The following is a 57,671-nucleotide window of genomic DNA, read 5'->3' on the forward strand; positions in this document are numbered from 1 at the left end:
AACTGACTGACGGGAGATGGAAAACCAGAACACTCCGAAGAAGTACGGAGGGGGGTGTTGCCGGATGGCGGCTGCGCCTTATCCGGCCTACAGGTGGAAAATGTGATTTTTGTAGGGCGGGTAAGCGAAGCGCCACCCGCCGGATACAAGCGGTGCGGCTTACTTCTTAATCTGCGCGTGCATTTCCTGTACCGACGTCACTTTGTCAGTAGCATCGGCATTCAGCGCCATGGTGGTTGCGAAACCGCCGTTCAGCGTGGTGTCGTAATGCACTTTGTATTGCAGTGCGCTGCGGCGAATCAGCTTGGAGTCTTCAATCGCCTGGCGGCCTGCGGTGGTGTTGATGATGTAAGTGTATTCGCCATTCTTGATACGGTCTTGAATGTGCGGACGACCTTCATGCACCTTATTCACCAGACGCGGGTTAATGCCCGCTTCGCCCAGCACAATCGCCGTGCCGTGGGTCGCGTCCAGCTCAAAGCCCTGTTTCAGCAGTTTTGCCGCCAGGTCTACGACGCGCTCTTTATCGCCTTCGCGAACGGAGAGCAGCGCGCGGCCCTGTTTTTTCATGGTGGAGCTGCTGCCCAGCTGCGCTTTCGCAAAGGCTTCCGCGAAGGTGCGGCCTACGCCCATCACTTCCCCGGTAGAGCGCATTTCTGGCCCTAACAGCGGGTCAACGCCCGGGAATTTGTTGAACGGCAGGACCACTTCTTTCACCGAGTAATACGGTGGAATAACTTCTTTGGTCACGCCCTGCTGTGCCAGCGTTTTGCCAGCCATCACACGCGCCGCCACTTTCGCCAGCGGTACGCCGGTCGCTTTGGAGACGAACGGTACGGTACGCGCCGCACGTGGGTTGACTTCAATCAGGTAGACTTCGTTGTTTTTCACCGCAAACTGCACGTTCATCAGGCCGCGCACTTGCAGTTCGAAGGCCAGTTTCTGCACCTGCTGGCGCATCACATCCTGAATTTCCTGGCTCAGCGTGTAAGCGGGCAGTGAACAGGCGGAGTCACCGGAGTGTACGCCAGCCTGTTCGATATGTTCCATGATGCCACCAATCAGCACCATTTCGCCGTCGCAGATGGCGTCCACGTCCACTTCAATCGCATCGTCGAGGAAGCGGTCGAGCAGCACTGGCGCATCGTTAGAAACGCTTACCGCAGTCTGGAAGTAACGTTTAAGGTCAACTTCGTCGTAGACGATTTCCATCGCCCGGCCACCCAGCACGTAGGACGGGCGCACCACCAGCGGATAACCAATCTCTTTCGCCTTCTCAACCGCCATTTCAATCGCCGTTACAGTGGCATTCGCCGGTTGTTTCAGCTTCAGGCGGTCAACCGCATGTTGGAAGCGCTCGCGGTCTTCTGCACGGTCGATAGCGTCCGGGCTAGTGCCGATAACCGGTACACCAGCCGCTTCCAGCGCGCGCGCCAGTTTCAGCGGGGTTTGACCGCCGTACTGAACGATAACGCCTTTCGGTTTTTCGATACGGACGATTTCCAGCACGTCTTCCAGCGTGACCGGCTCGAAGTACAAGCGGTCGGAAGTGTCGTAGTCGGTGGAGACGGTTTCCGGGTTGCAGTTGACCATGATGGTTTCATAACCATCTTCGCGCAGCGCCAGCGAGGCGTGTACGCAGCAGTAGTCAAACTCGATACCCTGGCCGATACGGTTCGGGCCGCCGCCGAGCACCATGATTTTGTCGCGGTCAACGGACGGGTTGGCTTCGCACTCATCTTCATAAGTGGAGTACATGTAAGCGGTATCGGTGGCGAACTCTGCAGCGCAGGTATCCACGCGTTTGTAGACCGGGTGCAGGTTGTACTGGTCGCGCAGCTTGCGGATTTCCGCTTCACGAACGCCCGCCAGTTTAGCCAGACGCGCATCGGCAAAGCCTTTGCGTTTCAGCATCCGCAGGAAGTCAGCGTCGAGGCCATTAATGCCCACTTCCGCCACTTTCTCTTCCAGGCGTACCAGCTCTTCAATTTGTACCAGGAACCAGCGGTCGATGTTGGTCAGGTTGAACACACCGTCAACCGACAGGCCAGCACGGAAGGCATCCGCGATGTACCAGATTCGCTCTGCGCCTGCGTCTTTCAGCTCGCGGCGGATTTTGGTCAGCGCTTCCGGGTCATCGAGGCTCACTTTCGGGTCGAAGCCCATCGCGCCGACTTCGAGGCCGCGCAACGCTTTCTGCAATGATTCCTGCTGAGTGCGGCCAATCGCCATCACTTCGCCGACCGATTTCATCTGAGTGGTCAGACGGTCGTTCGCGCCCGCGAATTTCTCGAAGTTGAATCGTGGAATTTTGGTGACAACGTAGTCGATGGACGGCTCGAAGGAGGCCGGAGTACGACCACCGGTGATATCGTTCATCAGTTCGTCGAGGGTGTAACCCACCGCCAGTTTTGCCGCCACTTTAGCAATCGGGAAGCCGGTGGCTTTCGATGCCAGCGCCGAGGAGCGGGAAACGCGCGGGTTCATTTCGATAACAATCAGGCGACCATTTTTCGGGTTCACCGCGAACTGAACGTTAGAACCGCCGGTTTCAACGCCGATTTCACGCAGTACCGCCATCGAGGCGTTACGCATGATTTGGTACTCTTTGTCGGTCAGCGTCTGCGCTGGCGCCACGGTGATGGAGTCACCGGTATGAATGCCCATCGCATCGAAGTTTTCGATAGAGCAGACGATGATGCAGTTGTCGTTGCGGTCACGCACCACTTCCATCTCGTACTCTTTCCAGCCGATCAGTGATTCATCAATCAGCAGTTCGTTGGTTGGAGAGAGATCCAGACCGCGTTCGCAGATTTCTTCGAACTCTTCGCGGTTATAAGCGATACCGCCGCCAGTGCCACCCATCGTGAAAGATGGACGGATGATGCACGGGAAGCCGACGTCAGCGGCAACCGCCAGCGCTTCTTCCATATTGTGCGCGATACCGGAACGCGCGGTGTCGAGGCCGATTTTCTTCATCGCCACGTCGAAACGGCGGCGGTCTTCGGCTTTATCAATCGCGTCGGCGGTCGCACCAATCATGGTGACGCCAAATTCGGCCAGTACGCCCTGACGTTCCAGCTCCAGCGCGCAGTTCAGCGCCGTCTGGCCGCCCATCGTCGGCAGCACTGCATCCGGGCGCTCTTTTTCAATAATCTTGCGTACCACTTCCCAGTGAATCGGCTCGATGTAGGTGGCATCGGCCATTTCTGGGTCAGTCATGATGGTGGCTGGGTTGGAGTTCACCAGAATGACGCGGTAACCCTCTTCGCGCAGCGCTTTACACGCCTGCGCACCAGAGTAGTCAAACTCACACGCCTGACCGATAACAATCGGGCCCGCACCCAGAATCAGGATACTTTTTATGTCTGTACGTTTTGGCATGGCTCTTTTAACTCCTGATTATTTCGCGGACTGACGGTATTGCTCAATTAACTCGATAAAGTGGTCGAACAGCGGTGCGGCATCGTGCGGGCCTGGGCTGGCTTCCGGATGGCCCTGGAAGCTGAACGCAGGCTTATCGGTACGATGGATGCCTTGCAGCGTGCCGTCGAACAGCGATTTGTGCGTTACACGCAGGTTAGCTGGCAGCGTGGCTTCATCTACCGCAAAACCGTGGTTCTGCGCGGTAATCATCACCACGTTTTTGTCCAGGTCTTTTACCGGATGGTTGCCGCCGTGGTGGCCGAACTTCATCTTGATGGTTTTCGCACCGCTCGCCAACGCCAGTAGCTGATGGCCGAGGCAGATGCCAAATACCGGAATCTCGGTCTGGAGGAATTTTTCAATCGCGTCGATAGCGTAGTCACACGGCGCTGGGTCGCCAGGGCCGTTGGAGAGGAAGATACCGTCTGGATTCATCTTCAGGACCTCTTCCGCAGAGGTTTTCGCCGGAACCACCGTCAGGCGGCAGCCACGGTCAACCAGCATCCGCAGAATGTTGCGTTTCGCGCCAAAATCGTAGGCAACGACGTGGAACGGCAGCTCTTCTTCGGACTTCGCTTCTGGCAATTCACCCGCCAGTGTCCAGCTCCCTTGTGTCCAGCTATAGCTTTCAGCCGTGGTCACTTCTTTCGCCAGATCCATCCCGTTCAGGCCAGGGAACGCTTTGGCTTTTTCCAGCGCCAGTGCGGCATCCAGATTATCGCCTGCGATGATGCAGCCGTTCTGCGCCCCTTTCTCACGCAGCAGGCGCGTCAGCTTACGAGTATCGATATCGGCAATCGCCACGATGTTATGGCGTTTCAGGTAAGAAGAGAGGTCTTCAGTGTTGCGGTAGTTGCTGGCAATCAGCGGCAGGTCACGAATTACCAGACCTTGTGCGTGAACCTGGGAAGACTCTTCATCAGCGGCGTTAGTGCCGACATTACCAATATGGGGATAAGTAAGAGTGACGATTTGGCGAGAATAAGAAGGATCAGTGAGGATTTCTTGATAACCGGTCATTGAAGTATTGAAAACGACTTCCCCAACCGCCGAACCTGTTGCCCCTATGGCCCGACCGTGAAACTGGGTTCCGTCTTCCAGAACCAATAGCGCTGACTTAATCAAAACACCCTCCAGAGAATATTTACTCGATTTATTTGCATATTAATTCATTTCAATGCGATAAATCAATGCAAATCTGCTTACCGATGAATTTCTGGCAAACGGCGGCATTCTAGAGACAGCCTCGGCAAAAGTCTACCTTAAAGGGCATTTTTTATTATTATTTTATGGCACTGGTGAAACCACCAGCCAAAAACCGCCAAAAAGATCAACTAACTCATTGTGGAAAACGCTTGCGGAGCAGGAAGAGTGTTAAATCGTGGGGAAGATCGCGAAAAAGTAGACCAGATGGTCAAAATTTACATTTAACCAACACATTTTTGCCACTAAACATATAAAAATGAGAGCTTCAAAATCAAATTGATAAAAAGAACTTAAAATAAAGGGCAATAAATTATTGCCCTTTGTAATCAACGAACTACGACTACAACAACCACATCACTACGGGTAATAAATCGTTATAATTCATTCAAATTCAGCACATCACGCATATCAAAAAGACCATTACGCTTTGATTTTATCCACAAAGCCGATCTCACTGCGCCGTTGGCAAACGTCATGCGGCTGGAGGCCTTATGCGTTATCTCTACACGCTCACCGATATCGGCAAACATCGCCGTATGTTCACCGACAATATCGCCCGCGCGCACGGTGGCAAAGCCGATAGTGCCCGGCACACGCTCGCCGGTGTAGCCTTCACGGCTATAGACCGCGCAATCTTTCAGATCTTTATCCAGCGCCGAGGCAATCGCCTCGCCCATTGCCAGCGCAGTGCCTGACGGTGCATCCACTTTATGGCGATGGTGCGCTTCAATAATTTCGATGTCGGTATAGTCGCCCATCACTTTTGCCGCTTTCTCCAGCAGCTTCAGCATGACGTTTACGCCGACGCTAAAGTTGGCAGCAAACACAATGGCAATCTCTTGCGAGGCATCGCGAATCGCCTGTTTGCCAGCATCGTCGAAACCGGTCGTACCAATGACCATGCCTTTACCGTGCTCGCGGCAAAATGCCAGATGCGTTAACGTCCCTTCCGGGCGAGTAAAATCGATGAAAACGTCGAAATCATCTTTTACGGCTTCGAGGCTGCTGTGAACGGTAACGCCCGACTTCCCCGCGCCCGCCAGTTCACCGGCATCGCTGCCCAGTAAAGAAGAGCCTTCACGCTCCAGCGCTGCGCCCAGTTGAACGCCTTCCATCGCCAATGTTGCCTGGATTAACTGGCGTCCCATGCGGCCGCCAGCGCCTGCAATGGCGACGCGGATTTGTGCATCATGCATAGCTATTCTCTTATGTTAATTTTGCGTAAACCGTTCTCAGAGTAACCAGCCCACTTCAGAGCCGCCAGCCGAAAACGACAATAATTAGAATAAAATGATAAACAGAGAGGCGTATCAGTAAAAGGCATGATTCATCCCGCAGGATGAATCATTATCACGGGAGAGAAATGAAGTGAAACTTACTCAGAATAGAGTGCCCCACTGGGGAAATGACTCAAAAACCAGGTTACCGCCAGTAAATCTGCGCTGCCGCCGGGGCTAAGATGACGCGAGATAAGTTCATCATCCAGCGCCTGCATTGCTTCAATGCCACCATTAACCAGCACACCGCCCTGCCATAATATTTTTTGCGCCTGCTGCTGTACGTAATAAAGGCCCTCTAACCCGCCGCGAGAGACTAAGTTGGTGTCATCATTCCAGGCCATCAAATGCAGAAGCGTTTGCATTAAGGACAGGTTGGTGTCGCAGTGCTCTTGTAACACTCTATTGTAAACGGGCAGCGCCTGGGTTCTGACAGTGCGAAACCCGCTTTCCGCTTCGCCGCGCGCGCCCGATAACCCAAAGCGTAGAAAATGCGCCTCTCCTGTCGTCGGCTTCCTGCCTTTACCAGAGGAAAGCTCACGGGCGACAATATTTCGGCACAAACGCGCGACCTGATCGCAAATACGGTTTTGCTCCAGCGCTTCTTGCCTTGCCACAATACGCCCAATCGCCGCACTGAGCAGGCTAAAGGCAAAGATTGCGCCACGATGGGTATTCACCCCGCCCGTCGCCTGTAGCATGTCGTTTTCACAGGCCATCCCCAGCGGTCGCAACATCACCAGCACGTTTTCCGCCTCCAGTTGTGCCGTGCTGTTGCCCATAATGAAAAACTTTTCCATCCAGGGCGCAATGGCTGCGGTACTGCGCTCGAACGCCGCCAAATCCATATCTTGATGCGCGCCTGAATTACGAATATCCACCAGCCCCGGTTTCGGCGTTAAACGGACTTCAGTTAACAACGCCCGTTCCACCAGCCTGATGATGTCCCCACCCTGCGGCGACAGGTTGTCTACCCGATGCCGTTCAGTCACAGTGCTCACGCTCATAGCTTTCAATCCTTCGTGCAATTTCATCCAGCAGGAGGTCGAGCGTATGCTGTCGCCCCCGAGCGCAGACATGGGCTTCCTGCTGGCAAACCAGACAACATCGGGCAGGAAACCCCAGTTCACGGCGAGAGAGCGACTGTCCATCGCTCTGCACAATATCAATATCCCAGAGCCGCCCCAGCGCGTGGTGCGTCTCCAGCATCAACATCTGCCGTTTCAGTTCCTTCGCAGGAGCGCAGACGGCTGCCATCCATTCCGGGCCACTACGTTCATCAACGCGTTTTTCCCAGACAATCACCCATTCCCTCTGCTGGCAAAGCGCCGTGATTTCGCCCACTGCGTAGTCCACAACCCGCCGCCATACTGGCGAATTCTTTACCGCGCCAGGGGCAACCAGTGAGAAAGAGATAAGCGGTAGCCGATAGCAATCGATCGCCTGACGCTGCCTGCTCGCGCGTTTTTCACGCGCAAGCAGTACCTCTTCAAGCGTCGCTGGCTGGCCGCCGGATAGCAGCGCTGCGCCGTCCATCAACGTTTAACCTGACGAATAACATCAATCACGGAACCATCGCGGTAGCGAACGACGGCAACCACGCGGTCAGTGAAAGCGATCGGTTCAGGCTTGCCGGTGAGCAGTTCAGCCCGCTGCTGGAGCTGCTCGATAGTCATCAATGGCACACCGGCGGCGCGCAGGTTATCAATCAAGTCCTGGCGAGCCGGATTGACGGCAATACCGTGGTCGGTCACTAACACATCGACGCTCGCGCCGGGCGTTACGGTGGTCAGCACCTTTTCCACCACACAGGGAATACGCCCACGAACTAATGGCACGGTAATAATGGTGAGGTCCGCGCCCGCCGCCGTATCGCTGTGGCCGCCGGATGCGCCGCGCAACACGCCATTTGAACCGGTCATGACATTGACGTTGAAATTAACGTCAATCTCCAGCGCACTCAGCATCACCACGTTCAGACGCTCGCAGGCCGCGCCTTTAGAAGCGGGGTTAGCATATTGGTTCGTTGAAATTTCAATATGATGCGGGTTTTGCGCCAAAGAACGGGTCGCATCGCCATCAAAGGATTGAGTGTCCAGCAGTGCCTTGATCAACCCTTTTTCATGCAGATCCACCATCGTTCCGGTGATCCCCCCCAGGCCAAAGCTGGCGGTGATGTGATGGCGACGCATTTTATCTTCCAGGAAGCGCGTCACCGCCAGTGAAGCGCCGCCGGTTCCGGTTTGCAATGAAAAACCGTCGTTAAAATAACCGGAATGTTCAATCACATTGGCCGCCTGACGAGCAATCAGCAGTTCGCGTGGGTTACTGGATAAACGGATCGCCCCGGCGGTTATCTTCGCCGGATCGCCCACCTCATCCACCTGGACAATCAAATCCACGCGATCCTGCGCGATGCTCGCCGGATAGTTCGGGTAGCCCACCCACTCTTCCGTTAGCAGCACCACGCAACGGGCATGTTCGGCATCCACCTGCGCGTAACCCAGCGATCCGCAGCGCGATTTGCCGCTAAAACCGTTGGCATTGCCAAACTCATCACAACACGGAACCCCCAGAAAGGCGACATCAATCTTCAGTTCACCGCTCTGGATAAGCTTCACGCGCCCGCCGTGAGAGTGGATCTGCACTGGGTTTTCCATCAGCCCCGCAGAGATCTCCTCCCCCAGTTTGCCACGCAGGCCGGAGGTGTAAATCTGGCGAATAACGCCGTTTTTAATATGTTCAATCAGCGGCCAGTGGGCATCAATCAATGAGCTGGAGGCCAGTGTCAGTGAGTGAAAACCCATTTCTGCAATCTTCGCCATCACCATGTTGACCACCTTGTCGCCACCCCGAAACGCGTGATGGAAGGAGACGGTCATCCCGCTTTGCAGGCCAGAGCGGCGGATGGCATCTTCCAGAGAGTCACACACTTTGCGCTGGCGTTTCTCTGTCTCGCTGGCAAGCCACGGGCTGTTTGCCGTCACCCCTTCGTAAGGCTGTAACCCTTCCGGCACTACGTATTGCTGATTCAGCATTGTCACTGTCTCTTTCATGGTTCCTTCCTTAATCACGAATACCGGATGCCGATAACGCCACCACTTTGCGCGCGTGGTCGATAATTGGGCCATCAATCATTTTGCCGTTGAGCGATACCACGCCCAGCCCGCGAGACTCGGCTTCTTCAGCCGCTGCGATAACCTCCAGCGCGTGATCAACCTCTTTGTGCGTCGGTGAATAGGCCTGATGCAGTAGCTCAATCTGGCGAGGGTTAACCAACGATTTGCCATTAAATCCAAGCCCTTTCGCTAGCTGCACTTCTTTAAGAAAGCCTTCTTCGTTATCAATTTCCGACCACACCACGTCATAGGCGGCAATTTTCCCTACACGCGCCGCATGTAGCACAGCGCAGCGCGCGTAAAACAGCTCGCTGCCATCGCCACGACACGTCCCCATGTCCATCACGTAATCGAAAGCGGCTAACGCAATAGCCACCATTCGCGGGCTGGACGTGGCAATGTCAACGGCGTTGACCACGCCCATTGCAGATTCAATCGCCGCCATCAGTTTGGTGCTGCCCACTTCGCGCCCGCACTCGCGTTCGATGCGTTCAACCTGCGCTTCCAGCTCCAGCACATCGTTTTTGCTGTCGGTTTTGGGCAGGCGAACAATATCAACGCCCGCGCGAACAACGGCTTCAAGGTCAGCCAGCCCGAACGGCGTATTCAGCGGGTTAATCCGCACCACTTTTTCTACATCCCGATAGAAAGGATGCTGTAACGCGTGATGCACCAACAGACGCGCGGTATCTTTTTCGCGAAGGGAAACGGCATCTTCAAGATCAAACATCACCGCATCAGCGCCATACACAAAGGAGGTGCTTAACATCGCCGCGTTAGCACCGGGGATAAACAGCATACTGCGACGAGGTTTCATAACGCGCTCCATTGAATATCCGTTTGTTCTGCTGCACGCAGCGCTGCCGCCTGAACTCTTGCACGCAAAATGCATTCCAGCGCCCCTTTGTCATCCACGCTGACCTGCGCGTTTTCAACGCCCAGCTTCGCCAACGTTTCTCGCACCACTCGCTCAATCGCAGCGCCAAACTGCTGCTTCACCAGGCTTTCCAGCTCCAGTTGGATCCCAGGCTCAGTCGATGGTCCAATCCTGACCATCGCATCGCTGGATTCCAGCGTGCCTGCCAGGGCATTTTTAATGATTTCCATAGCTTGTATTCCTTGTTAACGGTATTACGTCATGCGGTTTCAGTACGTACAGCCGCCAAACGCTGCAAAAAAGCCAGCGTTCCAGCAGGAACCAGCGCGCTCACGCCCTGCCAGTTGTGCTCGGCGTACAGTTTTCTGACGCGAGAAGCGGAAACCGGCGCGCCGTTTTTCTCCATGCGCGCCAGTTCCACCACTTCAATTGCGGGGCCACTGCCGTTCGGGTCACTCAGAATGTCGTGCATTCGTTGGTTATAAGCGCGGGTCAGCGGGCAGAAAGGTTCGTCGCCGACAAAGCGGTGGGTGATTCCCAGCGCCGGAGCCAGATGCTGGCGGAATAATTGCAGATCGATTTGGCTGTGACAGTCGTCAACGACGCCCTGCTCTTTGAGGAAATAACCCGGGAAAGTGGCGCGAGAAATCAGGTATGAGGAACCAGGATGCAGCGTGATATTGCCGATGCCGCGAATGCCTTGTTCAACCAGCGCCCATCGGTCTACATAACGGAAAAATGAAGCATCTTCTTTCACCACAAACAGATGCAGCCAGTCGCACTGCGCCGCCGCCTGCTCTAATAAATAGCGATGGCCCAGCGTGAAAGGGTTGGCATTCATCACAATCGCGCCGATGTTCTTTCCCGGCTGGCGATACAGCGCCAATTGGCGGCAATAACGCGCCAACCGTTCACTGCTGTTTTCCATCAGCACTGCCAGGCCATCCGCCTGCGCAATGGGCCAAAAACCAGCGCCGGAGAACAGCGCGCTGTTTTCCGGTTTGGTGAATAAAAACAGCTCACTGCGATTGAGTTCATAAGCCAGCGTTAACAGCTCGGTCAAGAGCTTCAGGCTCAGCCCTTCGCCTTGTAACGCTGGCGACACGGCGATGCACTTCAGCACATTCCCGGCGATCGCCCCGCAGCCCACCAGCTCGCCCTGCCATTCAGCACATACAATGACGTCGCAATCCGCTTCAAGAGCAAGCCCCGCCTTTTGCAGGAAAGCCTCCACCGTCTTGCGAGGTAGCGCATCCTGCTGCGGATAAATACGCTTAAATTTCAGATTCATTATTCTGCGTCCATTAGCAAATAACGCCGCATATTTCGCCAGTGTTTATATTGTGGGTCTGATAGAGCAATCACATTTCTCCACCGACTTTTATTTTCTTTATAATTTTTATGTTGTTAATTAACTAGCAAAATAAAAACAATTAAATTAATTAAAAACACGGTAATTCGGTGAAGATAATCACATCTCCGTTTAATGCGAATTTATTAATATGCGTCGGTCTTACCACCCATCGATAGTCAAAATAATTCGAGTTGCTTATAGCCAACATCTGGCAATGCGAAGTATCACGGATATATACACAGGATGATGTTTATGACTAACATAAGCCAGGCTCCGGCAACGGAGAAAAAAGGCGCAAGTAGTCTGCTGGGGTTTAAAATCTTCGGCATGTCGCTACCGCTTTACGCATTCGCGTTAATAACAGTATTACTTTCTCATTTTTATAATGCATTGCCCGATGATTTAGTCGGCGGCCTTGCTATCATGTTCACTATCGGCGCTATTTTCGGTGAAATAGGAAAACGCCTGCCGCTCTTTAATAAATATATTGGCGGTGCGCCGGTAATGATTTTTCTGGTTGCCGCCTATTTTGTTTATGCAGGCATTTTCACGCAGAAAGAGATCGATGCCATCAGCAACGTGATGGATAAAAGCAACTTTCTGAATCTGTTTATTGCGGTGCTGATTACCGGGGCGATCCTTTCGGTAAACCGTAAACTGCTGCTGAAATCATTGCTCGGTTATATTCCAACGATTCTGACAGGGATCGCGGGCGCGGCGATTTTCGGTATTGCGATTGGGCTGTGCTTCGGTATTCCGGTAGACCGCATCATGATGCTTTATGTACTGCCTATCATGGGTGGTGGTAATGGCGCGGGCGCAGTACCGCTGTCTGAAATCTACCATTCCGTTACCGGACGCTCTCGCGAGGAATACTATTCAACGGCTATCGCCATTCTGACTATCGCCAATATCTTCGCCATTATCTTCGCCGCCGTTCTCGATATCATCGGCAAAAAATATACCTGGCTCAGTGGTGAAGGTGAACTGGTACGTAAAGCCTCCTTCAAAACGGAAGATGATGAAAAAGCCGGTCAAATTACCCACCGTGAAACGGCGATTGGCCTAGTGTTATCGACCACCTGTTTCCTTCTGGCTTACGTTATTGCGAAAAAGATCCTGCCAAGCATTGGCGGTGTGTCGATTCACTATTTCGCATGGATGGTACTGATTGTTGCCGCTCTTAACGCCTCCGGCATCTGCTCACCTGAAATCAAAGCAGGCGCAAAACGGTTGTCCGACTTCTTCTCTAAACAACTGCTGTGGGTACTGATGGTTGGCGTTGGCGTGTGCTACACCGACCTGCAAGAAATTATCGACGCCCTGACCTTCGCTAACGTGATTATCTCCGCAGTGATTGTTGTCGGCGCGGTGGTCGGCGCAGCCATCGGCGGCTGGCTGATTGGCTTCTTCCCTATTGAATCCGCCATTACCGCAGGTCTGTGTATGGCAAACCGTGGCGGTTCCGGCGACCTGGAAGTGCTTTCCGCCTGTAACCGCATGAACCTTATCTCCTATGCACAAATCTCCTCCCGTCTGGGCGGCGGTATTGTGCTGGTTATCGCCAGCATCGTGTTCAGCATGATGGTGTAACGCCTTGCACGGCGGTGTTATTGGCAGCAAATGCCAGCGTTAAACGTAGAGGCCCAGGCCGGGGGCAGCTGAAGGGAAATCCACTCTACCTCCTTAGCCGGAAACGCGATGACATTTGCGACCCTTGACACCGCCGTGCCCCAATTATGGATATTGATTGATGACTGATGCCGTACTTCTGCGGGAAGGGCTAACACTGATGTTTCTCGGTATGGGATTCGTGCTGGTGTTCCTGTTCCTGTTAATCCTCGCTATTCGCGGTATGTCTGCCGCCATTGCCCGTTTTTTTCCTGAGCCGCCAGCGGTGCCAGTGCTTCGTTCTCTCCCGCCGGAGGACGATTTCACCCGCTTAAAACCGGTGATTGCCGCCGCCATTCACCATCACCGTCTTACTGCTTAATTCACGGAGGAATCTATGACCGTTGCCATTACCGATGTCGTTTTACGCGACGCCCACCAGTCCCTGTTCGCCACGCGTCTGCGTCTCGACGATATGCTCCCCATTGCTTCTGCGTTAGATGACGTGGGCTATTGGTCCCTTGAATGCTGGGGCGGCGCAACCTTTGATGCCTGTATCCGGTTTCTGGGTGAAGATCCGTGGTTGCGTTTGCGGGAGCTGAAAAAAGCGCTGCCGAAAACCCCGCTGCAAATGCTCTTGCGCGGTCAGAACCTGCTTGGCTATCGCCACTACGCTGATGACGTGGTCGAGCGCTTTGTTGAACGCGCGGTGAAAAATGGCATGGATGTGTTCCGCGTTTTCGATGCCATGAACGACCCGCGCAATATGAAAGCGGCGCTACAGGCGGTGCGTAGCCACGGCGCTCACGCCCAGGGAACGCTCTCCTATACCACCAGCCCGGTGCATACCTTGCAGACCTGGCTGGACTTAACCGAACAACTGCTGGAAACCGGCGTCGACTCTATCGCCATTAAAGATATGTCCGGCATCCTGACCCCGATGGCGGCGTATGAACTGGTCAGCGAAATCAAAAAACGCTACGACGTGCGCCTGCATCTGCACTGCCACGCCACCACTGGGATGGCGGAAATGGCGCTGCTGAAAGCGATTGAAGCAGGGATTGATGGCATCGATACCGCCATCTCGTCGATGAGCGCCACTTATGGACATCCCGCCACCGAAGCGCTGGTGGCTACTCTTGCCGGAACACCGCACGACACAGGCCTGGATATCGGCAAACTGGAAAATATTGCCGCTTACTTCCGCGACGTGCGCAAGAAATACCATGCGTTCGAAGGGCAACTGAAAGGCTATGACAGCCGGATCCTGGTGGCGCAAGTGCCAGGCGGGATGCTGACCAACCTTGAAAGCCAACTGAAACAGCAGCAGGCCGCTCATCGGCTGGATGAGGTGTTGGCCGAAATCCCCCGTGTGCGCGAAGACCTCGGTTTTATTCCGCTGGTGACGCCAACCTCGCAGATTGTTGGCACTCAGGCGGTGCTAAACGTGCTGACCGGCGAGCGCTACAAAACCATCGCCAAAGAGACGGCGGGCATTCTGAAAGGGGAATATGGCCACACGCCCGCTCCGGTCAACAGCGCGCTACAGGCTCGCGTACTGGAAGGCGCACAGCCCGTCACCTGCCGCCCGGCGGATTTACTCAAACCCGAGTTGATGGCGCTGGAAGCCGACATTAAACGCCAGGCGCAAGAGAAAGGCATCACGCTTGCAGACAATGCCATTGACGATGTGCTGACCGTTGCGCTGTTCCCACAGCCAGGGATGAAGTTCCTCGAAAATCGCGGTAACGCTAGCGCTTTCGAACCCGTACCGCAGGTGGCAGTAGCGAAAGCGGAAACAGCGGCCTCCTCCGGCATCTACACCGTGGAAGTCGAAGGCAAAGCCTTTGTGGTGAAAGTCAGCGATGGTGGCGATATCAGCCAGTTAAGCGCCACGACACCGGCAAGCGCACCTGTTCCAGCACCAGCGGGCAACGGTACTCCAGTAACCGCGCCACTGGCGGGCAATATCTGGAAAGTGATTGCCAGCGAAGGCCAAACCGTTGCCGAAGGCGATGTGCTGCTGATTCTGGAAGCCATGAAGATGGAAACCGAAATTCGCGCCGCTCAGGCTGGCACTGTGCGGGGTATCGCGGTGAAAGCCGGTGATGCCGTGACAGTGGGCGACACCCTGATGCAGTTGGCATAACGGAGAGGATCAATGGAAAGTCTGAACGCCCTGATTCAGGGCATGGGGCTGATGCACCTCGGCGCAGGCCAGGCACTGATGTTGTTGGTCAGCCTGCTGCTGCTGTGGCTGGCGATTGCCAAAAAGTTCGAGCCGCTCTTGCTGCTGCCGATTGGTTTTGGCGGCCTGTTGTCAAACATCCCCGAAGCGGGTATGGCGCTGACCGCACTGGAAAGCCTACTGGCGCAGCATGACGCCGGGCAGTTAGCCATCATCGCAGCCAAACTGAACTGCACACCGGACGTTCATGCCATTAAAGAGGCGCTGGCGCTGGCGTTACCGTCAATCCAGAATCAGATGGAAAATCTGGCGGTGGACATGGGCTACACGCCGGGTGTGCTAGCTCTGTTTTATAAAGTGGCCATTGGCTCTGGCGTAGCACCGCTGGTCATCTTTATGGGCGTTGGGGCGATGACCGATTTCGGCCCATTGCTGGCAAACCCGCGAACCCTGCTGCTGGGCGCGGCGGCGCAATTCGGCATTTTCGCCACCGTGTTGGGGGCGTTAACGCTGAACTACTTCGGCTTTATCCACTTCACCCTGCCGCAAGCTGCGGCGATTGGCATTATTGGTGGTGCGGATGGCCCAACGGCGATTTATCTCTCCAGCAAACTGGCTCCAGAACTGTTGGGTGCGATTGCCGTCGCGGCCTATTCCTATATGGCGCTAGTGCCGCTGATTCAGCCGCCGATTATGAGAGCGCTGACCACGGAAAAAGAGCGGAAGATCCGCATGGTACAGTTACGAACCATCAGCAAGCGGGAAAAAATCCTCTTTCCAGTGGTGCTTTTGTTGCTGGTCGCCCTGCTGCTGCCGGATGCCGCGCCGCTGCTGGGGATGTTCTGCTTTGGCAACCTGATGCGCGAAAGTGGCGTCGTCGAACGGCTGAGCGACACGGTGCAGAACGGCTTGATCAATATCGTGACCATCTTTCTTGGGTTGTCTGTCGGCGCGAAACTGGTGGCAGATAAGTTCTTGCAACCGCAGACGCTCGGCATTCTGCTGCTGGGGGTGATTGCATTTGGTATCGGTACGGCGGCAGGCGTGCTGATGGCGAAGCTGATGAACCTGTGCAGTAAAAACAAAATCAACCCACTGATAGGCTCAGCCGGGGTGTCTGCAGTGCCAATGGCTGCGCGTGTATCGAATAAGGTTGGCCTGGAATCGGATGCTCAGAACTTCTTGCTGATGCACGCTATGGGGCCGAACGTCGCGGGTGTCATTGGCTCGGCGATTGCCGCAGGTGTGATGCTCAAATACGTACTGGCGATGTAATTTCCAGCGGGAGAGCGGTACATAATCCTTTAATCAGCATCGGGGTAACAGCCAGGCTGATTAAAGGATGCCGGATATCGCGAGCGACCTCCCGTTTCTTACCCAATTTATTCTGAAAAAAAAGTAAGTATGAACTGGCTCAGAGACTCATCCCGTCGAATACAGGAACATGCCTTATTTAAATTTCTATATTGCATTATGTTTATTCGAAAAATAACACTTTGGTTTTCCAGGCGTTCGTTTCAGAACCGAATTTTTCTGCTGATTTTATTTACTTCAGCGATCGTGATGTTGGCGATGTCGTGGTATATCACCGGCATCACTAAAGAACGCCTGCATTATCAAGTAGGACAACGCGCCCTTATTCAGGCAATGCAAATTTCTGCGATGCCTGAGCTGGTGGAAGCCGTGCAGAACCACTCTTTGCCAAGAGTGAAGGCGCTTATCGACCCTATGCGCTCATTTTCCGACGCCACTTATATCACCGTGGGTGACGCAAAAGGCCAGCGTTTGTATCACGTGAATCCCGACGAGATAGGAAAATATATGGAGGGCGGCGATAGCGATGAGGCACTTTATAACGCGAGAAGCTATGTCTCCGTGCGCAAAGGCTCGCTGGGTTCCTCTCTGCGCGGTAAATCACCGATTCAGGATAGTTCAGGAAAAGTGATTGGTATTGTTTCCGTGGGCTACACCATTGAGCAACTTGAAAACTGGCTCAGTTTGCAAATTGGCTCGTTACTGTTTCCGATGGCAATATTACTCTTACTCCTCTTGTACTGCGCACGACGTTTTTCCCTGCATATTAAAAAACAGATGCTGAATATGGAACCGCAGCAGCTTTCGCAACTGCTTATTCAACAAAGCGTGCTGTTTGAATCCGTCTTTGAAGGGCTAATTGCGATTGATTCTTCCCGCAGGATCACCGCGATTAATCAGACCGCCCGCCGCTGGCTTAACCTGATGCAGCCGGAAAATAGCTTAATCGGCAAGCCCATTACCGATGTGGTATCAACCGGTACGTTTTTTCACGATCACCCTGAAGAGAATAAAAAAGATGAGATTGTCATTTTCAATCAAATAAAAGTGATCGCCAGCCGAATGGCGTTGATCCTGAATAATATTCCGCAAGGCTGGGTGATAAGCTTTCGCAAAAAAGATGATATTAATACTCTCAGCCTTCAGTTAAGCCAAATTCAACAGTATGCCGATAACCTGCGCGCCGTGCAGCACGAGCACCGCAATTTGATCTCCACCATTGCCGGTTTGTTATTTCTAAAACGCTACGATAATGCCCTGGCGCTTATTCAGCAGCAATCGGAAAGCCATCAGAAAGTCCTCGACTTTATTGCCCATAATTTCAACGATAACCATCTTGCCGGGCTACTGATAGGCAAATACTATCGGGCCAAAGAGCTGGGGCTGGAGCTGGAGCTGGTATTCGATCCGGGCTGTTATGTCGATGCGCTACCAGAAACGCTCACGCCGAATGAATGGATCTCTATCGTCGGGAATTTATTAGATAACGCTTATAACGCCACGCTACTCCACCCGCTGGGTTCAGGCCAGATCGAGTGTTTGATCAACAGCGAAGGCGCTGATTTTCTGATTGAAATAGCCGACCAGGGCTGTGGGATCGACCGCGCCATTCGCGATCAAATATTTGAACGTGGCGTGACCAGCAGCAATAACCGTGACCACGGCATCGGTCTGTGGCTGGTGAGAAGCTATATCGAGCACGCTGGCGGAACCATAATTGTCGACGACAACATTCCCTTTGGCACGATTTTTACCCTCTATATTCCCCTGACCAGAGAAGATAATCATGGATAGCATAACGACCCTCATTGTTGAAGACGAGCCGATGCTGGCGGAAATATTGGTCGATACCCTAAAACCGTTTCCCAATTTTAACGTCGTTGGCGTAGCGGATAAACTCGAGAGCGCCAAAAAGATGCTCCGCCTCTATCAGCCACAGTTGATCCTACTCGATAACTTTTTACCTGATGGCAAAGGCATGGATCTGATTCGCCATACCGTGAGTATGAACTATACCGGACGGATCATTTTTATTACCGCTGATAACCATATGGATACCATCAGCGAAGCGTTACGTCTTGGCGTCTTTGATTATCTCATCAAGCCAGTCCACTACCAGCGGCTACAGCACACGCTGGAGCGGTTTGTGCGTTACCGCAATTCTCTGCGATCCAACGAACAAGCCAGCCAAAATCACGTCGATGCCCTTTTCAATATGCAAGCCAAAGAGGACATTTCCCCTCCCGCTTCCTCGATGCGCGGGATCGATGAAAATACCCTCAGCCGCGTACGCCAGATTTTTGACGATCCCACGATTGTACATACTGCCGATAGCCTTGCTCGCCTGCTGGGCAGCAGCAAAACCACCGCCAGACGGTATCTTGAACAAGGGGTTAAAGAGGATTTTCTGGAGGCTGAAATTCACTACGGGAAGGTGGGCCGACCAGAGCGAATCTATCGCGGGACAAGCTAATCCAGATACCGCCCCCGTAAAAGACATGATTCATCCCGCAGGATGAATCATGGGCGAGAGCGCGATATAAATTATGTCGTGGGCGCAAATCCGCAGGATTGGCGGATAACCAGCGCCGGAGGCAGGATGATTCGCTTGGGCGGTTCATCATTTCCCTGAATGCGGCTATAAAGCAGCTCTCCCGCCTTGCGCCCGATCTCTTTTGCCGCCACGGAGACGGTGGTTAATGCTGGCTGCACCAATGCGGCTTCAGAAATATCATCAAACCCCACCAGCGCGAAATCGCGGCCCGGTTCACGCCCCATTTTGCGCAGCGCCTGCATGACGCCTAATGCCACGATATCCTGATAGCAAACGGCGGCTGTAATTTGCGGATAACGGTGTAGCAACTCTTCCGCTACGCGCGCGCCATCGCTTTGGCTGGCCTGAGAGGCGACGATCCACTCTGCGTTGGGCGCAATACCGTTTTCCAGCAGCTTACTGGTAAACCCGCCAATACGCTGAGCGCGAGTCCCGGAACGATCGCTCCCGCCGATAAAAGCAATATGCCGATGCCCCTGCTTTAACAGGTGCGCCGTCGCCATCTGCGTGCCTAAAAAGTTATCAGTGCCAACGAAATCAAAATCCGGATCGCTCATCGGCCTGACCACCATAATCGCCGGAATGTTGCGCCGTTTAAGCCCATCAAAAAAGGACTGCGGGGTTTCTCGCGCCGCGCATAAAACCATGCCGCAGGCGTTATTGCGCATCAGTGAATCGACAAATTTTTGCTGGCGCTCGCCGGATTCCTCGCTGTTCGCTAAAAAGAGCAACAGGTCGTGGCGTTCCATTTCATGGCTCATACCGGCGGTCATTTCGCCATAGAACGGGTTAGTGATGTCGTGTAGCAATAGGCCAACCTGATTGCTGCTGCGATTACGAAGATTAGCCGCAGTCTGGTTATAAACGTAGCCTGTTTCGTCCAACGCTTTTAATACCCGCTCACGGGTCGCCTGCGATATTCGCCCCCGATTGCGCAGTACCATAGATACCGTCGCAGTTGATACGCCCGCGCGTTCTGCAACCTGTGCCAGGGTTATCGTGGTCATCGTCTTCTCCCGTTTTTCTTTAGATTAATCGAATAACCTATTTTTTGCATTAACCCCTGTGAGTCTCTTCACACTCTGCTGCGTGATCGTCGGCATATTGCGAGAAATGGCAGGTTAATCGCGTTAATCACTCTTTCATTAAAAGGTTAATCGATTAATCTTTGTTCAAAGATGAAAGAGGTTTACGATGAACCACACCGTTTACGATAAATACCCTGAAGTGATCATCAGTGGGTTCGATAACGATGCCTGGCAAGGCTGGAAGCCCATTATTGCGGCTGTGCGCCAGCGTTTGTCGCAGCAAAAGAATGCCACATTAACGATCGATTGCGACCCCGGAGTCTGGGGTGGGCAATGGATGAAAAACACATTCGATCTCGATCCCACTGCGCCAAACTACGCATGGTGTTTTGATTGCGTGCCCGAGGAAAACAGCCTATTGCTGCGTTTCGGTCATGTGCGGATCGAGATCCCCTTACAAGATCTGTTCTTACTTCAACCACGAGCCTTGCCTGGCGATCTTCGTGCCGCCGCCAACGATGACGCGCGCTTCGTCAACCCGATCCCGGCGATAAAACATGACCATTTCCTGATCCACGCCGGAATAGCCGTCACGGACAGCAATTCGCCACCATTAAAGACTGGGTAAGAGGATAACCATGATCCATTTTATCGTTGCCACACATGGGCCACTGGCGGGCGCGCTGCTCGAAAGCGGTCGGATGGTGTATGGCGAACTCCCTCATGTGGAAGCCGTGATGCTCACTGAACAAGCGGGTATTGAAGGCTTTAAACAGGGTTTTGCCAACGTACTGAAATCGGCAAGCGAGGGGGCAAGCGGTGTGGTTGTCTTGTGCGATATGCAAAGCGGTACACCGTGGAACGTGGCCTGCCAGCATAGTTTTTCCCCCCTAACGCAACCGCCCGTCGCGGTGCTAGCGGGAGTCAATTTACCCATGCTGCTACAGACCGACGAGGTGTGCCACCTGAAGGACCCTCATGTCGCCGCTCAGCAACTGGCAGCATTAACCCAACCCACGATTACCCAAGCTGTTCTGACGATCGCAGCCCAATCGGACGATTTTTAAGGAGTCAGTTATGAGTATTTCATTTGTTCGCATTGACGATCGTGTCATCCACGGACAGCTCATCACACGTTGGGCCAAAGAGTTGCCCTGTGACGGTATTGTCGCCATTGATGATGCGGTGGCCGCTGATCCACTGCTCTCTTCCGTCATGAAAGGGGCGGTGCAGGATACGAAAGTCTGGCTTTTCGATACGGCCACGGCTATCGAAAAACTGCCGAAGGTGATTGCCAGCGATAAACGCTATTTCATCATTGGCAAATCGCCGTTAACGCTGCAATACATTGAGCAAGCAGGAATTAGCCTGAAGAATGCCAACGGGAAAATTAACGTCGGGCCAATGAGCGCCCGCGCCAACACCACCACGATCGGCCCGAATCAGTCAGTCAATAGCGATGAAGTCGCGGCCTTCAACTGGCTGGCAGAACAGGGCCACCACATCGAATTTCGTCTGGTTCCCGATGCGAGTTTTTATAGCTGGCAGGATGCCCTGAAGAAACTGAAATAAGGAGCGCATGATGATTTTCGAAGCCTCATTCATTGGCATACTCTGTTATCTGGGGGCACTAAGCAGCCCGTGGTTACTTGGCCTGACTGGCGGTTGGTATTTAATTACGCGACCGTTGGTATCGGGTTTATTAGTCGGCCTGATCCTCGGCGATGTGAAAACGGGCATTATCATCGGCGTCGCCGTACAGGCGGTCTATATTGCGATGGTCACGCCCGGCGGCTCGATGCCCGCTGATTTAAACTTTGTGGCTTATCCCGCCATTGCGCTAGGCATTTTGTCTGGTCAAGGGCCGGAGGTTGCTGTTGCGCTGGCAGCCACTATCGGTATCGCAGGGACGATTCTGTTTAATATGATGATGGTGGTGAACTCCTTCTGGAATCACCGGGCAGATACCGCCATCGACAACGATGATGCGCGCGGTATCTATCTCAATAGCGTTATCTTCCCGCAGGCCACCAACTTCGTGTTGCGCTTTGTCCCTACCTTTATCGCCGTTTACTTTGGTTCGCAATACATCAGCGGCTTTATGGAAAGCCTACCGAAAATCATACTCTCAACAATGAATGTGCTGGGGGGGATCCTCCCGGCGGTAGGGATAGCCATTCTGCTGAAACAAATCATCAAAAATTACACCATGTTGATCTACTTCCTGGTGGGCTTTATAGGCATTGTTTTCCTGAAGCTGAACATGGTGGCATTGGTCATTGTCGGCGCACTTCTGGCGCTCATTCATTACAACTACAAACCGGAGACGCCGATTGCATCAGCATCAGCGGCAAAGGTCGATGATGACGAGGATGAATTCTGATGGATGAACGTAAACTCACAAGGGCAGATCTTCGCCGTTGCTGGCGAGCATGGATGATGCACAACCTCTCATCGATGAGCTTTGAACGCCTGGAATCATTTGGTTTTTGCCTGAGTATGCTACCGGTGGCGAAAAAGCTGTATCCAAATACAGCCGACCGTACCGAGATGCTGCGTCGTCATGCTTCTTTTTACAACACAGAGCCTCAGATAGGCGCAATCGTCAACGGCATGGCGTTGGGTCTTGAAGAGAAGAAAGCCAACGGTGAGCCTATTGATGGTGAAACCATTAACACCCTTAAAGTTGGGTTAATGGGGCCGATTGCGGGGATTGGCGATTCCATGATCCCCGGTATGTTGATCCCCATTCTACTCAGTATTGGGATGGCATTAGCAGCTGGCGGCAACATACTCGGGCCACTGTTCTATATCGTCGCCTGGCTGGCGATCATTATTCCTGGCTCTTGGTTCCTGTTTTTAAAAGGCTACCAGATGGGTTCCGGCTCGGTAGAAATGCTGGTCAGCAGTCAATCCACCCGTCTACGGGAAGCGCTCTCTTTACTCGGTGTATTTGTGATGGGCGGCGTCGCAGCCAGTTACGTGAAGCTGGGGTCTGGGTTGGAGTTTGTCACCGCAGATGGGGTGAATATTCATCTTCAACAAATGCTGGATGGGATCTTCCCGCAATTATTGCCACTCATCGTTGTACTGGGTACCTGGTATTTAATGGCAAAACGCAGCGTGTCGCCAGTTAAAGCCATGCTATTACTACTGGCGTTAGCGACCGCAGGCGTTGCAAGTGGTTTTTTCACAGGGTGAAAGCGGTATTTTTATTCTCAAGGGTATTTAAGGATCTCATAGGATAGGCACTTAATGTACTGATGATGCCATCAGTACACACACCAATGGAAATTCAAAACCTGAGGATTTGAGCGTCGCTATTAACAGGGCGCTCTGGGGTAATTTATTTCCTGAATATGGAGATAATTATGAATAATGTTGAGGTTTTTTTAGAAAAGTGGCTTATACCAGCCGGAAATTGGGTTGCCAATAACAGTACGTTAACGATTTTAAAAAATTCAATGATATCATTAATCCCCATTACTATTGGAGGTTCTTGTGCATTAATCATTATGTATTTCCCATTTATCGAAACCGTCGTCCCTATACATGCGCTCACGCTAATAAGACAAGTATTATCACCTATCGTTGACATTAGCCTCGGACTAATATCCGTATATCTAATTATATATATTGCCTATTTTTACGCGATCCAAAACAACACGCCAATACTTTTTACGATTATTATCACCGTAGGTTCATTTTTTATATTAATTCCTTTTCCAATGACTACCAGCACAAACGGCGTTACCGGCATTTCAATCCCAACGCAGTATTTGGGGTCATCAGGGATGTTTGTTGGGATTATATCATCATTTGCATCCTGCAAATTATATCACTGGCTCACAGCAAAGAAATTGGCGATAAGACTCCCCGAAATGGTTCCGCCTAATGTCGCCAACTCATTTATTACATTAATTCCATTGATTCTCACTTTTTTTGCTATGGCCGTTGTTCGTTTTGGTTTTTCATTAACGCCATACGGGAACATGAATGCATTTATTTATGAAGTTCTGCAACTACCGTTGGTAAACATCGGGACGGGCCTCATTCCTACCGCCATCGCCGCTATATTTATTCAGTTATTTTGGTTTATGGGGTTACACGGGCAAAGCCTGGTCAGTGCCATTATGTCCCCGCTATGGCAGGTTGCTTCCACGGCAAACGCTCAGGCCTTTGCGATAGGCGATCCCCTGCCCTATATCGTGACCCAGCAGTTTATGGATGTCTTTATCGCTCCCCAATTCTTTTCTCTGGTTATGGCACTGATCCTGTTTGCCAAAAAAGGCACATCGGGCGCGGAGATCGGCAAAATCGCCGTACCGGCTGGGGTATTTAATATCTCGGAGCCGGTTGCATTTGGTCTGCCCATCGTACTCAACGTATTGACGCTGATCCCCTGGGTTTTAGTGATGGTGGTATTTGTTGTCAGCACTTATACCTTTATGAGCCTGGGCATTGTGCCAAAACCCACAGGCGTACAAATCCCCTGGACTACCCCACCGCTGATATCGGGTTTCCTCGCCACTAACTCCATTATGGGAGCGTTGTTGCAGGCCTTTAATCTGTTTATTGGCGTGTTGATATGGTTACCCTTTATCCGAATTATTAATAAACAAAATATGCAGAAACTCTAATGCGAGATTTCTACCATTAAACAAGGAGTCGATATGTTCTATCAGTTTCCTGACAATTTTTCCTGGGGGAGCGCAATCTGGGCTCAAGGTACTGAAGGTGCCTGGGCGCATGAAGATAAAGCGCTGACCGTCTATGAAAAATATTATCAGCAGCACCCAGAGCGCTTTTATCAGCAGCAAGGCCCCAATGAAACACTAGACTGGTATCACCGCTACCCGATGTACCATGATTATATTTCACAATTAAAGCACGACAGTTTTCGCACATCTATTCTGTGGGCAAGACTGATGCCTGATGGCAAGAATATTAACCCGCAGGCTGCTGACTATTATAAATCCCTGTTTCAGGATTTGAAAAATCGCGGAATTAAGGTTTATGTGGTTCTTTACTGGTTCGACATGCCGGTGCTTTTTGAGGATCGTGGTGGTTTCGGAAATAAAGAGATCATCGATGACTTTGTTACCTATTGCCATACCTGCTTTGCGCTTTTTGACGATCTGGTCGATATCTGGCATATCTATAACGAACCACGCGTCGATGCTGATTTAAAATATTTAGATAACCGCTGCTATCCTAATACTGTCGATTTCCGCTATCACAGCCAGGTTATTTTCAATATGGTATTAGCACATGCCAAAGTCGTTGAATGCTACAGACAAAATCATTTCAGTAAGAAAATCGGTTCAGTTATTGATGTTAGCTATGCCTATCCACGAAGCCAGCAAAGCGAGGATGTCCAGGCCGCGCAGACCTACAGCTTATTGAACTATGAATGTTTTCTTTCCCCGCTCATTCATGGGCATTTCCCGGAAAACTATTTTTCAACGTTAGCGCAGGCCAGCGCAGTACCGGTGATGACTGATGATGATCTGGCGACTATCGCCAATAACACCATTGATGTATTGGGAATAAATTACTACTTCCCAGCCCGCATCAAAGCAAAAGAGGCCGATACCGCCGTAAAAACCAGCCGTTATGATTTTTATGATTTCTACGATATGCCAGGTCGGGTCATGAACACTTCGCGCGGATGGGAAATATTCCCACAGGCGTTGTATGACACGCTCACGATGATTAAAAGCCAGTATCTTAATATCGAATGCTATATCAGTGAAAATGGGATGGGCGTTGAACAAGAGCAGCAATATCGCGGCGACAATGGCGAAATCCAGGATGATTATCGAATTGATTTTCTTACACAACATTTAACATGGGTTCACAAAGCTATCAGTGAAGACGTTAATCTCTGTGGCTATCATTTATGGTCATTTATTGACCTATGGTCACCTAGCAACCAGTTCAAAAATATGTACGGCTTAGTGGAGTTCAACCCTGAAACAAAAGAGACGCGCCTGAAGAAAAGCGCTTATTGGTATCGACAGGTTATTCAGGATAATGGTTTCTCTGCCGATTGATCGACTCAGGTTGCAGGCCACGGCCTGCAACCTTATTCCGGCTCAAATTATGGATGGAAGTTATGCCATAACTCCGCCACTTTATCGGGGCGAGAGATAAACTGGAAACGGGCAGGATCGTCGATAAACTGCTGATAAATCGGAGCGTCGGTAATGTTAAATTCACTGTAGCGCCGAGGGGGAATTACCTGTAAGCGACCCGGCATATAACGCGGGTTATGCTGCCAGACAATCTGTTTCTCCTGTACCAACGGATACCACGCTAGCCCTTTATGCGCGCGCACCGCATCATATTCAAAACCATATTCGCGATCGCACCATGCACCAAACGTTAATGCCTCTCCGGGGCTTGCCGAAATAGTGGCATGGCCCCATCCTGGAGGCACGAGTACTTTATCACCCGGCCCTGCCAGAACAGCAAAGCAGCGACCAGGATTGTCATCAACATACTCCTGCATATAGATAATGGCTTTTCCTTGCCAGATCTCATACAGCTCCGGCGGTGACCAACCACTGTGTAGGCTGATACGGTGGACGTGCCCCTGACTACGTATCGGCTCTTCACCCAACGTTCCCGCAGCATAAGTGACCACGCCAAAGAGCAGCATTCGCTTTTGCAGTTCACGACGATCCTGCATTCGCGCCACATCCATCGCGATCTCATAAACCTGCTCTGGCCCCTGACACTGCGGATCGCGTAACGAAGGGCGTATTTGATCGAGCGAGCGGATCTCAGGCATCGGCCCAGTGACCTCGTCACCATAGCTAAAGCCAAGCGGATCGGAATGAATCGCCATATCCAGGCCAAAATTAGCCATGCTTCACCTCCTTGATGCGTAAACGCCCCTCTTCTTCTTCCACGCGTAAGGCAAAACCGCCGCTCAAAGCCGTGTAGTCATGGCCCGCCGCGCAGGGCCAGACCGCAAATGCACTCAGAATTTCGTGACTCGTGTTGATCAAACGATGAGCCGTAAAGCCAGCAATATTGTGGACAGAGCCAGGAAAAACACGTTCAAGACGCGCCACGCCCTGCTCATTTTGCAACAGCAACAGCCCTTCCCCACGCAGGCCAATATAAACCTCGCCCTGTTCTCGCCGTGCATGAAAATGCCCGCGCGTCATAAAGTATTCGTTACCAACCTTGCCGGGATAAAGATGCGTAACCCCCGTATAAAGCTCGCCTGCCGCCTCGGGTGTGGCAAACATTTCTACGTCATAAACGGATTTTGTCGGATCGAGCGATTGCCAGCTTATCCGATCGAAAAAGACCCCAGCGAGATCCTGAAGGAGGGTGGATTTAGTGAGTCGTGGCGCGCCAGAAAGCGCGCCGCTGCACCATGCGAGGTGCGGCGGCTGAATAATGTAAGAATCCATAATTGTCTCCGGCCCAAGGAGAACAGCCAGAGAACAATAACAGATTAATCGATTAACCTTGCGGAATACTACGCTATTTCGAAGCAGAGATCACAAACTTTAGACTCTCCTCACTAACGCCCAAACAACCCAGCCTTTCTCCACTCAGCGATAGACTCACTCGATAGACATTGGCGTTTCGTCACTGAATTTGTCCATTATGGTAGGTTAATCAAATTAAGCATCTTACAATAATGAGATTAATCGATTAACCTTGTGTTAATCAACCCTGGTACGAAAAGCCGCAGCCCAGCGTGGGATTTACCACCGATATCAGCATCTGGAAAATTTATTGAGAAACAACGCATTGATAAAAACAAAATCAGTACGTTTCTCACTCACTGTTAAACAGATAAATGGTTATCTACATGAACACTTTTTCTCGGACAGAGCGTGTCATCTATGAATACATACTGTGCAATAGCCATAAGCTCTCAAGTCTCTCGGCTAAAATCATTGCCAATGCGACGTTTACCACGACGACATCCGTAAATAGAGTTTGTAAAAAGATGGGGTATTCTGGATATACCGAATTACGCTATAAGTATGGTGTTGAACAGAATAGTCTTCAAGCCGACGAACTTGCACCAGAGAACGATAATCGGCAGCTCCTTGACATCTGTCAGGAGTTAACCTGTGGGCTTCATATCTATTTATATGCCCGAGGAGCCACGCTGACTAGCCTGAATTATCTATCCCGATTTTTATCTATCGCTGGCATTCCACACCTGGTGTTAGTTGATATCCACCAGCTGGTATTGGTTAAAAAAGGGATTTTACTTCTTATTAGCATATCCGGTGAAACCACAGATATTTTAGATATGGCGCGTATCGCCAAACGGAAAAATATAAAAACGATTGCCATCACGCGTAATAATTCGTCGTTATCGAATATAACATCTCATGTCTGGCATATCGAAACGGTTACCGATACCTCCTCGGTTTACAAAAGAGAAACACAAATAAAATTATTAAAATTTATCGATGATATCGGATGTAAACTGCTGGACACATCCGATATCTGACCCTTCACCATCACAGCTTTTTAGTGACGCCAAAACGGCCCACAAATTCATTTTTGTGGGTTCCATCACTGTCAATATAGGTTTTATCAATTGAGCCTAGCTCAATATAGGGTGTCCAATCGTCGTCCATTTTATAACTGAATGCCAGAGTATGTTCCCAGTAAGTATCTTTACCGGTTCCCTGATCCACGCCACTTTGATAACGGAACCGGGGGTTATAAGACATCCCAAATCGGCCGATATTGTAAGCCAGCCAGATATCGAACTGGTGCGCCTGGCGACGCGTATAGTCATCGCTATCCAGTTCCTGGTCGCTGTGTTTATCATTGGTCGTATTGTAGCGATAGCGTGCTGAAATATTTATGCCATTACCAAAATCCTTCCATCCCTGAATAAAAGGACGGTAATGAGTGTTGGTCTTAGTAAAAATAGTAGTCATGCCTGGCGCAACGGAATAGCCATTACCCAGTTGATATTGCCAGCGTGTTTCTATCTCTTGCGAAGCCCCGGTTACGCCATCATCTTTGCCATCCTTACTGTCTTCATCACCAAAGAATGATTCGTTATGAGTTTGCGTAGCTTCGGCTGAAAAATAAAAACCATTATCAGCCTGATGCATAAACTTAATTCGTGTTTCATTGGTATCCGCCCGCACATTATGTGCACCACGGACATCCACCCAGGTATTACCACTCCAGCCCATTGAACTATATAAAACAGGAACGCAAAGAAAAGTTTTCAACAAAATATTCATGTAAATTCTCCGTCACAATGAATTTCATTTATTAGCTTGCGCCGGTGTTTTCACAGAGAATACTATTTTATGATACATTCCTTGTATCGCCATACTCTTGACAGCAACAGCGGCTCTCTCGCTATAATTTTCGATAGCAAAAGGCCAAACGGTAAAGTTAAGCAATCTTATCTTTTTAATTCATTCATAAAATGAATGAATACCTAATGTCTTTTCGCACATAAAAGATGCCTTTCTCACTCATGCCAATTTAAGTGACATTCGTCACAATAAACGGCCTGACTCAGAAAATTTATACCGTATATGACGGGTTAATCGCATTAATCACACTATTTAAAAATGATTAATCGATTAACCCGGCGGTAGTCTATGACATAGAAAATCGCACCATCCTGGGGGATATATGTTGTTAAGTGACGTCACTTCTCAAAGGCTCATTCTGCTGGATCAAGAGTGGAGTAACCGTGAAACCATTCTGGATAATTTATCCAGCCTGTTATTTGCAGAAGGAAAGATAGCGGATAAAGACGCCTTTCTTAAAGCCGTATGGGAACGGGAAAATATTTCAGAAACCGGATTTGAACAAGGTGTTGCGATACCCCACGGCAAATCTCCCGTCGTGAAGGAACCCGCCTTTGCCGCCGCCCGCCTGGTGCGCCCCGTCGATGATTGGCCGACAATGGACGGCGAAGATAAAGTCTCTCTGGTGTTCTTATTAGCCGTGCCGCTGGGCGATGACGCAGGGCACTTGCGGCTGCTGTCAACGCTGAGCCTGGCGCTCATGGATGAACAGAACGTTGCCTCTTTGAAAACCGCGCCAACGGTAGATGCCTTCCTCAACCGCCTCGATAACCACGACTCTGCCAGCGAAAAAACGCTCATCAACGACAGCGGAAAAAGCCTGATTGTCATTACATCCTGCTCTGCGGGAATCGCCCATACCTATATGGCTGCCGAAGCGCTGGAAAAAGCCGGTGCGGCGCGTGGTATTCGGGTGTATAGCGAAAAACAGGGCGCTAGCGGTATCGAGGATGAAGTTAATGAACAACAGATCCGTCAGGCCAGCGGGGTGATTTTTGCCGCATCGCTGCCGCCTAAGGGCAAAGCGCGGTTTAACGGAAAAGCCTATCTCTCCACCTCCGTTTCAGAGCCGCTAAAAGATGCCGACGGGCTAATAGAGCGGATACTGAACCAGCCGGACGGCATTGTGGCTGAAGACGCTAACGGGGATTACCAGAAAAACAGCAACTCGATGTCGTTTGGTAAACAGATATACCAGGGGATCTCCAGCGGCATCTCGTACATGATTCCGGTGATCGTTGCCGCAGGGTTAATGATTGGCGTTGGTCAATTGCTGGCAAGTATTCTGGGCATTACGGATATCGGTAATACCCGCTACGCCAACGACACGAATACCGCGCTGGTTATTTGCCACTATCTGACGCTGTACGGCAACATGATCATGAAGTTTATGTATCCCGTTTTCGCCGCCTATATGGCCTATAGCATTGCCGACAGGCCAGGTCTGGTGCCGGGATTTGTCGGTGGGGCTTTTGCAGGCGGGTTACACTACACCTTCTGGTCAGTCAGCGGCGGCATCCCTTCTGGTTTTCTCGGCGCGCTGATCCTCGGCGCATTGGCCGGGTTCATCGCCAACTATCTGAATCGCCATATCCGCCTGCACAAACATCTTCAGGCAATGAAGCCGATGCTCATCGTACCTGGGCTGACGGTACTGATTATTTTCTTCCTTAACTTCTATTTTGTTGATCCTGTTTTTGGCGGTATTAACCGCTTCCTCCAGCAGTTTATTACCGAACACGGCACATCCAGCACCCTGATGCTGGCGATGATCATTGCCTCACTGACAGCATTTGATTTAGGCGGCCCAGTAAATAAATCTGCGGGCGCCATTGCCATCGGGCTTGCGGCAGACCATATCTTCCCCCTCACCTCCCGCGTGCTGGGCATTGTTATTCCGCCAATCGGGATTGGCCTGGCGACGATTGTGGATCGTTTTATCGTTCGTCAGCGCGTATTTGATGAAAACCAACGGGTTACTGGCACGACCTCATTAATCCTGGGGTTCCTGGCTATTGGCGAAGGGGCGATCCCTTTTATGCTGAAAAACCCCGTTATCACCATTTCGATAAACATTGTTGGCGCGGTTATCGGTGCGCTGATAGCCATCAGCATGGGAGCTATTCAGTGGTTTCCCCTGCCCGCAATCTGGGGCTGGCCGCTGGTACAAAACCTCCCTGCCTACCTGTGCGGCATGGCCACAGGGATCCTCTTTATTGCATTCGCGAACGTTCTGGTTCGCTACTACTTAATCAAAATCGGCAAAATGACGCTGAATTAATCGGGAGATTAACGGAGATGACGTCAAAACACGTCTATGTAGTCCCACATTGCCATTGGGATGCGGAGTGGTATTTCACCTGCGAGGACTCGCATATTCTGCTGGTCGAGAATATGGATTACCTGTTGGATCTGTTGGAAAACGATGCAGATTTTCCGGCCTATACCTTTGATGGGTTGGCTATTGTCCTGGACGACTATCTACAGGTCAGGCCGGAGAATGCCGCGCGGATTGCCGAGCTAGTGCACCAACGGCGTCTGTACGTTGGCCCCTGGTATACTCAGTGTGATTCGCTGCTTGTGCGCAGTGAATCGCTTATCCGTAATTTGCAGTACGGCATCCGCACGGCGAAACAGTTCGGTCACAGCATGAACGTTGGCTACCTGCCGGATATTTTTGGTCAACACGCCTACCTTCCGGCGATGTTCAGCGACGCGGGAATTGACTACTGCGTCCTGCAACGAGGGGTTTACACCGACCAAATTCAGGGCGATCTCAACTTCCGTTGGCGCGCGCCAAATCAAAAGACCGTCGCTACCAACTACATGTATTACGGCTACGGGCCGGGTAAATTTCTCTCCGCCGATAGCGATTATCTCAAGCATCGTCTGCTGCCTATTCTGCAACAGTTAAGCGCGATGAATACGCACACCGATAAACTTCTGCTGCCCTGCGGTGGTGATCAGGTGCTGCCGAATGCCCAGTTCCCGCAAACGGTAAAAATGCTCAATGAACTGGATACGTCCTATCATTTCGTCATGTCCAGCTTTGAAACCTATATGCAGGACACCTGGTCTTCGAGCCAGTTTGACAATGTGATTGATGGCGAACTGTTTGCCTGCCAAAAATCACGTATTCACCGCACCTGCCACTCCACGCGTTATGACATTAAGCGCCAAACCTGGCAGACCGAGCATTTGCTGCTTGATCAACTCGAACCGCTGACCGTTATTGCCGCCCAGCTCGGCATTCATTGGCCGCAGCCGCTGATGGACGATCTGTGGAAAAAGGTGTTTTCAGCTCATGCCCATAATGGCATTGAGGCCACGAACGCCGATCCGGTGAACCACAATATCAAGCATCGGCTTATCAGCGTCGAGCGCTCGGCGCTCAGCCTGATTAACCTACTGAAGAAAAAAATCAGCCACGGTATTAGCCGCCAACTTGGGCAAAGCAACATTCTGGTGGTATTCAACGGCGGTCTTGATCCCCTTGATCGCCTGGTGAGCGCGGTTGTATTCAGCAAAGGGCAGCATGTGGCGCTGCGGTTGGGTAACACTCCCGTTCCCTGTACGCTGATAAGCCAGCAAATGCTTGACGGTGGTCAGCGGGTGATTGTGACCGCTGAAGGCGAGAAACTGGAGCCGGTCGAAAACTACTACCGCAGCGAAATAGTGTTTAAAGCCCAGGGCATTAACGGCCTGGGCTATCAAACGTATATCGTTGAGGAGCACGATACGGGGCATACGCTCAGCCAAAACGATCGCCAGACCATTGAGAACGATCGTTACCGTATTAGCCTGAATAATGGCTCGTTGACGCTAGAAAATATCCGCACTCACCAGCGCATTGACGACTTCTTAACCTTTATCGATTGCGGCGACAATGGCGATGAATTCGATTTCGCCCCGCTGGAAACCGAGCAGCCGATAATCACCCGTTCATTCCGCCTTGTCTCAAGCGAAACCAGCCCGATGGTCAGCAGAATGACGCTGGAAGCGACCCTTGAGCTACCGCAGAACATGGCACAGCGTCTGGCGGGAGAGCGCTCGCAGCCAATGACAATCCACACCACGCTAGAGCTGCGCCAGCATGAAGCGTATATCCGTGTGCAACATACGCTGGAGAATCAGGCCGACGATCATCGTCTGCGCGTTCATCTCAATACACCGGTCAACCATCCTGAGTATTCCTATGCCGATCAAGGCTACGCCTTAATCCGTCGGGACAGCGTCAGTCCTTATGTCAAAAATTGGCGGGAGAATGGCTTTGTTGAAAAACCGATGCCTATCTATACCCTGGAGAACAGCGTCGTCGTACGCAACGACCATCATTTCTTCGGTGTGATCACCAAAGGTATCAAAGAGTATGAAGTGATTGGCGAGGAAAATGCGCTGGCGCTAACGCTATTCCGTAGCGTGGGTTTACTGGGTAAAGACGATACGCTCTGGCGTCCGGGCCGGGCATCAGGCATTAACAACAAGGTTGTGGAAACGCCCGATGCGCAAATGCATCAGCAGATGATCTTTGATTACGCGCTGATAATGGATAGCAAAGTGGATGACGCCACGCTATTCGCCGCCTGCCACGATTATCGTGAGCACTATCTGACCTACCAGCTACAACAACTCAACACCTTCGAGGAGCGCCTGGAGCGCTTTACCATTCCGCTGCCCACTGACCCTATCGCCCCGATGGCGGCATGGCTGAGTTTGGATAACCCTCAGATAATGTTAAGCATGTGCAAACCCGGCGACCATGCCAATGAATTGATTATCCGGCTGTTTAACCCCAGCGACACTGCGCAACTGGCCACCTTCTCATCACCGTATGACTATCAACTCTCAACCGTCACGCTGAACGAAGACCGCCGAGAGCCAGCCACAAAGCCCGTGGTCATTGCCGCCAAAGACTACATCACGCTTGCTGTAACGATCATCGATAGAGGTGACCATGCGATATGATAAATACCCAGAGGTCGCGGTTCCCCGCTACGATAACCATGCCTGGAAAGGCTGGTCATCGATTGCGGCAGCGCTATCACCCCAGCTCACTGGCAGAAAGAAAACGGTCCTGGTTATCGATTGCTACCCAGGCGTTCGCCTTGACGAACTGACGGCTCGCCTTTGCGCTTCGTTAAACGCAACATTGCTCATCAACGTCGAAACCGCCCGCCGCGACGAGCAGGATCTGCACCACTTTCTGGCGCGTAACCTGACTGACGATCGTGTCTTCGGCGTGCTTTCCTGCCACCAGCTCAGTGAGTTTTTCCTTGCCGATAAACTCAGCGCTCTGCGCCAGCAGGTCGCCGACTGTGAAGAAGGATTAGTTATTGTCTACGGCCCAGGCGCAGCACTCGTCCACCCCGGCGATGCGCTGATTTATGCCGATATGCCGCGCTGGGAAATCCAGCAACGAATGCGCCGTGGCGAGATGGGAAACTGGGGGGCTGACAACCCGCATGAAGATATGCTGCGCCGCTACAAACGAGCGTTCTTCGTGGAGTGGCGCGTTTTCGATAAACACAAAACGCCGTTGCTGAAACGCATGGACTTTCTGCTCGATACCACGGTTGCAGACGCTCCGGTGATGGTCAGCGGCGAGGCGCTACGGGCAGGATTGAAAGAGGCAACCTGCCGCCCGTTCCGCGTTGTCCCTTTCTTCGACCCCGGCGTATGGGGCGGGCAATGGATGAAAGAAAAATTCGATCTTCCCGCCGATGCGCCCAACTACGCCTGGGGCTTTGACTGTGTGCCAGAGGAAAACAGCCTGCTGCTGCGCTACGGCGACATACGACTTGAGATCCCCGCACAGGATTTAGTCCTGCTCTACCCGCGCCCTCTGCTGGGCGAAAAAGTCCATGCCCGTTTCGGCGCGGAATTTCCGATCCGTTTCGATTTTCTCGATACCATTGGCGGGCAAAACCTCAGCTTTCAGGTTCACCCACTAACGGAATATATCCAGCAGCAATTCGGGATGCACTACACCCAGGATGAGAGTTATTACATTCTCGACACCGAACCCGGCGCAACGGTGTATCTGGGGCGAAAAACAGCCAGCTCACCCCAGGCGCTGCTGGAGGATTTACGCGCAGCCCAGCGGGGCGAAAAAGCGTTTGATGATGCACGCTTTGTGAACGCGATCGCGGCAGCAAAGCACGATCACTTCCTGATCCCCGCCGGGACGATGCACTGCTCCGGCGCGGGTACGGTCGTGCTGGAAATTAGCGCTACGCCGTATATTTTCACCTTCAAGCTCTGGGACTGGGGCCGGTTGGGCCTGGATGGGCTGCCGCGTCCGGTTCACCTTGAACACGGCGAGCAGGTGATTGATTGGCAGCGCGATAGCGAGTGGGTGATGGAGAACCTGGTTAACCGCATTGAGCCTGTCGCCCACGGTGAAGGCTGGCACGAAGAGCGCACGGGGCTGCATGAGCGCGAGTTTATTGAAACGCGTCGCCACTGGTTCAGTCAGCCGGTGACGCATCACACCGGCGGTGGTGTCAACGTCCTTAATCTCGTCGAAGGTCAGGAAGCCACGGTAGACAGCCCGACGGGAGCCTTTGCGCCGTTTATCGTGCGCTATGCCGAAACCTTCATCATACCGGCAAGCGTAGGGGAATACCGCATTACCCCGTCGGGCGAAAGCCTTGACCAATGCGTGGCGACCATTAAAGCCTTCGTCAGAACCTAACCCACTCAGGGCGCGCGGCGGCGCGCCCGTTAATATCTATGTATAAGGTATTTCCATGAACGACAGCATCTTCACGGCGCTCCGCCCTCAAATTCAGTCGATCGTCAGCGCCCTTTACCCACAGCAAAACAGCGAGCAACTGGTTGATACCATTATCAACAGCGCCGAGAAATGGGCATCCGATAAACCTCACTATCCACCGCTTAGCGAACGCACTGCGTATCTGATTACCTACGGCGATGCGATCTCCGCACCGGGTTTAACACCGCTACAAGCGCTGCATCGCTTTTCACGCCGCTACCTGGATAACCTCATCAGCGATATACACCTGCTGCCGATGTATCCCTATAGCTCTGACGATGGTTTCAGCGTTATCGACTATTATCAGGTCGATCCGGCGCTCGGTTCATGGTCGGACGTGCAGTCGCTGTCTGGTGACTTTTCGTTAATGTTTGACTGCGTGATTAACCACATCTCGCAGCATAGCGACTGGTTTACGCAATATCTGCAAGGGAATCCTGACTACCAAAACTACTTTATTGAAGCCGATGCGCACACCAACTATCAGCACGTGGTCAGGCCCAGAACGTCGCCGCTGATGACACCGTTCCGCCGCCACAACGGCCAGCCTGTAGAGGTCTGGACGACCTTCAGCGATGACCAGATTGACCTGAATTTTCGTGAGCCGAAAGTCCTGATCGAAAGCATCAATTTGCTATTGAGCTACGCTGCCCACGGCGCGACCTCCATCCGTCTGGATGCTATTGGCTTTATCTGGAAAGAGGACGGGACTTCCTGCATCCATCTGCCGCAGGTTCACCAGATTATCCGCCTGTGGCGTCTGCTGCTGGACGCGGTCTTCCCCGGCTGCCGAATCATTACCGAAACCAATGTGCCGCATCAGGAAAATATCAGCTACTTCGGCAAAGGGGATGAAGCCCAAATGGTGTATCAGTTCCCGCTACCGCCGCTGACACTGCACGCGTTCCTGCGCGGCAATGCCCGCTGGCTGCGTCAGTGGTCTGCCTCTTTGGATAAGGAACCCTTACCGGCGGGGACGACGTTTTTTAACTTCCTTGCCAGCCACGACGGGATCGGGCTGCGACCAACGGAAGCCTTGCTGGAAGATAGTGAGCGGGATTTTCTGGTCAACGAAACACTGCGTAAGCAGGGGCGCGTATCGTGGAAAAATAACAGCGACGGTTCGACATCGCCTTATGAGCTGAATATTAACTATCTGAGCGCATTGAGCGAAGCCGACGACAGCGTACAAACCAAAGTGGCAAAAACTACCGCAGCGCACGCTATTTTGCTGGCGCTAAAAGGGGTTCCGGCGATTTATTACCACAGTTTGCTGGGCAGCGAAAACGATCTGGCTGGAGCCGAACAGTCCGGCATTAACCGACGGATTAACCGGCAAAAGCTCACCCTGCCAGAATTAGAGCAGGAGTTAACGAACCCGGACACGCTGCGCAGCACGCTTTTCCACGCGCTGGAAAAACTGCTGCAAATACGCAGAGAGCACCCTGCGTTCTCCCCTGATGCCGAACAAACCACGCTGCCGCTGGCCGATGCGCTATTCGGAGTTGAGCGTTATGACCCGCGCTGCGGCGAGAAAGTGACCTGTGTGGTGAATGTCAGCGCCGAGCGCCAACGGTTCACCCGCGAGATTCAGGGGACTTGCCTGATAAGCGCAGACGCTTTCCAGGGCGACACAGTGCTTGAGCCGTGGCAGGTGCTGTGGATCAAGCACTGAGTTTCTCTGGCTTCAGGGCATCGTTTTAGCCGTCAGCACAATCAATAACTGGCCTGGCTAAGGAGCCAGCGCCAGCACTTCGGCCACCCATTGCTGGAAGCCTTCGATATCCAGCGCTAACGCCACCTGAGCGTTAGCGGGCTGGCCCAACTTCCCTTCGATATCCACCACGGTGGTTCCGGCGGTATATTGCCCCTGAGTTTCCACCGCCACAAAACAAGATTGCAGCGTAAACAGTTCAGGGCGCACCAGCCAGGCAATCGCACAGAGGTCGTGCATTTGCAGGCCATTTTGCATACTGCCGCTGCGATAGTGGCTGAACAGCGAGTGGAGCATTTTTCCGGTTTTGTTCAACGTCGGCAGCATTGCCAGATAATCCGGCGTCAATATCGCCTGGTTGGTCACATCCAACCCGCACATCACAATCTCAAGGCCACTGCGGAACACCAGCGCCGCCGCTTCAGGGTCGATGGCGATATTGAACTCGGCATTGGGCGTAAAATTACCACGCCCGGCAGAACCACCCATAATAACCAGGCGGCGAATGTTGAAACGGCATTCAGGATATTGCGTAAGCAGCAGCGCGATATTGGTCAGCGGGCCAATAGCGACTAACGTGACCGGTTCCGGCGCATGCATTAACGCATCGCGGATCGCCTGAAACGCCGGTTTTGCCAACGGCTGCCGGTTATGATCCACAAAGTCGTAACCTTCCATACCGGACTCACCGTGAACACTGGCCGCGTCGCGCAATGGCCTCACCAGCGGCGTAACCGCGCCCTGCGCGACGGGGATATCCGCATTCCAGAAGTGCAGCAACTGGAGCGCATTGCGGGTCGTTTTTTCGAGCGAAACGTTGCCCGCCACAGTGGTCATCAGTTGGAGATCAAGTTCAGGGGAAAAGAGCGCCGCCGCAATAGCAGCAGCGTCGTCAATGCCGGGATCGGTATCAAGAAATATCGGTAGGCGCATGTTTTCTCCATAAAAAATGCCAGACGTTAAGCCTGGCATTTTTTCACATTCACGAAAGAAATTATTTATTCAACTTCACGAACATCGACACGCAGTTCACGGGGAACTTCAAAGACGATGTTTTCTTCCCGGCCTTCAAGGGTAATCGCTTCGCCGCCGCCCAATGACTGGAGACGCGCAATCACGTTTTGCACCAGAATATCCGGTGCAGACGCCCCTGCGGTGACGCCCACACAGGCGGCATCTTTCACCCATGCATCTTGAATATCTGCCGCATCGTCAATCAGGTAGGCCGCTTTGCCCATCCGCTGCGCCAGTTCAGCCAGGCGGTTTGAGTTAGACGAGTTTTTCGAGCCAACCACCAGCACCACGTCGGCCTGCTCGGCGAGCGATCGCACGGCTTCCTGCCGGTTGGTCGTGGCGTAGCAAATGTCATCTTTGCGTGGGCCAACAATTTTAGGGAAGCGTTGACGCAGCGCATCGATAACATCAGAGGTGTCGTCTACCGACAGCGTGGTCTGGGTCATAAACGACAGCTTGCTTTCGTCTTTCACCGTTAGCGTCAGCACGTCTTCCGGCGACTCCACCAGGTACATGCCGCCTTTCGGGTTGCTGTACTGGCCCATCGTGCCTTCAACTTCTGGGTGGCCTGCGTGGCCAATCAGAATCGACTCTTCGCCACGACGGCTAGCGCGCGCCACTTCCATATGCACTTTAGTAACCAATGGGCAGGTTGCGTCAAAGACCGTTAAGTCGCGGCCTTTGGCTTCGTTGCGCACCGCTTGCGAGACACCGTGCGCCGAAAAGATAAGAATCGAGCCGTCCGGCACTTCGCTTATCTGCTCGATAAAAATAGCGCCGCGCGCGCGCAGGCTGTCTACCACGTAGCGGTTGTGTACCACTTCGTGACGCACGTAGATTGGCGCGCCATAAATAGCGAGCGCATTTTCAACAATGCTGATAGCGCGGTCTACCCCAGCGCAAAAACCGCGTGGGTTGGCCAACAGGATCTGCATTTTACGCCTCCAGTACTGGGTCTACTTCCAGCACTTCAATATCAAAATGAACGGTATGGCCTGCCAGCGGATGGTTAAAATCAACGGTAATTGAATCGCCGTTAATCTCGCGGACAACGCCCGGCATTTCACTGCCGTCCATCGCGGTGAATAGCATAATAGCCCCAATATCAGGCTCGCCAGCATCCATAAATTCGCGGCGGGAGAAATACTGGATTAAGTCCGGGCTTGGCACGCCAAAGGCGGCATCCGGCTCGAGCGCAAAAGCGGTTTTACCGCCCTCTTTCAATCCGAGCAGATGTTGTTCCAACCCTTCAGACAGAGAACCGTCGCCCAGGCGAAACAGCGCAGGCTTGCCGTTATTGCGGGTTGACTCTGCGGTGGAGCCATCGTCGAGCTTAAGGGTGAAGTGCACCAGCACCGCACTGTTACTCTGTACTGATTTAGACATGCAGGTTGCTCTTTAAAATTGCTGCCGCCTGTTTGCCCAGTGGCGCTACGCTTACCGGGCCTACAAGGATCGCAGTATATTGTAGGCCGGATGCGCATAGCGCCATCCGGCATTTTATTACGCCTGCTTTTTCGGCAGGAAACCTTCGAGCACAATCAACGCCGCACCGATACAGATAGCGGTATCGGCCAGGTTGAAGGTGGCAAAGTGCCAGTCGCCGACGTAGAAGTCGATCATATCGACGACAAAACCGTGCCACAGGCGGTCAAACAGGTTACCCAACGCGCCGCCAATAATCAGCGCATAGGCGATGTTATTGAGCTTCTGCGTCGCTTTAGAGCGATACATCAGCACCGTTAGTGCAACACAGATACCGATAGCGATACCAGCGAAGAACCAACGCTGCCAACCACCGCTATCCGCCAGGAAGCTGAACGCAGCGCCATAGTTACGCGCGTAATGCAGATTAAGCGACGGGAACAGCGATACGGTCTCCCCCAGGGCAAAGTCCTGGAGGATGAGGTATTTGCTGCCCAGATCGATAATCAGCACAACGACGACTAGCCACAGCCAGCGTAGCCCTGTTGAACAGATCGATTTACTCATCAGGCAAACTTACGTTTTTCGCCGTCACCGGCCACGTTGCTCACACAGCGTCCGCAGATATCTGCGTGTTCCGCCACCTTGCCGATGTCCTGGGTGTAATGCCAGCAGCGCGGGCACTTCTCACCTTCGGCTTTATTCAGCGCCACTTTCAGCCCTTTCAGCAGTTCACTCTGCTGCGCATCAGCGGATGCGGCTGCATAATCGGCAACCGTCGCCCCGGAGGTCAGCAGGACAAAGCGCAATTCGTCGCCCAGCGCGGTCAATTTAGCCGCCAGTTCCGGTTCAGCGTACAGAGTTACAGCCGCTTCCAGAGAACCACCGACTTTCTTGTCAGCACGCGCCTGTTCGATAACTTTGTTCACTTCGCCGCGCACTTTCAGCAGATCTTCCCAGAAGGTATCGTTCATCGCTTCGGTGTTGTCGAGGCCAAACAGACCTTCGTACCATTCGCCGGTGAAGACGTACTTCTCACGGGAACCTGGCAGGTAACCCCAGATTTCATCTGCGGTGAAGGACATGATTGGCGCCATCCAGCGTACCAGCGCTTCTGCGATGTGATACAGCGCAGTCTGGCAGCTACGACGCGCCACGCTGTCTGCTTTCGCGGTGTACTGACGGTCTTTGATGATGTCGAGGTAGAACGAGCCCATTTCGATGGAGCAGAAACGCATCAGGCGCTGCACCACTTCGTGGAAATCGTAAGAAGCGTACGCTTTGACGATATCTTCTTGCGCCGCTTGTGCGCAGCCTACAGCCCAGCGATCCAGAACCACCATCTCTTCCGGTTTCACCATGTCTTTTACCGGATCAAACCCGTTGAGGTTCGCCAGCAGGAAGCGCGCGGTGTTACGGATACGACGATAGCTGTCGGCGGCACGTTTCAGGATTTCATCGGAAACGGCCATTTCGCTGGTGTAGTCGGTCGAAGCAACCCACAGACGCAGAATGTCCGCGCCGAGCTTGTTCATCACGTCCTGCGGAGACACGGTGTTGCCGATAGATTTAGACATCTTACGGCCCTGACCATCGACGGTGAAGCCGTGAGTCAGTACCTGACGATAAGGCGCTTTGCCTTTCATCGCGGTAGAAATCATCAGTGAAGACATAAACCAGCCACGGTGCTGGTCAGAACCTTCCAGGTACATATCTGGAGAGTGGCCGCCAAATTCAGGGCGCGCATCAACGACGGAATAGCTGGTTGAACCGGAGTCGAACCACACATCCAGGGTATCCGGCACTTTCACGTAGTTGTCGGCATCGTCACCGAGGATGTCGCGCGGGTCGAGATCCCACCATGCCTGAATACCGTCTTTCTCAACGTATTTGGCAACTTCTTCCATCAGTTCAGTGGTGCGAGGGTGCAGCTCTTCGGTGTCTTTATGCACGAACAGCGCCATCGGCACACCCCAGGTACGCTGACGGGAGATACACCAGTCTGGGCGGTTAGCCACCATTGATTCGATGCGCGCTTTACCCCATGCCGGGATCCAGCCGCTCAGGTTTTCTTTCGCCAGGCCGTCTTGTTCGATACGGTCAATCTCTTTCAGAGACTGCTCGCGCAGGCCTTTCTGATCCATGCTGATGAACCACTGCGGGGTTGCACGGAAGATAATTGGCGATTTGTGACGCCAGCAGCATGGGTAGCTGTGCTGCATTTTTTCAACGTGCAGCAGTGCGCCTTTTTCGGTCAGCAGCGCCACCACAATATCGTTGGCTTTAAAGACGTTAACACCGTCCAGCGTCGGGTAAGTCCCCGCCAGGTAAGTGCCGTCTGGGCCAACAGGGTTAGCCACTTCCAGACCGTATTTTTGACCGATGACATAGTCGTCAGGGCCGTGGCCTGGCGCGGTGTGTACCGCACCAGTACCGGCATCCAGGGTAACGTGGTCGCCCAGAATGGCTGGCACATCGAAGCCCATAAACGGGTGAGCGAAACGCAGATTTTCCAGCTCAGCGCCATTAACCGTGCCCAGCACGGTGTATTCTGCCGCGCCGATGCGCTTCATCACGCCTTCCAGCAGCTCTTTCGCCACGATGATAGCCTGGCCTTCAATCTGCACCAGCACATAGTCAAACGAGGAAGAGATTGAGATAGCGCGGTTCGCTGGCAGCGTCCACGGGGTCGTGGTCCAGATAACCAGGGAAACAGGGCCAGTCACACTGCTTACGCCAAACTTCGCGAGAACGGCTGCGCTGTCCACCGCGTGGAATGCCACGTCGATAGATGGCGACGTTTTGTCGTAATACTCCACTTCCGCTTCTGCCAGCGCAGAACGGCAGTCAACGCACCAGTGCACCGGCTTCGCGCCTTTGTGCAGGTGACCGTTAGCAACGATTTTGCCCAGCGCGCGGATGATGTTAGCTTCGGTGCCGAAGTCCATCGTCAGATACGGGTGCTGCCAGTCGCCCAATACACCCAGACGGATAAAGTCATTACGCTGGCCGTCAACCTGGCCTGCAGCGTATTCACGGCATTTAGCGCGGAATTCTGCGGCGGTAAATTTCTCGCCTGGCTTGCCAAATTCTTGCTCTACTTTCAGCTCGATAGGCAGACCGTGGCAGTCCCAGCCTGGCACGTATGGGGAGTCAAAACCTGAAAGCCCTTTGGACTTAATAATAATGTCTTTCAGAATCTTGTTAACCGAGTGACCAATATGAATGCTGCCATTCGCATAAGGAGGGCCATCATGCAGAATGAAGGTTTTTTTGCCTTTTTTCGCTGCACGAATGATGCCGTACAGGTCATCTTCGGTCCAACGCGCCAGCATCCCCGGTTCGCGCTTGGCGAGATCGCCGCGCATCGGGAACCCTGTTTCCGGCAAATTCAGGGTAGATTTATAGTCACTCATTAGATTCTCGATTCCGTATTTAAACGTACGTATTCAGGCATTAAGCCGGTTTTGAAAGCCCAAAAAATTCGCGGGCCGTTAACTCATCACGCGCAATCTGCGCCTTTAGCTCATCCAGCGAGGCAAATCGCTGCTCATTGCGTATTTTTTTACGCAGGATAACGTCTATATGGCGACCGTAGAGGTCCATTACAACGTCCAACAAATGTACTTCCAGCTGCTGGCGAACGCCCGCAACCGTTGGGCGAGTACCGATATTGGCGACGCCTGTGTAGGATTTGTCGCCCAGCCCCGTCACTTCTACCGCATAAACCCCTTTAACCGGGGAGACCTGACGACGCAGCGGTAAGTTCGCCGTCGGGAAACCGATGGTACGGCCTAGCTCATCGCCGTGCACCACGCGCCCGGAGATAGTGAAAGGATGCCCCAATAAATTTTCGGCCAGTTCGAGTTGGTCGTCTGCCAGTGCCTGGCGCACGGCGGTACTGCTGATGCGCACTCCGCCTTCACAGAAGGTTTGGGTGCTGGTGACATCGAAACCAAATTCCACGCCAGCCTTCTGTAATAACAAGAAATCGCCCTGACGACCAGCGCCAAAGCGGAAATCATCGCCCACGGCAAGGAATTGTACGCCAAGACGCCTAACCAGCAGATCGCTGATAAAGTCCTGCGCGCTCAGTGCCGCAAAGCGTCGGTCAAAGCGTAGGCACAGGACATAGTCCACTCCACTCTCGGCCAGATAGCGTAATTTTTCGCGCAGACGCGTTAAACGCGCCGGGGCCTTTTCAGCCGCGAAAAGCTCCAGCGGCTGCGGTTCAAAAATCATCACCACGACGGGCAAACCACGCGCTCTGCCTTCGGCACGTAAGCCTTGCAGTAACGCTTGATGCCCACGATGCACACCGTCGAAATTACCAATGGTCAGCACGCACCCATGTGGTGCCTGACTGAGATTATGTATGCCGCGTATCAGCTTCATGTCTGGCTCAAAAGAGTGAAAATCGTCAGAGTATACCTTGTACAGCAGTCTACGTTAACCCGCTATTGTGCCTCATCATCGAAAGAGGGAATGATTTCATCAGCATCCATGAAAAAGGCAAGAAAATATGGCCGGGGCGCGTGATTTTTGTGCCGGAAAGACTGTATTCATCGCCCACAAGCTGGTAGAATCCTGCGCCATCAATACGTAATGCAGCGTTGTCAAATTAACGGCGCTTATTTGCACAAATCCATTGACAAAAGAAGGCTAAACGGGCATATTCCTCGGCCTTTGAATTGTCCATATAGAACACATTTGGGAGTTGGACCTTGGCTAATATCAAATCAGCTAAGAAGCGCGCCGTTCAGTCTGAAAAGGCTCGCAAGCACAACGCTAGCCGTCGCTCTATGATGCGTACTTTCATCAAGAAAGTATACGCAGCTATCGAAGCTGGCGACAAAGCTACTGCACTGAAAGCATTTAACGAAATGCAACCAATCGTGGACCGTCAGGCTGCTAAAGGTCTGATCCACAAAAACAAAGCTGCACGTCATAAAGCAAACCTGACTGCACAGATCAACAAACTGGCTTAATCGCCCGCTTGTTATCAGCTTTGTAAAAGAAACCCGCGAAAGCGGGTTTTTTTATGTCTGCAATTTAGATAATTCGCAATCCGGCCTACGGTTTTTCCACAAACAACGCAGAGTAATCGCGATGGCAGATACGTTGCACGGCGGGGTGTTGAATCATCCGTTCGGCGAAAATCGCATGATATTCTTCCATCACGTTGTCCAGACGGCCAATTTCTACGATGCTGTTATCCGCATAAAAATCATGCGCATACAATGTTGGCGCAACAAAGATAGCGTTATGCGCCGCACCAAAAGCCTTCATCAATGCCGCATCATCAAACTCGCCGAGAATTTCGACTTTCAGCCCCTGCACGTTAAACCAATTCAGCAGCTTGCGCCCGAGCATTGAGCGGCGGCCAGGGATCAGCAAACGCAGCTCTTCCAGGCAGGCCGGGAATGATTTTTCCGGCGGCGGGTTCATACACCAGAAGCTCACCCCACACTCGCCGATTTTCACCGAGAACAGCCCTTCCTGCTGCGTAGAGTCGATGGGGCAGTCGGAGATAATCATGTCCAGCTTATGCTGGCTCAGTTGCTCCAGCAGCATTTCATGCGTCGATTCAAAACAACGCAGGTGTATCTGTTCATCTTCGACCACCGCCGCATCGAGAATACCGCTGACCAGTCGCTTGGACAGCGCATCCGCCACGCCAACGTCAAACAGCAGGTTCGACTCTTTGCGATAGTTGACGATATCCAGCATCTCCTGGCTTAACGTGAACATTTTATCGGCGTAGCGAAACACCAGTTCGCCCAGCTCGCTTGGCTCAATGCCACGGCCTTTGCGCTTAAACAGCTTGCCCTGAAGGCGCTCTTCCAGCGCCTTGATTTGCCCGGTAATCGTTTGTGGCGTGAGGTACAGCGCCTCTGCCGCACCGACGACAGAACCCTCCTTGTAGACATGCCAAAAATAGTAAAGATGGTTGTAGTTAATATGCGACATGCGCTGTCTCCCTTTTCACTTAGCCGTCATTGGCCATCTGCGGCTTTAAATGCGCGCGCAGCAAACTGTATCCCACTACCGCCGACAGCACGGAGCCAATTAAAATGCCGAGCTTAGCCCAGTTGATAAGCGATGGATCGATGCTACCAAATGCAAGGCTGGCGATAAAAATAGACATCGTAAAACCAATACCACACAGCAGGCCTACGGCCATGATCTGCGTAAAGCTGGCTCCTTCCGGCAGACGCGCCAGCTTCAGCTTCAGCGCCAGCCAGCAGAACAGGCTGATGCCCAGCGGCTTACCGATAAACAGACCCGCGATGATACCCAGCGGCAGCATGGAGGTCAGCCCGCTGAAGGTCACACCGGCAAGCGACACACCGGCGTTGGCAAAGGCGAACAGCGGCAGGATCATAAACGCCACCCACGGATGCAGCACGTGCTCAAGTTGCTTCGCCGGTGATTTGCCGTTCTGCTCGCGCAGCGGAATAAAGAAGCCGACAATCACCCCGGCAAGCGTCGCATGTACGCCGGATTTCAGCACCGCCGTCCACAAGATAACGCCGACCAAAATATAAATACCGGTGCGGCGCACACCGCTCAAATTGAGCACCGCCAACACTGCGATAGCTGCCGCCGCCACGCCGAGCGATAACAGCGATAGATCGCTGGTATAGAACAAGGCGATAATCACTATCGCGCCTAAATCGTCAATGATTGCCAGCGCCATCAGGAAAATTTTGAGCGACGCCGGAACCCGGCTGCCGAGCAACGCCAGCACGCCAAGCGCAAACGCGATATCCGTTGCCGCAGGAATAGCCCAACCGCTGCTGGCAACCGTATCCTGCGCATTAAACGCCAGATACACCAGCGCCGGAACGACCATGCCACCCAAAGCGGCAATCACCGGGAAAATCGCCTGACGGCGCGATGCCAACGACCCCAGTAGCAACTCGCGCTTGACCTCCAGGCCAATCAGCAGGAAAAACACCGCCATTAAGGCATCGTTAATCCACAGCAACATATTTTTATTGATCTCTAACGCCCCAACGCGCAGCTGAACCGGCGTCTCCAGGAAGGCGTGATACAAGCCGCTGGTTGACCCAAGGTTAGCCATTAGCATTGCCAGGGCGGCGGCGATAATCAGGATGACGCCTCCAGAGGCATCACTGCTAAAAAAACGCTGAAGACTCTTCACTTTTACTCTCTCTATAATGGTGAATCGATCGTTTAAACCATTCTAGCTGACCAAACCAATCGAAAAAACAAGTTTATTATTGCCAAATAGATCGGTTTAAACGAATTATAAGATTAAAGAATGAGTGTAGTAAAAATGGTCTTAATCAGCATAGCTATCTGCGCTGCGCGGCATTATCAAGAAGGGGAGCTAAATAGGTGGGATGCCACAGGCCTGTGGCAGAGGATTTAATCATAAACAATTCGCAGCAGCGTTAATTGCTTGTCCTCATCGAGATACTCCGCCTCGGCCAACGCATAAGGTTCAGCAATGGATGTGGTGATATTTTCAACAATAATATGACGCGCAACGCTGTCTTTGCGATGGCATAACAACTCAAGCGCTTCCGTTTCATTCCAGCAGCCCATCGTCACTACGCTGCCCGAAAAAGCAATCGCCCCACTGGATGCCATCGCCCCCTCTCCCATCAAGAAAAGCACCACCAGCATGGAAATAACACCATATATTTTGTTCATCATGCGGACTCGTTTGTCAGTGTATCCGTTCATTTTCTGGGGTAGCGCTTTGCCACCCCGTATAGAACTCAGCCTTTAGCCCTCTGAATCGCCATCTGCAATGCCTCTTGCGATGTGCTGCCAGGGATAACCGAAACTCGTTTAACGTCCGAGTTTGCCGTCTGCGGCATAACCACGAAGGCTGGCGTCCCGCTGAAATCCATATGTTGCGCCAGTGCCTGATTCATCAGTAGCGCATCATGTATCGCTCCGCTGCTTTGCGCTTGTTTTACCGCTGCAATTTGCGTTTCCGTCAGGTAGTGCTGCGCCAGGGTGTAGACATCCTGCTCCGTCAATGCGCCTTCTACCTTGCCGGTCGCGTATAGCGCATTGTGCCACTCCAGGTATGATTCTCCGCCGTGAGTGAGCCAAACCTGCTCCCCGACTCTTGCTGCAAGCCCAGAGACAGGCCAGCGAGAAGAAAAAATCGGGAACTCTTTGAATATAAAGCGAGTGTCTGGGTTAGCTTTGACCAGGGCAGCAACCTGTTGAGCCATTTTGCTACACCATGAGCACTGATAATCGAAGAACATCACCACGGCAGCTTTCGCATCAGCAGGCCCTACGGATGGGCTATCGAGGCTTAATAAGTCGGCACGATACTGCAACGCCAACTGGACATAGGCCTGCTGCTGGGCAATTTGCTGGCGTTGATGCAGCGTTTCGCTGGCGGCCATCAAAAATTCAGGATGATCGGCAAGATAGGTGGCAATGACCTCGCCTACTTTATCTGGATGGCTCGTAATATAGGCCTCGGCTGCGGGGCCGATTTGCGAGGTTGGTACACTTTCTTCCGCCATTGTCGGAAGCGATATTGCGCCAAGCAGCGCGATTACGGCTAATCGTGGGTACATTGAAGTCGGGTGTAACATATACAGAGTCTCATGGTTTATAACATCAAATAGCTCCTGATATCAGAAGCCAGAAATCTCAGCGCGAATAACGCAAATCCTGCGTCAATGGCGGCATCACACGGCCATAATCATTAATGCTTTGCCAGTGCACATGACAGGTAAGCGCGCCCCGACACCAATGTGTTTTTCTGACCGCAAAAGGTGCTACCACCCCTGCGGCATCAATCGTTTTCTCATTGGTATGCAGTAAAAAAAGCGTGACGTAATAAGGCGTTGGGTTACGAACCTCTAGCCCCTCAGCCCCCAATACCCAATGCAATTGTTGGTAAGACTGCTGCGGATCGCCCGCCAAATTTGCAGGGCGATAAATCAGCTTCATCGACTGACGAAAGGCCAGTTGTACGCTATTGCTCTCGGCTTTACCGGAAGGGATGGCGGCAATACTCAGGGTAAACAAACTCTCCCGATCGCCGGGCAAACCCTGCCCGCTATAGACCACCCGAAGACGGCTTTCTTGCTTCGCGCGCAACAGAAAAAGGGGCGGCGTAATGATAAATGGCACACTGTTTGGCGCTTGAATTACCGCACCAGGCCAACGAGAAGCTGGCTGAACGTGGCTATTGATAAGCCAACTGCCGTCAGAGGTATTGTGCACGGGCACTGCGAGTGCATCCATCGACGCGCCATAGATAAATCGCGTCCCCCCAATCACGACACCGGCTTGCGCCCCGAAAACGGAGAGCCAAAAAGTGAGCGCGATAAACCGCAACATCGCGCTATTCATAGGAAAGAAGAAACGTTGCTGAGGCATTTGCGGTTCCCGGCACGACCGTGCCCCCGTCCGCAATATAGCGGGCGTAAAATTGCAGATGTGCCTCATGTTGTCCCGAAGAGAGCGGCTGAATGCTGCTTTCATCGCCTAATAAAATGGGCTTTTTATCTTTATCATAAAGTGCAACGCCAACCCCTGAGGCCTCATTTTCAAGCGGTATCAACGCCAATAAACCGGGGTTATGGGCATTCGCCGTTCCGCTAAAACTCACAGTTACCCCACTGGCCGTGGAGCCACAGTTTTGGAGATCAATCGCAAAGCCTTGCCATGCAGAACCCTCACCAACATGTTCAAACTGCCGGTTGGCAACGTCTCCCATCGCTACCGTGATGTTTTCTGAGTCAGGCGATAGCGTGCAGGTATTGTCTGTAATAATGCCGCTAACATAGACACGACCGTCATGCGCATGTGCGGCGGAAATCAGCAATAAAGCGATTCCGCCAATGGCAACCACATTTTTATTCATCACTCGGTCTTATTCATATTGCAGGTCAAAATACATAACCGCCGTAGCATTACCGGAAGTTACCGTTGGGCGAGTTGATTTATAACGGATATAAAATGACAAGGTATTGCGCCCGGCTTTTAAGGGATACAACAGTGAGTCCGCATTATTAATACCGACGGGGTCTTGATCATCATTCAGAATCTCAACACCAATGCCGCTCGCTAACATATTTCCCGCCCCCATTCCGGTATCAGAAAGCGCTAATAACGATGGCGAGTCATTATCCGCAATACCAGTAAACCAAATTTTCGTTCCGCTAATCCCACGTGAACAGTTTTTCAAATTAATATTGAAAGGCTTAAATTTTGACGTAGAGCCAACCGAGGGAAAGTCATCAACCGAAAATTGCCCTAAGTCAATCGTCTGGCTAAGGCTGGATGCTTCTACATCACAGGCTTGAGCCATAATAGTTCCCGTAAATTCGAGGTTGTATCCCGTATCCTCAGCGAGGCAAACGGACTGGCTCAATAGCGTGAGTAACAGCGTAGATATGATGAAAATACCGCGCTTCATTTAATCAAAGTCCACCCGTAAATTAGCCAACGCAGTAAAGACACCTTCGGCAGGGACTTCGCCGGTTGTGCTCACCGGATAAGCCTGTAGCGCAATATCAGCCTGCCCGGAATCGTCCGTCACGAAGGGCACATTGCTGCCTGCATCATTTGGTGTCAGAGCCGCCCCCGCGCGCGTTTCAACAACCACGCCAACATCCGGGTTATCTGAGGATATCGCCTGAGAAAAATGGCTATCTGGCGTTGCCTGCAGGCGCATACTCAAATTAACTTCAGAACCTGTGCCGCTGCACTTCACCGGCACATTAAATATGCGCCCCCTGACACCTGCGGGTTTTTCGCCAGCGTGGGTAAAGCCCCCGCTGTACAATGAACCAAAGTTAACCACAATGGTCTGCCCTGCGTTTATTTCACAGCTTTGCGGTACGGTGACAGTACCGCTAAGAATAATGTTATAAACAGCGTCAGTTAATGGATCGTTATTTCCCGTGGTCACATAAACGCTATACATTGGCCTGGAGGGAATATTGACGGTTCCGATAAACGGTTTGACTATCTTTAATTTAAAGACCAAGTTTGAATCACGAACGGGAAAAGACTCCCCTGCACTTTCTTTGCTGCCATAGCCCATCGCGTGATAATTCTCCGGGGGATAAATATCGCCTACGGCAGCGTCGTGAATACGTATTGCCGCTTCAAGGTAATCGGAGTCCAATTTAAGAAACTGCCAACGGCCTTCAGATTCAGCCACCGGATATTGCGAAGTATAAGAACGAAATGTCCGGCCATTAGACACCGAATCTTCCGGGCAACGAGCCTGTACATTCCCCCCCTGGTTCTTTACCAACGCGACCGTTTTACCGGCCTTATTTTGAGCAGGCGTTAAGGTGGTTGTTAAATCGTAATTCACACTTGATGGCACACCGTTGACGTTTTTACACGGCTGAGCAAAAGTGCTTTGACTCAGCATGAGCAAAAAAAACAGCGTAAATAACCCATTTATTTTCATTTAGTTGCATTCCTCATGTTGTCGAACCAATGCTTGAGGTGTGCCAGGCAATTGATAGTGAACTTCACAGTGTTGGTTTGGCTGCCGCCCCCAACGAACGTGTAGCGCTCCCCGCGATGCCAGCCCGGATAAATACACTTCGCCGTCATCACCGACGATACTTTCCCCTGAGCGGTTATCCACCGTCGCCGTTGCCCCAAAAGGCACGGCTTTACCGTTGTGTCGCAGCATTAATAACGCCCGCTCACCAATGCGCGCACGGAAGCGCGCTAACGCCAGCGCCCCTTCGGTAGGCACAACACGGGTCACGGCGTCGTCAATATCAACGTCGTCCGCCATACCGTTCACATCCAGCGCCATGCGATTTTGCCGATAGGCCGTCGCGTAAGGGACGACCGCATAACCCTGGCTATCGGTATGAACACCAGGCTCATCTTCAATGCCAACATTCGCCGCACCAGGGACGGCTATCAGAATATTGGTGTCGCCCAACGGTTGGCTGAAGGTTATACCGTGCGAATGCATTACCATGCCGCCGCTTAGGCCATAGTTAACCTGCCGGTAGTTACCGTTATCACTGACGTTGTAGCCCACATTCACGTTACCTTGTGCACCGTCATACTCCATGCTGGCAGCGCCGCTCTCGCTGCTTCCCGGGTTCTGAATGCTCTGCTGAACGCTGTAGCTGAGGTTATTTTCAGCCAGCAATGTACCATTGATACCGGTGCTTTCCGTCTGGTTGTGTTTGTTATCGCTACTGCTGTTGAAGGTCGCGTAGGCGTTGTGATGTTCGCCAGTGATCTCATCACCATGCGACAACCACTGGCTCAACGGCATCGACATACTCAATGCGACTATCTGGTCGCTTTGCGGTTCTCCCGGCGACTGGCTGTTGTTGTAGGACAGGCTCCATGAAATACCATCAATAGTATTGCTGTATCCCACCTGTAGTAGCGAGTTGGTTTCATCGGTATGCCAATAACTTTGCTTACTGGCCGTGATGAATAGCGATCCCCAATGTGCCAGCTGTTGAGAAATATTGAGCTGAATCTTGCCGCGCTTGGTGTAGTAGAGGTTGTAATAATCGGCCCAATTGACCTCGCCATTATCATCAACGCCCCCGTTATAACCCGTCATTTGTTTCCAGGCCGTTTCATCCAGGGTGTAGAAAGCAGAGGTCGAATATCGGTAGCCCAAAAGTTGCAGATGAGTGCCAAGTTGGCCGAGCGATTTCGCGTACAACAGGCGCAATGATTGCCCCTGATGACGGCTACCATCTGCCAGCGTGCTAGCGGCTTGCGTGATGTCCAGCGACAGCGCCCCACCGTCGCCCATATTGGCCCCGCTGCCTAAAGCAAACGCTTTATAGTGCGACGAAAGCTGGCTTCCACCATAGAGCGTAATCCCGTGTGCCAGCCCCCACATCAGTGTCGTTTGGGTGAATTTCACCGCATCTTGCTGGCTGCTATCACCGCGATATTCGGCCACCGTGGCGGTGTATTTCAGCCGCCCCTCTCGCTGCAAAATAGGCACTGCCGAATACGGCACACTGTAGCTGCTACTACTGCCGTCGGACTCTTTAACCTCAACAACTAAATCACCACTGGTCGCCGTGGGGTAAAGATCATTGATGGTGAACGCGCCGGGTGGGACGTAGCGCTGGTTGATGATGTAGCCATTTTGCCTGATAGTGACCTGCGCACTGCTTTTGGCAATACCATGAATAGTTGGCGCGAAGCCCTTCATGCTATCTGGCAGCATATTGTCATCCGAGGCGATTTGTATCCCCCGAAAAGGCAGGCTATCAAACACCGCTGACGGTGTGTAACTGTCGCCCGCCAGCAGCTCACTTTTTAGCCCAACAACGTCACGTTCCAGGTAAGTGCTGATATGCTGCCAATCATTTTGATTGTCTTCACTGCTTGCGGTGTAATTCCAGGTCGAATAGTCACGTAGCCTCCAGGCCCCGAGATTCAATCCACTGTTAAGGCCAAGGAAATAACTATTATCCGCCGAGCCGCCTGCGCTGCGGTCACTGCTGTTCGCCCCCGTAAAGGAATAATTCAACAGCAGTGCATTCACCCCTTCATCCCAACTTTTTGGCGAAACCTCGCCTCTGGCATTGTTCACCATCGCGGCCTGGGGAATGCTGATATTTAACCGAAGCTGGGCAAAATCAAAACGGGTAGACGCCGCAGGAATAGCGGCAGCAATGTCGAGACACGTATCCGATGCCGCTTTTGCCAGCGTCGGCAACGCTGGCACGTTAACCCCCATGGATTGCAACATTGCAGGTGTCAGGCAGGCGCTAAGCCCGCTATCATCCTGCGGTGTTTCTCCGGGTTTTACGGCATAAAAATCAATATCACGGCTAGCTTGCAATACCTTGTTGAGATAGATATCGACATGATAAATACCTGGAGCCTGGTTGTTGTGCGAAAAAGTAGACAGATCGGCAACCGCCGAGGGGTCATCAGACAAAAATGCGGGGTTAAAATAATTATCCGCCCAACTTTTTGGCAGGGTTAACGCGCCAGTCAGTGCCAGAGCAAGGCTCGTGAGCACAAATTTAGGGCGAGAATTCGAACGGCGCGTCATAGCATCAATATCCAGAGAGCATTAATTTATCGGGCAGGATTGTTTTGGTGTTGTCGCGCCAAAATCATTGACCGTCTGGAATACAACGCGGCCTGGAGGGGCACTCAGAGTTAACACACCTTTTGGCGGAACCATCGAATTAGCCAGTTTCTTGCCATTAACGTGTAATTCCACCAGCGAGACATAATATGGCGATGAATTTGACAGGGTTAATTGACCGGCTTCGTTATGGCAACGCAACGCTGCTGGAGCATCAATTGAAGGCGTCGGCAAATTATTTGGCCGAATGAATAACTTAATCACACTCTGCGTAGCAATTTGTAGAGAGTTGTTCGTGAGCTTATTTTTATCAACTGACGGGATAGCTTTACTGTTCAGATAAAAAACACTTTCTCTGTCCGTTGGTAGCGTTGGGCCAACGTACATAATTCGCAATATATTCTCTTTATCCGGCTGCATGACAAACAGCGGGGGCGTCACAATAAAATCAGGCGAACGGACGCCATCAGCATTAGCAACCCAAGACTGAATAAGAAAAACATTTTGGTGTGAAGAGTTTATCACCGGCAAAGAAACCTGCTTACTTCCCTGAGGGTAAATAACGCGAGTAGAACCTAGCGCAATACCTCCCGCGTGCGCGGACTGCATCATGCTTAATGCGGCCAGCAGCAGCAACTCTTGCATGATCTGTACTGTTTTTTTATTCATTCGTAACATACTCAAATAACAGCGCAGTGGCGCTGCTGCTAAACATTTCTGACAGCAGCGCCACTGTGCCAAAAATCAAGAATAAACCATGCTAAATGTTGCTGTTGCGGTGACATTACCCGTCGTTGCTTCACCGGTAGAAATATAGTCCACACTCAGCGGAACGATGTTTTCGCCATTATTAAGGCTAATCGTTGACGATGTTTCACCAATATTCAGCGTCTGACCATCTGGACCATATAGCTGTAATGCAACGTTAGTGGCGGAACCCGGCCCTGCGGCATTGGCAAGCGCGCCGGTCAGATTAGCGTCCTCCTGACCATTAAAAATAACTGCCGCATTCTGGCTTACCGACGTATCGCAATCTTCAAGTTTGATAGTGAAGCTCTCTTTCTGATTGGCGACCATTCCTGAGGCGGTTAATTTTGTGGCGCGAACCTGGCCCAGCGTCACGGTTTGATCGATAGAGTCCGCTGACACAGAGCAAGCGGCATCAACAACCTGTCCGACGAAATTCACCGTACCACCGGAAACGGTCGTGGTTTCGCCAGCAGTTGCAGCGAAAGCCGATACGGAGGAACCCGCTGCAATCGCGGTAACAATCAAGGCAAATACATGCTTTTTCATAAGAACCCTTTTAAATGTAATAAGTAGTTAATTGATTTCTTCAAAAAATAAAGGTGTATTCATCTGGAGGCTCTTATCGCCTGCCTTTAATAAATAATGATTCGCATTATTCCAATGCGACAAAGCTCAAGAAGATATTGAAAAAATAATATATCTTTTATTATTCATGACAGAGGGTGCAGGATGCAACATATGCCAGAAGCCTTTAAAGGACTCGCATTAATGCATTGTTTTACAATGATTTTTCACCCACCAGCCACAAGGGCAATTGACTTACAACACAGCCAATGCTACCCATGTAACATCATAATCTAATTAACAATATATTTTCTAAAACAGCTTGAACAATTTAACCAAAGAGTATTAATAGGCTACAGGTAGCTTTTGTACTGATAAAAGCCGTCCATTATCAATGTTGATATATCCTCCTTTTTTGAGTTCGGAAAGAAGCTTTAATGTTCTGCTGCGAGAGATTCCTGTACGCCGTTGGATAAAGTTCAGCACATTAATACTCCGACGATACTCTTCCGAATAAGACCAAATTTCAATCAGGAGCGTTCGTACCTTTAAATATGAATCGACGCCAACCAGTTCACGATCGCGCACGCTCATCACCATCAACCGATAAGCCAGAAAACGGGCAACGTCATGCCAAAGGTCGCATTCGCCAACAATACGTACAAAATCGGCTAATGATACGGCACAGCCACGCGTTAATGTTTCGGCAACCAGGAAATGCTCAGGCCTGGCGGGGACATCATAGGTGATACCATAGCTATCAGTTAAGCCCATCAATGAAGGCGCAAACTCAGAAGTTACGAGCATCCGATCATCACTTCGGCAATAGGAAAAAACGCCGTCCTCCAGCAATACAATGCGGTTTCCGCACTCCAGGTTCAATTGCATCTCTTCACCAGCCTGCAATACAAACGGCTGACCGAATGGTCGTAATGCCGAAAATATTGCATCAATAGCAGCATAGGGTTTTGCTTGTTGAGAGAAAGTAAATGAATGCAATTTATTATCATTACCAACAGAGTCTATTTTCATTATTTTTCATATAGATATAGTAGAATACATTAATGAACTTTATCTTTTCATCAAACATCGTTCAATTAAAAATAAATAACATCTACTTTCAGTATTTATGTTTCTATAAAGCACAAAAAAACAATAAAAAATGCATAAGTAAATTCTTAATCACAATAAAAAAAGCAAAAAACATTTTAAATAAACAATATTAACATGATTACCCATTCAGATATCATCATGGGTAACAGGTATGATATTTTAAAGCAGATAGACCAAATAATCTTAATAACGGTAAGATAATAAGCCAGACGCAAATTACTCGGTCAGCGGTTCACACTCACAGGCTCCCGGAATAAACTCCAGCACAATCTGATTGGCGCGTTGTAGCAGCCGAAGCGGCATCGCCTTCTGGCAACACCAGCGTGTTCCCTCAGCAAAAACATCATCCACATCAATGGAATACAAGCCGGGAGCCATACGCATCGGCAATGTCTGTTGTCGGCTATCGCTATCCAGCGAGAAAGAGTATTGATGGTGAGCGTTACTGAATCGATAGCGTAGAGGCGTGACACCTTTTGGTAGCCCTAAAATCGTGGCGTGAACATCAACCAATTTCTGGTGAGTGGCCTCAGGCTGTTGCAAAGCGTCATTGACCTGCCCAACCACAGCGGCACGCGGCGTAAAAAGTGCCATCTCCATGAGATTTTCAATGGTCTGGTTATTAATAATGCCAGGCTGCAACGCGATAGCATAATCACTATCGGCCAACAGTTGGGTGACCCAGGGTCTTTGATTAGCGTCCATGACAAGTGTCTGTTCACACACACCCGCATCTGACCACAGCTCAACCACCATCTCGGTTTCAGCAATGGCGCCCGCTTCCTGATACTCGCGATCAACATCACTATTGCCGTTTTTACTTAAGACCGTCATGAACAAATTTCCTCAATCCCTGATGGAAAAAAGCCCCGTCAGAACGGGGCTTAAATTATGGAGCCCAATAATTCACGTTTAACGAGAACGATTAGTAAGCGCCAAGATCAGTCCATGCACCGCCG

General features: G+C 51.8%; 50 protein-coding genes and 2 pseudogenes (1 of these 52 running past the window's edge). 19 read left to right on the plus strand and 33 right to left on the minus strand.

The features are described from left to right. Nucleotides 1-159 precede the first annotated feature (159 nt). The 9 genes from carB to citC form a co-directional block, all read right to left on the minus strand. Nucleotides 160-3,384 carry a carbamoyl-phosphate synthase large subunit gene (gene carB, locus AC6I4B_RS19555; protein ID WP_497767542.1) on the minus strand — a complete coding sequence of 1,075 codons (3,225 nt, stop codon included), beginning with the start codon at nt 3,382-3,384 and terminating at the stop codon, nt 160-162. 18 nt (nt 3,385-3,402) lie between these two features. Further along, nucleotides 3,403-4,551 (minus strand): glutamine-hydrolyzing carbamoyl-phosphate synthase small subunit, encoded by a 1,149-nt coding sequence (gene carA / locus AC6I4B_RS19560; protein ID WP_497767543.1) that lies wholly within the window; start codon nt 4,549-4,551, stop codon nt 3,403-3,405. 455 nt (nt 4,552-5,006) lie between these two features. Then, entirely contained in the window at nt 5,007-5,828 is an 822-nt protein-coding gene (dapB, locus tag AC6I4B_RS19565) for a 4-hydroxy-tetrahydrodipicolinate reductase (RefSeq protein WP_497767545.1), read from the minus strand. Nucleotides 5,829-6,007: 179 nt separating this feature from the next. Beyond that, on the minus strand, nt 6,008-6,916 hold the full coding sequence (gene citG, locus AC6I4B_RS19570; RefSeq protein ID WP_497767547.1) for a triphosphoribosyl-dephospho-CoA synthase CitG: 909 nt from the start codon (nt 6,914-6,916) through the stop codon (nt 6,008-6,010). Further along, on the minus strand, nt 6,894-7,445 hold the full coding sequence (gene citX / locus AC6I4B_RS19575; RefSeq protein WP_497767548.1) for a citrate lyase holo-[acyl-carrier protein] synthase: 552 nt from the start codon (nt 7,443-7,445) through the stop codon (nt 6,894-6,896). Before citX ends, citG begins: the two co-directional genes overlap by 23 nt. Then, nucleotides 7,445-8,965: a citrate lyase subunit alpha gene (gene citF / locus AC6I4B_RS19580; protein ID WP_497767550.1), complete on the minus strand. Its 1,521-nt coding sequence runs from the start codon at nt 8,963-8,965 to the stop codon at nt 7,445-7,447. Before citF ends, citX begins: the two co-directional genes overlap by 1 nt. A 10-nt stretch (nt 8,966-8,975) precedes the next feature. Further along, nucleotides 8,976-9,845 carry a citrate (pro-3S)-lyase subunit beta gene (gene citE / locus AC6I4B_RS19585; protein ID WP_497767551.1) on the minus strand — a complete coding sequence of 290 codons (870 nt, stop codon included), beginning with the start codon at nt 9,843-9,845 and terminating at the stop codon, nt 8,976-8,978. After that, on the minus strand, nt 9,842-10,135 hold the full coding sequence (gene citD, locus AC6I4B_RS19590; RefSeq protein WP_497767553.1) for a citrate lyase acyl carrier protein: 294 nt from the start codon (nt 10,133-10,135) through the stop codon (nt 9,842-9,844). Before citD ends, citE begins: the two co-directional genes overlap by 4 nt. Nucleotides 10,136-10,164: 29 nt before the next feature. Further along, nucleotides 10,165-11,196 (minus strand): [citrate (pro-3S)-lyase] ligase, encoded by a 1,032-nt coding sequence (citC, locus tag AC6I4B_RS19595; RefSeq protein ID WP_497767555.1) that lies wholly within the window; start codon nt 11,194-11,196, stop codon nt 10,165-10,167. Nucleotides 11,197-11,511: 315 nt separating this feature from the next. On the opposite strand from citC, the gene citS reads away from it, so the two are divergent. The 6 genes from citS (at nt 11,512) to citB (ending at nt 18,845) form a co-directional block, all read left to right on the plus strand. Then, a complete protein-coding gene (citS, locus tag AC6I4B_RS19600; RefSeq protein WP_497767556.1) occupies nt 11,512-12,852 on the plus strand; it encodes a citrate/sodium symporter CitS in 1,341 nt (446 codons plus the stop codon). A 160-nt stretch (nt 12,853-13,012) separates the two neighbouring features. Beyond that, the gene (locus tag AC6I4B_RS19605) at nt 13,013-13,252 is read left to right on the plus strand and encodes an oxaloacetate decarboxylase subunit gamma (protein WP_497767558.1); all 240 of its coding nucleotides are present in this window, start codon (nt 13,013-13,015) and stop codon (nt 13,250-13,252) included. A 15-nt stretch (nt 13,253-13,267) separates the two neighbouring features. Beyond that, nucleotides 13,268-15,019, plus strand: coding sequence for a sodium-extruding oxaloacetate decarboxylase subunit alpha (gene oadA / locus AC6I4B_RS19610; RefSeq protein ID WP_497767559.1), 1,752 nt, complete (start codon nt 13,268-13,270; stop codon nt 15,017-15,019). A 12-nt stretch (nt 15,020-15,031) separates the two neighbouring features. Then, nucleotides 15,032-16,333 (plus strand): oxalacetate decarboxylase subunit beta, encoded by a 1,302-nt coding sequence (locus AC6I4B_RS19615; protein WP_497767561.1) that lies wholly within the window; start codon nt 15,032-15,034, stop codon nt 16,331-16,333. 198 nt (nt 16,334-16,531) lie between these two features. Then, nucleotides 16,532-18,166 (plus strand): citrate sensor histidine kinase CitA, encoded by a 1,635-nt coding sequence (citA, locus tag AC6I4B_RS19620; RefSeq protein ID WP_497767563.1) that lies wholly within the window; start codon nt 16,532-16,534, stop codon nt 18,164-18,166. After that, nucleotides 18,159-18,845 carry a citrate response regulator transcription factor CitB gene (gene citB, locus AC6I4B_RS19625; RefSeq protein ID WP_497767564.1) on the plus strand — a complete coding sequence of 229 codons (687 nt, stop codon included), beginning with the start codon at nt 18,159-18,161 and terminating at the stop codon, nt 18,843-18,845. The genes citA and citB overlap by 8 nt, the downstream gene beginning before the upstream one ends. 71 nt (nt 18,846-18,916) lie before the next feature. Here citB and AC6I4B_RS19630 read toward each other — a convergent pair. Continuing rightward, nucleotides 18,917-19,942, minus strand: a pseudogene (locus AC6I4B_RS19630) (LacI family DNA-binding transcriptional regulator); the annotation flags it as partial. Nucleotides 19,943-20,264: 322 nt separating this feature from the next. Here AC6I4B_RS19630 and AC6I4B_RS19635 point away from each other — a divergent pair. From AC6I4B_RS19635 to AC6I4B_RS19665, 7 genes and pseudogenes are all read left to right on the plus strand, one after another. Further along, a pseudogene (locus AC6I4B_RS19635) lies at nt 20,265-20,453 on the plus strand (mannose-6-phosphate isomerase); the annotation flags it as partial. Nucleotides 20,454-20,592: 139 nt separating this feature from the next. Then, entirely contained in the window at nt 20,593-21,021 is a 429-nt protein-coding gene (locus AC6I4B_RS19640; protein ID WP_497767566.1) for a PTS sugar transporter subunit IIA, read from the plus strand. Between the two features lie 10 nt (nt 21,022-21,031). Next, nucleotides 21,032-21,526 (plus strand): PTS sugar transporter subunit IIB, encoded by a 495-nt coding sequence (locus AC6I4B_RS19645; protein ID WP_497767567.1) that lies wholly within the window; start codon nt 21,032-21,034, stop codon nt 21,524-21,526. A gap of 10 nt (nt 21,527-21,536) precedes the next feature. After that, entirely contained in the window at nt 21,537-22,337 is an 801-nt protein-coding gene (locus tag AC6I4B_RS19650) for a PTS mannose/fructose/sorbose/N-acetylgalactosamine transporter subunit IIC (protein ID WP_497772256.1), read from the plus strand. Further along, a complete protein-coding gene (locus AC6I4B_RS19655; RefSeq protein ID WP_497767569.1) occupies nt 22,337-23,155 on the plus strand; it encodes a PTS system mannose/fructose/sorbose family transporter subunit IID in 819 nt (272 codons plus the stop codon). Before AC6I4B_RS19650 ends, AC6I4B_RS19655 begins: the two co-directional genes overlap by 1 nt. Nucleotides 23,156-23,325: 170 nt before the next feature. Further along, complete coding sequence (locus AC6I4B_RS19660) at nt 23,326-24,594, plus strand: PTS sugar transporter subunit IIC (protein ID WP_497767571.1); 1,269 nt, start codon at nt 23,326-23,328, stop codon at nt 24,592-24,594. Between the two features lie 33 nt (nt 24,595-24,627). Beyond that, nucleotides 24,628-26,010 carry a glycoside hydrolase family 1 protein gene (locus AC6I4B_RS19665; protein WP_497767573.1) on the plus strand — a complete coding sequence of 461 codons (1,383 nt, stop codon included), beginning with the start codon at nt 24,628-24,630 and terminating at the stop codon, nt 26,008-26,010. Nucleotides 26,011-26,057: 47 nt separating this feature from the next. On the opposite strand, the gene AC6I4B_RS19670 is transcribed toward AC6I4B_RS19665, so the two are convergent. Both AC6I4B_RS19670 and AC6I4B_RS19675 read right to left on the minus strand, forming a co-directional pair. Next, nucleotides 26,058-26,828 (minus strand): glucose-6-phosphate isomerase family protein, encoded by a 771-nt coding sequence (locus AC6I4B_RS19670; protein WP_497767574.1) that lies wholly within the window; start codon nt 26,826-26,828, stop codon nt 26,058-26,060. Then, nucleotides 26,821-27,384: a glucose-6-phosphate isomerase family protein gene (locus AC6I4B_RS19675; RefSeq protein WP_497767576.1), complete on the minus strand. Its 564-nt coding sequence runs from the start codon at nt 27,382-27,384 to the stop codon at nt 26,821-26,823. Before AC6I4B_RS19675 ends, AC6I4B_RS19670 begins: the two co-directional genes overlap by 8 nt. A 407-nt stretch (nt 27,385-27,791) precedes the next feature. On the opposite strand from AC6I4B_RS19675, the gene AC6I4B_RS19680 reads away from it, so the two are divergent. Continuing rightward, nucleotides 27,792-28,448 carry a MurR/RpiR family transcriptional regulator gene (locus AC6I4B_RS19680; protein WP_497767577.1) on the plus strand — a complete coding sequence of 219 codons (657 nt, stop codon included), beginning with the start codon at nt 27,792-27,794 and terminating at the stop codon, nt 28,446-28,448. Nucleotides 28,449-28,458: 10 nt separating this feature from the next. On the opposite strand, the gene AC6I4B_RS19685 is transcribed toward AC6I4B_RS19680, so the two are convergent. Then, on the minus strand, nt 28,459-29,202 hold the full coding sequence (locus AC6I4B_RS19685; RefSeq protein ID WP_497767578.1) for an oligogalacturonate-specific porin KdgM family protein: 744 nt from the start codon (nt 29,200-29,202) through the stop codon (nt 28,459-28,461). A 403-nt stretch (nt 29,203-29,605) separates the two neighbouring features. Between AC6I4B_RS19685 and AC6I4B_RS19690 the strand changes: the two genes are divergently transcribed. The 4 genes from AC6I4B_RS19690 to AC6I4B_RS19705 are packed head-to-tail and all read left to right on the plus strand — an operon-like array spanning nt 29,606 to nt 37,733. Next, nucleotides 29,606-31,564, plus strand: coding sequence for a fructose-specific PTS transporter subunit EIIC (locus tag AC6I4B_RS19690; RefSeq protein WP_497767580.1), 1,959 nt, complete (start codon nt 29,606-29,608; stop codon nt 31,562-31,564). A gap of 17 nt (nt 31,565-31,581) precedes the next feature. Then, nucleotides 31,582-34,248 (plus strand): glycoside hydrolase family 38 N-terminal domain-containing protein, encoded by a 2,667-nt coding sequence (locus AC6I4B_RS19695; protein WP_497767581.1) that lies wholly within the window; start codon nt 31,582-31,584, stop codon nt 34,246-34,248. Then, nucleotides 34,238-35,977, plus strand: a complete 1,740-nt coding sequence (locus tag AC6I4B_RS19700) for a class I mannose-6-phosphate isomerase (protein WP_497767582.1) — start codon at nt 34,238-34,240, stop codon at nt 35,975-35,977. Before AC6I4B_RS19695 ends, AC6I4B_RS19700 begins: the two co-directional genes overlap by 11 nt. Before the next feature lie 55 nt (nt 35,978-36,032). Beyond that, complete coding sequence (locus tag AC6I4B_RS19705; protein WP_497767583.1) at nt 36,033-37,733, plus strand: sugar phosphorylase; 1,701 nt, start codon at nt 36,033-36,035, stop codon at nt 37,731-37,733. A gap of 57 nt (nt 37,734-37,790) precedes the next feature. Here the strand turns inward: AC6I4B_RS19705 and rihC are convergent, their stop codons facing one another. From rihC to ribF, 6 genes are all read right to left on the minus strand, one after another. Further along, nucleotides 37,791-38,705, minus strand: a complete 915-nt coding sequence (gene rihC, locus AC6I4B_RS19710; RefSeq protein ID WP_497767585.1) for a ribonucleoside hydrolase RihC — start codon at nt 38,703-38,705, stop codon at nt 37,791-37,793. A 65-nt stretch (nt 38,706-38,770) separates the two neighbouring features. Then, complete coding sequence (gene ispH, locus AC6I4B_RS19715; RefSeq protein WP_497767586.1) at nt 38,771-39,721, minus strand: 4-hydroxy-3-methylbut-2-enyl diphosphate reductase; 951 nt, start codon at nt 39,719-39,721, stop codon at nt 38,771-38,773. A gap of 1 nt (nt 39,722) precedes the next feature. Beyond that, nucleotides 39,723-40,172 carry an FKBP-type peptidyl-prolyl cis-trans isomerase gene (gene fkpB / locus AC6I4B_RS19720; protein ID WP_497767588.1) on the minus strand — a complete coding sequence of 150 codons (450 nt, stop codon included), beginning with the start codon at nt 40,170-40,172 and terminating at the stop codon, nt 39,723-39,725. Nucleotides 40,173-40,289: 117 nt separating this feature from the next. Then, complete coding sequence (gene lspA, locus AC6I4B_RS19725) at nt 40,290-40,778, minus strand: signal peptidase II (RefSeq protein WP_497767589.1); 489 nt, start codon at nt 40,776-40,778, stop codon at nt 40,290-40,292. Next, nucleotides 40,778-43,627, minus strand: coding sequence for an isoleucine--tRNA ligase (gene ileS, locus AC6I4B_RS19730; protein WP_497767591.1), 2,850 nt, complete (start codon nt 43,625-43,627; stop codon nt 40,778-40,780). Before ileS ends, lspA begins: the two co-directional genes overlap by 1 nt. A 40-nt stretch (nt 43,628-43,667) precedes the next feature. Continuing rightward, complete coding sequence (gene ribF, locus AC6I4B_RS19735; protein ID WP_497767592.1) at nt 43,668-44,606, minus strand: bifunctional riboflavin kinase/FAD synthetase; 939 nt, start codon at nt 44,604-44,606, stop codon at nt 43,668-43,670. A gap of 329 nt (nt 44,607-44,935) precedes the next feature. Here ribF and rpsT point away from each other — a divergent pair, with 329 nt between their 5' ends. After that, entirely contained in the window at nt 44,936-45,199 is a 264-nt protein-coding gene (gene rpsT, locus AC6I4B_RS19740) for a 30S ribosomal protein S20 (protein ID WP_003018940.1), read from the plus strand. A gap of 85 nt (nt 45,200-45,284) precedes the next feature. On the opposite strand, the gene nhaR is transcribed toward rpsT, so the two are convergent. The 14 genes from nhaR to AC6I4B_RS19810 form a co-directional block, all read right to left on the minus strand. Continuing rightward, the gene (gene nhaR / locus AC6I4B_RS19745; RefSeq protein ID WP_497767594.1) at nt 45,285-46,181 is read right to left on the minus strand and encodes a transcriptional activator NhaR; all 897 of its coding nucleotides are present in this window, start codon (nt 46,179-46,181) and stop codon (nt 45,285-45,287) included. Between the two features lie 19 nt (nt 46,182-46,200). Then, complete coding sequence (gene nhaA / locus AC6I4B_RS19750; RefSeq protein ID WP_497767595.1) at nt 46,201-47,379, minus strand: Na+/H+ antiporter NhaA; 1,179 nt, start codon at nt 47,377-47,379, stop codon at nt 46,201-46,203. Between the two features lie 227 nt (nt 47,380-47,606). Then, nucleotides 47,607-47,897 carry a hypothetical protein gene (locus AC6I4B_RS19755; RefSeq protein ID WP_497767596.1) on the minus strand — a complete coding sequence of 97 codons (291 nt, stop codon included), beginning with the start codon at nt 47,895-47,897 and terminating at the stop codon, nt 47,607-47,609. 65 nt (nt 47,898-47,962) lie between these two features. Beyond that, nucleotides 47,963-48,805 carry a DsbA family protein gene (locus AC6I4B_RS19760; protein ID WP_497767598.1) on the minus strand — a complete coding sequence of 281 codons (843 nt, stop codon included), beginning with the start codon at nt 48,803-48,805 and terminating at the stop codon, nt 47,963-47,965. A gap of 58 nt (nt 48,806-48,863) precedes the next feature. After that, nucleotides 48,864-49,571, minus strand: a complete 708-nt coding sequence (locus AC6I4B_RS19765) for a pili/flagellar-assembly chaperone (RefSeq protein WP_497772257.1) — start codon at nt 49,569-49,571, stop codon at nt 48,864-48,866. Further along, nucleotides 49,564-50,085 carry a fimbrial protein BcfF gene (locus AC6I4B_RS19770; protein ID WP_497767599.1) on the minus strand — a complete coding sequence of 174 codons (522 nt, stop codon included), beginning with the start codon at nt 50,083-50,085 and terminating at the stop codon, nt 49,564-49,566. The genes AC6I4B_RS19765 and AC6I4B_RS19770 overlap by 8 nt, the downstream gene beginning before the upstream one ends. 9 nt (nt 50,086-50,094) lie before the next feature. After that, nucleotides 50,095-50,640, minus strand: a complete 546-nt coding sequence (locus AC6I4B_RS19775; protein WP_497767601.1) for a fimbrial protein BcfE — start codon at nt 50,638-50,640, stop codon at nt 50,095-50,097. Next, nucleotides 50,641-51,648: a fimbrial protein gene (locus tag AC6I4B_RS19780; RefSeq protein ID WP_497767602.1), complete on the minus strand. Its 1,008-nt coding sequence runs from the start codon at nt 51,646-51,648 to the stop codon at nt 50,641-50,643. Beyond that, nucleotides 51,649-54,246 carry a fimbrial biogenesis usher protein gene (locus AC6I4B_RS19785; RefSeq protein WP_497767604.1) on the minus strand — a complete coding sequence of 866 codons (2,598 nt, stop codon included), beginning with the start codon at nt 54,244-54,246 and terminating at the stop codon, nt 51,649-51,651. 21 nt (nt 54,247-54,267) lie between these two features. Beyond that, complete coding sequence (locus AC6I4B_RS19790) at nt 54,268-54,954, minus strand: fimbria/pilus periplasmic chaperone (protein ID WP_497767606.1); 687 nt, start codon at nt 54,952-54,954, stop codon at nt 54,268-54,270. Between the two features lie 75 nt (nt 54,955-55,029). Then, the gene (locus tag AC6I4B_RS19795; RefSeq protein WP_497767607.1) at nt 55,030-55,581 is read right to left on the minus strand and encodes a fimbrial protein BcfA; all 552 of its coding nucleotides are present in this window, start codon (nt 55,579-55,581) and stop codon (nt 55,030-55,032) included. Nucleotides 55,582-55,944: 363 nt separating this feature from the next. Then, nucleotides 55,945-56,631 (minus strand): winged helix-turn-helix transcriptional regulator, encoded by a 687-nt coding sequence (locus AC6I4B_RS19800; protein ID WP_497767609.1) that lies wholly within the window; start codon nt 56,629-56,631, stop codon nt 55,945-55,947. Nucleotides 56,632-56,928: 297 nt separating this feature from the next. Beyond that, entirely contained in the window at nt 56,929-57,546 is a 618-nt protein-coding gene (locus tag AC6I4B_RS19805; RefSeq protein ID WP_497767610.1) for a hypothetical protein, read from the minus strand. A 91-nt stretch (nt 57,547-57,637) separates the two neighbouring features. After that, nucleotides 57,638-57,671, minus strand: the 3' portion of a protein-coding gene (locus tag AC6I4B_RS19810) for a glycoside hydrolase family 18 protein (RefSeq protein WP_497767612.1). It continues 2,063 nt past the right edge of the window; the window shows 34 of its 2,097 coding nt (coding positions 2,064-2,097); its start codon lies off the right edge, out of view — the gene reads right to left on this strand; its stop codon occupies nt 57,638-57,640.

The organism is Kluyvera fluvialis (genome assembly GCF_059725275.1).

Excerpts from the sequence above, each read along its gene's own strand:
- carB (WP_497767542.1), bottom strand. The coding sequence starts at position 3,384 with ATGCCAAAACGTACAGACATAAAAAGTATCCTGATTCTGGGTGCGGGC.
- dapB (WP_497767545.1), bottom strand. The coding sequence starts at position 5,828 with ATGCATGATGCACAAATCCGCGTCGCCATTGCAGGCGCTGGCGGCCGC.
- citG (WP_497767547.1), bottom strand. The coding sequence starts at position 6,916 with ATGAGCGTGAGCACTGTGACTGAACGGCATCGGGTAGACAACCTGTCG.
- citX (WP_497767548.1), bottom strand. The coding sequence starts at position 7,445 with ATGGACGGCGCAGCGCTGCTATCCGGCGGCCAGCCAGCGACGCTTGAA.
- citF (WP_497767550.1), bottom strand. The coding sequence starts at position 8,965 with ATGAAAGAGACAGTGACAATGCTGAATCAGCAATACGTAGTGCCGGAA.
- citE (WP_497767551.1), bottom strand. The coding sequence starts at position 9,845 with ATGAAACCTCGTCGCAGTATGCTGTTTATCCCCGGTGCTAACGCGGCG.
- citD (WP_497767553.1), bottom strand. The coding sequence starts at position 10,135 with ATGGAAATCATTAAAAATGCCCTGGCAGGCACGCTGGAATCCAGCGAT.
- citC (WP_497767555.1), bottom strand. The coding sequence starts at position 11,196 with ATGAATCTGAAATTTAAGCGTATTTATCCGCAGCAGGATGCGCTACCT.
- citS (WP_497767556.1), top strand. The coding sequence starts at position 11,512 with ATGACTAACATAAGCCAGGCTCCGGCAACGGAGAAAAAAGGCGCAAGT.
- AC6I4B_RS19605 (WP_497767558.1), top strand. The coding sequence starts at position 13,013 with ATGACTGATGCCGTACTTCTGCGGGAAGGGCTAACACTGATGTTTCTC.
- oadA (WP_497767559.1), top strand. The coding sequence starts at position 13,268 with ATGACCGTTGCCATTACCGATGTCGTTTTACGCGACGCCCACCAGTCC.
- AC6I4B_RS19615 (WP_497767561.1), top strand. The coding sequence starts at position 15,032 with ATGGAAAGTCTGAACGCCCTGATTCAGGGCATGGGGCTGATGCACCTC.
- citA (WP_497767563.1), top strand. The coding sequence starts at position 16,532 with ATGTTTATTCGAAAAATAACACTTTGGTTTTCCAGGCGTTCGTTTCAG.
- citB (WP_497767564.1), top strand. The coding sequence starts at position 18,159 with ATGGATAGCATAACGACCCTCATTGTTGAAGACGAGCCGATGCTGGCG.
- AC6I4B_RS19640 (WP_497767566.1), top strand. The coding sequence starts at position 20,593 with ATGATCCATTTTATCGTTGCCACACATGGGCCACTGGCGGGCGCGCTG.
- AC6I4B_RS19645 (WP_497767567.1), top strand. The coding sequence starts at position 21,032 with ATGAGTATTTCATTTGTTCGCATTGACGATCGTGTCATCCACGGACAG.
- AC6I4B_RS19650 (WP_497772256.1), top strand. The coding sequence starts at position 21,537 with ATGATTTTCGAAGCCTCATTCATTGGCATACTCTGTTATCTGGGGGCA.
- AC6I4B_RS19655 (WP_497767569.1), top strand. The coding sequence starts at position 22,337 with ATGGATGAACGTAAACTCACAAGGGCAGATCTTCGCCGTTGCTGGCGA.
- AC6I4B_RS19660 (WP_497767571.1), top strand. The coding sequence starts at position 23,326 with ATGAATAATGTTGAGGTTTTTTTAGAAAAGTGGCTTATACCAGCCGGA.
- AC6I4B_RS19665 (WP_497767573.1), top strand. The coding sequence starts at position 24,628 with ATGTTCTATCAGTTTCCTGACAATTTTTCCTGGGGGAGCGCAATCTGG.
- AC6I4B_RS19670 (WP_497767574.1), bottom strand. The coding sequence starts at position 26,828 with ATGGCTAATTTTGGCCTGGATATGGCGATTCATTCCGATCCGCTTGGC.
- AC6I4B_RS19675 (WP_497767576.1), bottom strand. The coding sequence starts at position 27,384 with ATGGATTCTTACATTATTCAGCCGCCGCACCTCGCATGGTGCAGCGGC.
- AC6I4B_RS19680 (WP_497767577.1), top strand. The coding sequence starts at position 27,792 with ATGAACACTTTTTCTCGGACAGAGCGTGTCATCTATGAATACATACTG.
- AC6I4B_RS19685 (WP_497767578.1), bottom strand. The coding sequence starts at position 29,202 with ATGAATATTTTGTTGAAAACTTTTCTTTGCGTTCCTGTTTTATATAGT.
- AC6I4B_RS19690 (WP_497767580.1), top strand. The coding sequence starts at position 29,606 with ATGTTGTTAAGTGACGTCACTTCTCAAAGGCTCATTCTGCTGGATCAA.
- AC6I4B_RS19695 (WP_497767581.1), top strand. The coding sequence starts at position 31,582 with ATGACGTCAAAACACGTCTATGTAGTCCCACATTGCCATTGGGATGCG.
- AC6I4B_RS19700 (WP_497767582.1), top strand. The coding sequence starts at position 34,238 with ATGCGATATGATAAATACCCAGAGGTCGCGGTTCCCCGCTACGATAAC.
- AC6I4B_RS19705 (WP_497767583.1), top strand. The coding sequence starts at position 36,033 with ATGAACGACAGCATCTTCACGGCGCTCCGCCCTCAAATTCAGTCGATC.
- rihC (WP_497767585.1), bottom strand. The coding sequence starts at position 38,705 with ATGCGCCTACCGATATTTCTTGATACCGATCCCGGCATTGACGACGCT.
- ispH (WP_497767586.1), bottom strand. The coding sequence starts at position 39,721 with ATGCAGATCCTGTTGGCCAACCCACGCGGTTTTTGCGCTGGGGTAGAC.
- fkpB (WP_497767588.1), bottom strand. The coding sequence starts at position 40,172 with ATGTCTAAATCAGTACAGAGTAACAGTGCGGTGCTGGTGCACTTCACC.
- lspA (WP_497767589.1), bottom strand. The coding sequence starts at position 40,778 with ATGAGTAAATCGATCTGTTCAACAGGGCTACGCTGGCTGTGGCTAGTC.
- ileS (WP_497767591.1), bottom strand. The coding sequence starts at position 43,627 with ATGAGTGACTATAAATCTACCCTGAATTTGCCGGAAACAGGGTTCCCG.
- ribF (WP_497767592.1), bottom strand. The coding sequence starts at position 44,606 with ATGAAGCTGATACGCGGCATACATAATCTCAGTCAGGCACCACATGGG.
- nhaR (WP_497767594.1), bottom strand. The coding sequence starts at position 46,181 with ATGTCGCATATTAACTACAACCATCTTTACTATTTTTGGCATGTCTAC.
- AC6I4B_RS19755 (WP_497767596.1), bottom strand. The coding sequence starts at position 47,897 with ATGATGAACAAAATATATGGTGTTATTTCCATGCTGGTGGTGCTTTTC.
- AC6I4B_RS19760 (WP_497767598.1), bottom strand. The coding sequence starts at position 48,805 with ATGTTACACCCGACTTCAATGTACCCACGATTAGCCGTAATCGCGCTG.
- AC6I4B_RS19765 (WP_497772257.1), bottom strand. The coding sequence starts at position 49,571 with ATGAATAGCGCGATGTTGCGGTTTATCGCGCTCACTTTTTGGCTCTCC.
- AC6I4B_RS19770 (WP_497767599.1), bottom strand. The coding sequence starts at position 50,085 with ATGAATAAAAATGTGGTTGCCATTGGCGGAATCGCTTTATTGCTGATT.
- AC6I4B_RS19775 (WP_497767601.1), bottom strand. The coding sequence starts at position 50,640 with ATGAAGCGCGGTATTTTCATCATATCTACGCTGTTACTCACGCTATTG.
- AC6I4B_RS19780 (WP_497767602.1), bottom strand. The coding sequence starts at position 51,648 with ATGAAAATAAATGGGTTATTTACGCTGTTTTTTTTGCTCATGCTGAGT.
- AC6I4B_RS19785 (WP_497767604.1), bottom strand. The coding sequence starts at position 54,246 with ATGACGCGCCGTTCGAATTCTCGCCCTAAATTTGTGCTCACGAGCCTT.
- AC6I4B_RS19790 (WP_497767606.1), bottom strand. The coding sequence starts at position 54,954 with ATGAATAAAAAAACAGTACAGATCATGCAAGAGTTGCTGCTGCTGGCC.
- AC6I4B_RS19795 (WP_497767607.1), bottom strand. The coding sequence starts at position 55,581 with ATGAAAAAGCATGTATTTGCCTTGATTGTTACCGCGATTGCAGCGGGT.
- AC6I4B_RS19800 (WP_497767609.1), bottom strand. The coding sequence starts at position 56,631 with ATGAAAATAGACTCTGTTGGTAATGATAATAAATTGCATTCATTTACT.
- AC6I4B_RS19805 (WP_497767610.1), bottom strand. The coding sequence starts at position 57,546 with ATGACGGTCTTAAGTAAAAACGGCAATAGTGATGTTGATCGCGAGTAT.